Source organism: Haloarcula amylolytica, from assembly GCF_049705545.1.
GTDB lineage: Archaea > Halobacteriota > Halobacteria > Halobacteriales > Haloarculaceae > Haloarcula > Haloarcula amylolytica_B.
This window is the reverse complement of record NZ_JBNAMU010000001.1, coordinates 1,484,218-1,538,948: the sequence shown is the minus strand read 5'-3', so window position 1 is coordinate 1,538,948 and position 54,731 is coordinate 1,484,218. Positions and strand designations below refer to the sequence as shown.

The 54,731-nt window shown below is 62.3% G+C and carries 57 protein-coding genes, 1 tRNA gene and 1 other RNA gene (2 of these 59 only partly in view); 23 read left to right on the top strand and 36 right to left on the bottom strand.

All coding sequences use genetic code 11. From position 1 onward, the window contains the following. A protein-coding gene (locus tag ACOZ4H_RS08215) for an SDR family NAD(P)-dependent oxidoreductase (protein ID WP_424328810.1) crosses the window boundary here: on the top strand, nt 1–523 show its 3' portion. Its footprint begins 251 nt before the window's first position; the window shows 523 of its 774 coding nt (coding positions 252–774); the start codon falls outside the window, past its left edge; it ends in the stop codon at nt 521–523. A gap of 40 nt (nt 524–563) precedes the next feature. Here the strand turns inward: ACOZ4H_RS08215 and ACOZ4H_RS08210 are convergent, their stop codons facing one another. The 8 genes from ACOZ4H_RS08210 to ACOZ4H_RS08175 all read right to left on the bottom strand — a co-directional run bounded on the left by ACOZ4H_RS08210 (nt 564) and on the right by ACOZ4H_RS08175 (nt 10,206). Next, nucleotides 564–1,718: an ABC transporter ATP-binding protein gene (locus tag ACOZ4H_RS08210; RefSeq protein ID WP_424328809.1), complete on the bottom strand. Its 1,155-nt coding sequence runs from the start codon at nt 1,716–1,718 to the stop codon at nt 564–566. Beyond that, nucleotides 1,711–2,859: an ABC transporter ATP-binding protein gene (locus ACOZ4H_RS08205; protein ID WP_424328808.1), complete on the bottom strand. Its 1,149-nt coding sequence runs from the start codon at nt 2,857–2,859 to the stop codon at nt 1,711–1,713. The genes ACOZ4H_RS08210 and ACOZ4H_RS08205 overlap by 8 nt, the downstream gene beginning before the upstream one ends. A 2-nt stretch (nt 2,860–2,861) precedes the next feature. Next, nucleotides 2,862–3,791: a carbohydrate ABC transporter permease gene (locus ACOZ4H_RS08200; RefSeq protein ID WP_424328807.1), complete on the bottom strand. Its 930-nt coding sequence runs from the start codon at nt 3,789–3,791 to the stop codon at nt 2,862–2,864. Nucleotides 3,792–3,793: 2 nt separating this feature from the next. Further along, nucleotides 3,794–4,750 (bottom strand): carbohydrate ABC transporter permease, encoded by a 957-nt coding sequence (locus ACOZ4H_RS08195; RefSeq protein ID WP_424328806.1) that lies wholly within the window; start codon nt 4,748–4,750, stop codon nt 3,794–3,796. 49 nt (nt 4,751–4,799) lie between these two features. Next, nucleotides 4,800–6,134, bottom strand: a complete 1,335-nt coding sequence (locus ACOZ4H_RS08190; protein ID WP_424330353.1) for an ABC transporter substrate-binding protein — start codon at nt 6,132–6,134, stop codon at nt 4,800–4,802. Between the two features lie 366 nt (nt 6,135–6,500). Further along, nucleotides 6,501–7,733, bottom strand: a complete 1,233-nt coding sequence (locus ACOZ4H_RS08185; protein ID WP_424328805.1) for a mandelate racemase/muconate lactonizing enzyme family protein — start codon at nt 7,731–7,733, stop codon at nt 6,501–6,503. A gap of 126 nt (nt 7,734–7,859) precedes the next feature. Next, on the bottom strand, nt 7,860–8,723 hold the full coding sequence (locus ACOZ4H_RS08180; protein ID WP_424328804.1) for a fumarylacetoacetate hydrolase family protein: 864 nt from the start codon (nt 8,721–8,723) through the stop codon (nt 7,860–7,862). 880 nt (nt 8,724–9,603) lie between these two features. Beyond that, the gene (locus ACOZ4H_RS08175) at nt 9,604–10,206 is read right to left on the bottom strand and encodes a class I SAM-dependent methyltransferase (RefSeq protein ID WP_424328803.1); all 603 of its coding nucleotides are present in this window, start codon (nt 10,204–10,206) and stop codon (nt 9,604–9,606) included. A 100-nt stretch (nt 10,207–10,306) separates the two neighbouring features. Here ACOZ4H_RS08175 and ACOZ4H_RS08170 point away from each other — a divergent pair, with 100 nt between their 5' ends. After that, complete coding sequence (locus ACOZ4H_RS08170) at nt 10,307–11,992, top strand: acyl-CoA synthetase (protein ID WP_424328802.1); 1,686 nt, start codon at nt 10,307–10,309, stop codon at nt 11,990–11,992. Between the two features lie 415 nt (nt 11,993–12,407). Here ACOZ4H_RS08170 and ffs read toward each other — a convergent pair. Beyond that, nucleotides 12,408–12,720, bottom strand: an RNA gene (gene ffs, locus ACOZ4H_RS08165) — signal recognition particle sRNA. A 79-nt stretch (nt 12,721–12,799) separates the two neighbouring features. Then, nucleotides 12,800–13,213 carry a DUF7548 family protein gene (locus tag ACOZ4H_RS08160; RefSeq protein WP_424328801.1) on the bottom strand — a complete coding sequence of 138 codons (414 nt, stop codon included), beginning with the start codon at nt 13,211–13,213 and terminating at the stop codon, nt 12,800–12,802. A 79-nt stretch (nt 13,214–13,292) separates the two neighbouring features. Between ACOZ4H_RS08160 and ACOZ4H_RS08155 the strand changes: the two genes are divergently transcribed. The 3 genes from ACOZ4H_RS08155 (at nt 13,293) to ACOZ4H_RS08145 (ending at nt 16,902) form a co-directional block, all read left to right on the top strand. Further along, the gene (locus ACOZ4H_RS08155; RefSeq protein WP_424328800.1) at nt 13,293–13,568 is read left to right on the top strand and encodes a DUF5798 family protein; all 276 of its coding nucleotides are present in this window, start codon (nt 13,293–13,295) and stop codon (nt 13,566–13,568) included. Nucleotides 13,569–13,642: 74 nt separating this feature from the next. Then, nucleotides 13,643–13,717, top strand: a tRNA-Arg gene (locus tag ACOZ4H_RS08150). 275 nt (nt 13,718–13,992) lie between these two features. Then, entirely contained in the window at nt 13,993–16,902 is a 2,910-nt protein-coding gene (locus tag ACOZ4H_RS08145; RefSeq protein WP_424328799.1) for a UvrD-helicase domain-containing protein, read from the top strand. Nucleotides 16,903–17,466: 564 nt separating this feature from the next. Here the strand turns inward: ACOZ4H_RS08145 and ACOZ4H_RS08140 are convergent. From ACOZ4H_RS08140 to ACOZ4H_RS08125, 4 genes are all read right to left on the bottom strand, one after another. Next, complete coding sequence (locus ACOZ4H_RS08140; RefSeq protein WP_424328798.1) at nt 17,467–18,183, bottom strand: ZIP family metal transporter; 717 nt, start codon at nt 18,181–18,183, stop codon at nt 17,467–17,469. Nucleotides 18,184–18,742: 559 nt separating this feature from the next. Continuing rightward, on the bottom strand, nt 18,743–19,621 hold the full coding sequence (locus ACOZ4H_RS08135) for a mechanosensitive ion channel family protein (protein ID WP_424328797.1): 879 nt from the start codon (nt 19,619–19,621) through the stop codon (nt 18,743–18,745). Further along, entirely contained in the window at nt 19,621–19,869 is a 249-nt protein-coding gene (locus ACOZ4H_RS08130) for a YhbY family RNA-binding protein (protein WP_424328796.1), read from the bottom strand. The genes ACOZ4H_RS08135 and ACOZ4H_RS08130 overlap by 1 nt, the downstream gene beginning before the upstream one ends. A 52-nt stretch (nt 19,870–19,921) precedes the next feature. Beyond that, on the bottom strand, nt 19,922–20,209 hold the full coding sequence (locus tag ACOZ4H_RS08125) for a ribonuclease P protein component 4 (RefSeq protein ID WP_424328795.1): 288 nt from the start codon (nt 20,207–20,209) through the stop codon (nt 19,922–19,924). Between the two features lie 365 nt (nt 20,210–20,574). Between ACOZ4H_RS08125 and ACOZ4H_RS08120 the strand changes: the two genes are divergently transcribed. After that, complete coding sequence (locus ACOZ4H_RS08120; RefSeq protein WP_424328794.1) at nt 20,575–21,624, top strand: glycosyltransferase family 4 protein; 1,050 nt, start codon at nt 20,575–20,577, stop codon at nt 21,622–21,624. 23 nt (nt 21,625–21,647) lie between these two features. On the opposite strand, the gene ACOZ4H_RS08115 is transcribed toward ACOZ4H_RS08120, so the two are convergent. Beyond that, nucleotides 21,648–23,105 (bottom strand): MFS transporter, encoded by a 1,458-nt coding sequence (locus tag ACOZ4H_RS08115; RefSeq protein WP_424328793.1) that lies wholly within the window; start codon nt 23,103–23,105, stop codon nt 21,648–21,650. On the opposite strand from ACOZ4H_RS08115, the gene ACOZ4H_RS08110 reads away from it, so the two are divergent. After that, entirely contained in the window at nt 23,091–24,194 is a 1,104-nt protein-coding gene (locus tag ACOZ4H_RS08110; RefSeq protein WP_424328792.1) for a glycosyltransferase, read from the top strand. The two genes, ACOZ4H_RS08115 and ACOZ4H_RS08110, sit on opposite strands and share 15 nt — an antisense overlap. 32 nt (nt 24,195–24,226) lie before the next feature. On the opposite strand, the gene ACOZ4H_RS08105 is transcribed toward ACOZ4H_RS08110, so the two are convergent. The 5 genes from ACOZ4H_RS08105 to gatC form a co-directional block, all read right to left on the bottom strand. Then, the gene (locus ACOZ4H_RS08105; RefSeq protein ID WP_424328791.1) at nt 24,227–24,412 is read right to left on the bottom strand and encodes a hypothetical protein; all 186 of its coding nucleotides are present in this window, start codon (nt 24,410–24,412) and stop codon (nt 24,227–24,229) included. Nucleotides 24,413–24,453: 41 nt separating this feature from the next. Then, complete coding sequence (locus ACOZ4H_RS08100; RefSeq protein WP_424328790.1) at nt 24,454–25,596, bottom strand: M48 family metallopeptidase; 1,143 nt, start codon at nt 25,594–25,596, stop codon at nt 24,454–24,456. Nucleotides 25,597–25,750: 154 nt separating this feature from the next. After that, the gene (locus tag ACOZ4H_RS08095) at nt 25,751–26,878 is read right to left on the bottom strand and encodes a M48 family metallopeptidase (RefSeq protein ID WP_424328789.1); all 1,128 of its coding nucleotides are present in this window, start codon (nt 26,876–26,878) and stop codon (nt 25,751–25,753) included. An 88-nt stretch (nt 26,879–26,966) separates the two neighbouring features. Further along, the gene (gatA, locus tag ACOZ4H_RS08090; protein ID WP_424328788.1) at nt 26,967–28,244 is read right to left on the bottom strand and encodes an Asp-tRNA(Asn)/Glu-tRNA(Gln) amidotransferase subunit GatA; all 1,278 of its coding nucleotides are present in this window, start codon (nt 28,242–28,244) and stop codon (nt 26,967–26,969) included. Beyond that, nucleotides 28,245–28,523 carry an Asp-tRNA(Asn)/Glu-tRNA(Gln) amidotransferase subunit GatC gene (gene gatC / locus ACOZ4H_RS08085; protein ID WP_014040718.1) on the bottom strand — a complete coding sequence of 93 codons (279 nt, stop codon included), beginning with the start codon at nt 28,521–28,523 and terminating at the stop codon, nt 28,245–28,247. It abuts the gene before it with no gap. Nucleotides 28,524–28,745: 222 nt separating this feature from the next. Here gatC and ACOZ4H_RS08080 point away from each other — a divergent pair, with 222 nt between their 5' ends. Together ACOZ4H_RS08080 and ACOZ4H_RS08075 are read left to right on the top strand one after the other, a co-directional pair. Beyond that, a complete protein-coding gene (locus ACOZ4H_RS08080) occupies nt 28,746–29,720 on the top strand; it encodes a transcription initiation factor IIB (protein WP_424328787.1) in 975 nt (324 codons plus the stop codon). A gap of 43 nt (nt 29,721–29,763) precedes the next feature. Then, nucleotides 29,764–30,240: an NUDIX hydrolase gene (locus ACOZ4H_RS08075; RefSeq protein ID WP_424328786.1), complete on the top strand. Its 477-nt coding sequence runs from the start codon at nt 29,764–29,766 to the stop codon at nt 30,238–30,240. A gap of 7 nt (nt 30,241–30,247) precedes the next feature. Here the strand turns inward: ACOZ4H_RS08075 and ACOZ4H_RS08070 are convergent, their stop codons facing one another. The 5 genes from ACOZ4H_RS08070 to ACOZ4H_RS08050 form a co-directional block, all read right to left on the bottom strand. Then, entirely contained in the window at nt 30,248–31,342 is a 1,095-nt protein-coding gene (locus ACOZ4H_RS08070) for an asparagine synthase C-terminal domain-containing protein (RefSeq protein WP_424328785.1), read from the bottom strand. Then, nucleotides 31,342–32,028, bottom strand: a complete 687-nt coding sequence (locus ACOZ4H_RS08065; protein WP_424328784.1) for a PHP domain-containing protein — start codon at nt 32,026–32,028, stop codon at nt 31,342–31,344. Before ACOZ4H_RS08065 ends, ACOZ4H_RS08070 begins: the two co-directional genes overlap by 1 nt. A 249-nt stretch (nt 32,029–32,277) precedes the next feature. Then, nucleotides 32,278–33,513 carry a TIGR04347 family pseudo-SAM/SPASM protein gene (locus tag ACOZ4H_RS08060; protein WP_424328783.1) on the bottom strand — a complete coding sequence of 412 codons (1,236 nt, stop codon included), beginning with the start codon at nt 33,511–33,513 and terminating at the stop codon, nt 32,278–32,280. Further along, nucleotides 33,510–33,824 carry an Htur_1727 family rSAM-partnered candidate RiPP gene (locus ACOZ4H_RS08055; RefSeq protein ID WP_058995159.1) on the bottom strand — a complete coding sequence of 105 codons (315 nt, stop codon included), beginning with the start codon at nt 33,822–33,824 and terminating at the stop codon, nt 33,510–33,512. Before ACOZ4H_RS08055 ends, ACOZ4H_RS08060 begins: the two co-directional genes overlap by 4 nt. A 173-nt stretch (nt 33,825–33,997) precedes the next feature. After that, nucleotides 33,998–35,023 (bottom strand): hypothetical protein, encoded by a 1,026-nt coding sequence (locus ACOZ4H_RS08050; protein ID WP_424328782.1) that lies wholly within the window; start codon nt 35,021–35,023, stop codon nt 33,998–34,000. A gap of 94 nt (nt 35,024–35,117) precedes the next feature. Here ACOZ4H_RS08050 and ACOZ4H_RS08045 point away from each other — a divergent pair, with 94 nt between their 5' ends. After that, on the top strand, nt 35,118–35,762 hold the full coding sequence (locus ACOZ4H_RS08045; RefSeq protein WP_424328781.1) for a hypothetical protein: 645 nt from the start codon (nt 35,118–35,120) through the stop codon (nt 35,760–35,762). A gap of 29 nt (nt 35,763–35,791) precedes the next feature. Here ACOZ4H_RS08045 and ACOZ4H_RS08040 read toward each other — a convergent pair whose 3' ends face one another. After that, the gene (locus tag ACOZ4H_RS08040; RefSeq protein WP_424328780.1) at nt 35,792–36,466 is read right to left on the bottom strand and encodes a cytochrome c biogenesis CcdA family protein; all 675 of its coding nucleotides are present in this window, start codon (nt 36,464–36,466) and stop codon (nt 35,792–35,794) included. A gap of 53 nt (nt 36,467–36,519) precedes the next feature. Here ACOZ4H_RS08040 and ccmA point away from each other — a divergent pair, with 53 nt between their 5' ends. Next, nucleotides 36,520–37,218: a heme ABC exporter ATP-binding protein CcmA gene (gene ccmA / locus ACOZ4H_RS08035; RefSeq protein WP_424328779.1), complete on the top strand. Its 699-nt coding sequence runs from the start codon at nt 36,520–36,522 to the stop codon at nt 37,216–37,218. Then, nucleotides 37,215–37,892: a heme exporter protein CcmB gene (locus ACOZ4H_RS08030; RefSeq protein ID WP_004956946.1), complete on the top strand. Its 678-nt coding sequence runs from the start codon at nt 37,215–37,217 to the stop codon at nt 37,890–37,892. The genes ccmA and ACOZ4H_RS08030 overlap by 4 nt, the downstream gene beginning before the upstream one ends. 12 nt (nt 37,893–37,904) lie before the next feature. On the opposite strand, the gene ccsA (ACOZ4H_RS08025) is transcribed toward ACOZ4H_RS08030, so the two are convergent. Genes ccsA (ACOZ4H_RS08025) through ACOZ4H_RS08015 form a run of 3 tightly spaced genes read right to left on the bottom strand, consistent with a single transcriptional unit; the run spans nt 37,905 to nt 42,200 of the window. Then, on the bottom strand, nt 37,905–40,271 hold the full coding sequence (ccsA, locus tag ACOZ4H_RS08025) for a cytochrome c biogenesis protein CcsA (protein WP_424328778.1): 2,367 nt from the start codon (nt 40,269–40,271) through the stop codon (nt 37,905–37,907). Beyond that, the gene (locus ACOZ4H_RS08020) at nt 40,268–40,732 is read right to left on the bottom strand and encodes a thioredoxin family protein (RefSeq protein ID WP_424328777.1); all 465 of its coding nucleotides are present in this window, start codon (nt 40,730–40,732) and stop codon (nt 40,268–40,270) included. The genes ccsA (ACOZ4H_RS08025) and ACOZ4H_RS08020 overlap by 4 nt, the downstream gene beginning before the upstream one ends. A gap of 49 nt (nt 40,733–40,781) precedes the next feature. Beyond that, a complete protein-coding gene (locus ACOZ4H_RS08015) occupies nt 40,782–42,200 on the bottom strand; it encodes a cytochrome-c peroxidase (protein ID WP_424328776.1) in 1,419 nt (472 codons plus the stop codon). Nucleotides 42,201–42,353: 153 nt separating this feature from the next. On the opposite strand from ACOZ4H_RS08015, the gene ccsA (ACOZ4H_RS08010) reads away from it, so the two are divergent. Together ccsA (ACOZ4H_RS08010) and ACOZ4H_RS08005 are read left to right on the top strand one after the other, a co-directional pair. After that, nucleotides 42,354–43,118 (top strand): cytochrome c biogenesis protein CcsA, encoded by a 765-nt coding sequence (gene ccsA / locus ACOZ4H_RS08010; protein ID WP_424328775.1) that lies wholly within the window; start codon nt 42,354–42,356, stop codon nt 43,116–43,118. Nucleotides 43,119–43,120: 2 nt separating this feature from the next. Beyond that, on the top strand, nt 43,121–43,243 hold the full coding sequence (locus tag ACOZ4H_RS08005) for a CcmD family protein (protein WP_424328774.1): 123 nt from the start codon (nt 43,121–43,123) through the stop codon (nt 43,241–43,243). Between the two features lie 38 nt (nt 43,244–43,281). Here the strand turns inward: ACOZ4H_RS08005 and ACOZ4H_RS08000 are convergent, their stop codons facing one another. After that, a complete protein-coding gene (locus ACOZ4H_RS08000; protein WP_424328773.1) occupies nt 43,282–44,811 on the bottom strand; it encodes a sulfite oxidase in 1,530 nt (509 codons plus the stop codon). Nucleotides 44,812–44,825: 14 nt separating this feature from the next. After that, a complete protein-coding gene (locus ACOZ4H_RS07995) occupies nt 44,826–45,335 on the bottom strand; it encodes a cytochrome c maturation protein CcmE (protein WP_424328772.1) in 510 nt (169 codons plus the stop codon). Between the two features lie 270 nt (nt 45,336–45,605). Between ACOZ4H_RS07995 and ACOZ4H_RS07990 the strand changes: the two genes are divergently transcribed. Further along, nucleotides 45,606–46,193 (top strand): halocyanin domain-containing protein, encoded by a 588-nt coding sequence (locus ACOZ4H_RS07990; RefSeq protein WP_424328771.1) that lies wholly within the window; start codon nt 45,606–45,608, stop codon nt 46,191–46,193. 283 nt (nt 46,194–46,476) lie between these two features. Here the strand turns inward: ACOZ4H_RS07990 and ACOZ4H_RS07985 are convergent, their stop codons facing one another. After that, the gene (locus tag ACOZ4H_RS07985; protein WP_424328770.1) at nt 46,477–47,628 is read right to left on the bottom strand and encodes a multicopper oxidase domain-containing protein; all 1,152 of its coding nucleotides are present in this window, start codon (nt 47,626–47,628) and stop codon (nt 46,477–46,479) included. Nucleotides 47,629–47,839: 211 nt separating this feature from the next. Here ACOZ4H_RS07985 and ACOZ4H_RS07980 point away from each other — a divergent pair, with 211 nt between their 5' ends. The 3 genes from ACOZ4H_RS07980 (at nt 47,840) to ACOZ4H_RS07970 (ending at nt 48,963) form a co-directional block, all read left to right on the top strand. Further along, nucleotides 47,840–48,217, top strand: a complete 378-nt coding sequence (locus ACOZ4H_RS07980; protein WP_004516178.1) for a helix-turn-helix domain-containing protein — start codon at nt 47,840–47,842, stop codon at nt 48,215–48,217. A gap of 2 nt (nt 48,218–48,219) precedes the next feature. Next, nucleotides 48,220–48,519, top strand: coding sequence for a DUF7521 family protein (locus ACOZ4H_RS07975; protein ID WP_424328769.1), 300 nt, complete (start codon nt 48,220–48,222; stop codon nt 48,517–48,519). Nucleotides 48,520–48,666: 147 nt separating this feature from the next. Next, nucleotides 48,667–48,963 (top strand): DUF7521 family protein, encoded by a 297-nt coding sequence (locus ACOZ4H_RS07970; RefSeq protein WP_424328768.1) that lies wholly within the window; start codon nt 48,667–48,669, stop codon nt 48,961–48,963. 1 nt (nt 48,964) lies between these two features. Here the strand turns inward: ACOZ4H_RS07970 and ACOZ4H_RS07965 are convergent, their stop codons facing one another. Next, complete coding sequence (locus ACOZ4H_RS07965) at nt 48,965–50,278, bottom strand: hypothetical protein (protein ID WP_424328767.1); 1,314 nt, start codon at nt 50,276–50,278, stop codon at nt 48,965–48,967. A gap of 89 nt (nt 50,279–50,367) precedes the next feature. On the opposite strand from ACOZ4H_RS07965, the gene ACOZ4H_RS07960 reads away from it, so the two are divergent. Next, nucleotides 50,368–50,646, top strand: coding sequence for a DUF2249 domain-containing protein (locus ACOZ4H_RS07960; protein ID WP_424328766.1), 279 nt, complete (start codon nt 50,368–50,370; stop codon nt 50,644–50,646). Next, complete coding sequence (locus ACOZ4H_RS07955; RefSeq protein ID WP_424328765.1) at nt 50,643–50,915, top strand: glutamyl-tRNA reductase; 273 nt, start codon at nt 50,643–50,645, stop codon at nt 50,913–50,915. The genes ACOZ4H_RS07960 and ACOZ4H_RS07955 overlap by 4 nt, the downstream gene beginning before the upstream one ends. 83 nt (nt 50,916–50,998) lie before the next feature. On the opposite strand, the gene ACOZ4H_RS07950 is transcribed toward ACOZ4H_RS07955, so the two are convergent. Together ACOZ4H_RS07950 and ACOZ4H_RS07945 are read right to left on the bottom strand one after the other, a co-directional pair. Then, nucleotides 50,999–51,316, bottom strand: coding sequence for a cupin domain-containing protein (locus tag ACOZ4H_RS07950; protein ID WP_424328764.1), 318 nt, complete (start codon nt 51,314–51,316; stop codon nt 50,999–51,001). Beyond that, a complete protein-coding gene (locus ACOZ4H_RS07945; RefSeq protein ID WP_004591790.1) occupies nt 51,313–51,546 on the bottom strand; it encodes a DUF2249 domain-containing protein in 234 nt (77 codons plus the stop codon). The genes ACOZ4H_RS07950 and ACOZ4H_RS07945 overlap by 4 nt, the downstream gene beginning before the upstream one ends. 89 nt (nt 51,547–51,635) lie before the next feature. Between ACOZ4H_RS07945 and ACOZ4H_RS07940 the strand changes: the two genes are divergently transcribed. Then, nucleotides 51,636–52,172 carry a hypothetical protein gene (locus ACOZ4H_RS07940; protein ID WP_424328763.1) on the top strand — a complete coding sequence of 179 codons (537 nt, stop codon included), beginning with the start codon at nt 51,636–51,638 and terminating at the stop codon, nt 52,170–52,172. A 315-nt stretch (nt 52,173–52,487) separates the two neighbouring features. Beyond that, nucleotides 52,488–52,814, top strand: coding sequence for a hypothetical protein (locus ACOZ4H_RS07935; protein WP_424328762.1), 327 nt, complete (start codon nt 52,488–52,490; stop codon nt 52,812–52,814). A gap of 23 nt (nt 52,815–52,837) precedes the next feature. On the opposite strand, the gene ACOZ4H_RS07930 is transcribed toward ACOZ4H_RS07935, so the two are convergent. Then, nucleotides 52,838–53,203, bottom strand: coding sequence for a hypothetical protein (locus ACOZ4H_RS07930; protein ID WP_424328761.1), 366 nt, complete (start codon nt 53,201–53,203; stop codon nt 52,838–52,840). A 312-nt stretch (nt 53,204–53,515) separates the two neighbouring features. On the opposite strand from ACOZ4H_RS07930, the gene purL reads away from it, so the two are divergent. After that, nucleotides 53,516–54,731: the 5' portion of a phosphoribosylformylglycinamidine synthase subunit PurL gene (purL, locus tag ACOZ4H_RS07925; RefSeq protein WP_424328760.1), read on the top strand. Its footprint extends 1,001 nt past the window's final position; only the first 1,216 of its 2,217 coding nucleotides appear in the window; its start codon is at nt 53,516–53,518; its stop codon lies beyond the right edge, outside the window.

The window sequence follows — 54,731 nt, the reverse complement described above, 5'->3', positions numbered from 1 at the left end:
CGTCGACAAGTTCGGTGGGATCGACGTAGTGGTCGCCTCGCAGGGCGCGATCTCCCGCGAGCGAATCCTCGACATCGGCGACGACGACTGGGACTTCGTCACCGACGTGGCGCTCGACGGCGTCCGGCGCGTCACGCAGGAACTGGCTCCCGCGATGGACGATGACGGCTCGATAATCAACATCTCCTCGCTCGCCGCTCGCCTGTCGATGGCCGATCTGCCGGCCTACGCCGCGGCCAAGGGCGGCGTCGAGGCGTTCACCCGTGCGTCCGCAAAGGAGTTCGCACCGGGTATCCGCGTCAACGCCATCGCACCGGGTTTCGTCATCACACCCCAGAACAAGGAGACCTATGCCGAAGGCACGGAGAAGCGGGCCAAGATCGACGAGCGAGCGCTCGCCGGCCGCGTCGCCGAGCGCGAGGAGATCGTCGGGGCTGCGGTGTATCTCGGCAGCGACGCCTCGTCGTACGTGACGGGCGAGGTGCTGACCGTCGACGGCGGCTTCGCTGACAGCGCGCTGTAACGCCGCGGTACGGTTTGAATCTCGGAACCGAAAAGCAGCCTCAGAGCCGAAGCGTCTCTTCGGTGAGGTCGAGCTGTCGGTTATGCAGCGACGCGCCGGAGTTCCCGTCGAAGAAATGGACCGCATCCGACGGAAGCCGGACCGTCGTGTCGCTGTCTTCGGTCACGTCGCGGAGCCCCTCGGTCACGGCGACGAGGTTATCGGACATGTCGTCCGTCCCCGGACGCGAGAGGTGGACGACGTTCTGGTCGCCCATCGGCTCGACGACGGTCACGTGCATCTCGAATTCGTGTGCCGGATCCTCTCCGATATCCGCGTTCTCGAGGATCTCGATTTCCTCGGGCCGAATCCCGAGGACCAGTTCCGAGGTCCCGTCGACGGCGTCCTCGATCTCACGACTCAACGGGTACTCGAACAGCTCGCTGACGAACGTCCCATCGCTGTACTCCCCGCGGAAGAAGTTCATGGATGGCTCGCCGATGAAGCCGGCGACGAACATGTTGTTCGGGTCGTGATACAGTTCCAGCGGCTCGCCGACCTGCTGGAGTTCGCCCTGGTCCATGACGGCGATGCGGTCGCTCATCGTCATCGCCTCCGTCTGGTCGTGGGTGACGTAGATCGTCGTCACGCCGAGTTGGCGCTGGAGCTGCTGGAGCTCGGTCCGCATCTCCGCCCGGAGCTTCGCGTCTAGATTCGACAGCGGCTCGTCCATCAGGAACAGCTCGGGGTCCCGGACGATGGCGCGGCCCAGCGCCACGCGCTGTTGCTGGCCGCCGGAGAGTTCGCCCGGCTTGCGGTCCAGCAAGTCGTCGATGCCCATCATCGTCGCCACCTCTTCGACGCGCTCTTCAATGTCGGAATCAGGCAGGTCCGTGGATTCTTCGAGCCCGAAGGACATGTTCCCCCGGGCCGTCAGGTGCGGGTACAGCGCGTATGACTGGAACACCATCGCGATGTCGCGGTCCTGGGTGTCCACGTCGTTGATGACGGTCCCGCCGAGCCTGATTTCCCCCTCGGTGATCGTTTCGAGGCCGGCGATCATCCGCAGCGTCGTGGACTTGCCACAGCCCGACGGCCCGACGAGCACCAGGAATTCCTCGTCCTCGATGTCGACGGAAATGTCGTCGACGGCGACGATCTCCTCGTCGTCGTCCTGGTACACCTTCGTCACGCGGTCGAGGGACAGATCAGACATTGCGCACCTCCACTTCGGATTCGAGTCGACGGTTGTGTAACGCCTCGCCGGTGGTCATATCGAAGATGTGGACAGTGTCCGGGTCGACCGATACCACCACATCGGTTCCAGCATCGACGACAGTGGTGCCGGCGGTGAGCGCGTGTATCGTTTCGGACTCCGACGCGTCTTCGGGGTGTCGCAGGTGGACGACGTTCCGATCACCGTGGGGTTCCACGACGGAGACAGTCATCCGGAACTCGTGATCTGCGAGCCCGCTCGACCCGCCCTCGGGGAGCCGTTTCAGATTGATGTCTTCCGGCCTGACACCCAGCACTACGTCGCTGGTGTCGCCGACATCGTCACGAATCCCGGTGTCGAAGGGGTACTGGAAGTACTCGCTGGTGAACGTCCCGTTCTGGTGGCGCCCTTCGACGAAGTTCATCGACGGCTCGCCGATGAAGCCGGCGACGAACCGGTTCTCCGGGGCGTGGTACAGTTCGAGCGGTTCGCCGACCTGCTGGAGTTTCCCCTTGTTCAACACGGCGATACGGTCGCTCATCGTCATCGCCTCCGTCTGGTTGTGCGTGACGTACACCGTCGTCACGTCGAACCGGTTCTGCAACTGCTGGAGTTCGGTCCGCATCTCCGCCCGGAGCTCCGCATCCAGGTTCGACAGCGGTTCGTCCATCAGGAACACTTCCGGGTCCCGGACGATAGCGCGGCCCAGGGCGACCCGCTGTTGCTGGCCGCCGGAGAGTTCGCCCGGGTTCCGGTCGAGCATCGACGAGATACCGAGCAGGTCCGCGATCTCCTCGACGCGGGCGTCGCGCTCCTCCGACGTGTATCCCGATTCCTCCTCCAGGCCGAACCGGATGTTCTCCCGGACGGTCATATGCGGGTACAGCGCGTAGTCCTGGAACACCATCGCGATGTCCCGGTTCTGTGGCACCCGGTAGTTCATGTGCTCGCCGCCGATGTAGATGCTCCCCTCGGTCGGGGATTCCAAGCCGGCGATACACCGTAGCGTCGTCGATTTGCCACAGCCCGACGGCCCGACCAGCACGAGGAACTCGCTGTCGGGGATGTCGAGGGAGAGGTCCTCGACTGCCGTCGTGTCGCCGAACCGCTTCGTCATGTGTGAGATTTCTATTCGTCCCATTGTTATGCGTCAGTCTTCAGTCCTTCAGCGAACTGTTCAGCGAACGCGACGTAGATGATGAGCGTCGGCAGCGCCGCGAGGAACGCCGCCGACATCCTGATACCGAAGTCGACGCCGGAGGTCGATGCCCCGACGGCCGGGAGGATCAGCGTCACGACGGCCTCGGGCGTGTCCGACCCGGTGATGAGCGTAAAGGCGAAGAGGAACTCGTTGTAGATCTGGGTGAACTGGTAGATGAACACGACGCCGAACATCGGCTTCGAGATCGGCAGGATAATTCGGCGGTAGATCTTCGTGATCGACGCGCCGTCGATCTTCGCCGCCTCCACGTACGACGTCGGGAGTCCCTGGTAGTACGACCGGAAGAGGATCGTACAGATCGGGATCCCGTACGCGATGTGCGTGATCATAAGCGGCACCAGGTTGGCGTGATACCCCTGCAAGATCGGGAGCGCGACAAACAGCGGCTCCACCATCGATGCGAGCGGGAAGATGTTGTTCCAGAACCGCGCGAGCGGGACCAGCACTGCCTGGTACGGCAGGAAGATACCGATGAGGAACAACACGAGCACGCCCAGCTGCCCGCGCCAGTCGACCATCGTGAGACCGTAGGCAGCCATGCTCCCGAAGAGAACGCTCCCGATCGTCGCTGGGATCGCCATGAACAGGGAGTTGAAGAACGCACCGGAGAGTGCGTTGAACGCGAACATCATGTTGTCGAGGGTGAACCCCTCGGCCAGCGGCGGCATGAGCGGGATCGTCTCCGCGACGGCGCGGTTCGTCTTGAACGCCGTCATGATGCCCGTCTCGAGCGGCGCGAGGAAGAACCCGATGAACAGGATGACCAGGACGTACTGGCTGATGCGGTAGAGGCTGTAATCCTCGACGAGCGATGCCACGTCGAACGTCTGGTCGGATGATGAACTGGCCATTGTTAGAGACTCCCCTGTCTGTACTGGTAGTAGAGGTATGGCGCGATGACACCGAGCGCCAGGATCAGGAGGTACGTGGCGATGGCGGCCGAGTACGCCCACTTCCCGAGCTTGAACGCCTGGCGCACCATCAGCGTCGCCAGGATGTCAGTCCCGTTGGGCGGCCGGTAGCGGCCGGTAAGCGCGTACAGGAAGGTGAACGCCTTCAGAGCGAACACCATCAGCACGACGGCCGCGCTGACTGACGCCTCCTTCATCTGTGGGATGATGATGCGGATGTACGTCTTGAGCGTACTCGCGCCGTCGACGTGTGCCGCTTCGAACTGATCGTCTGGCAGGGACCGGAGGCCGGCCAGATAGACGACCATGGTGTAGCCGCTGAACTGCCAGATGAGCGCGAATATCACCGACCCGAGGGCGATGGACGGGTTCCCGATCCAGTCCACCGGACCGATGCCGATTGCCCGGGTGATGATGTTCATCACCCCGAAGTCGTAGTTGTACATCCAGAGCCACACCTGTGCCGTGATGACGAACGATAGCGCCATCGGCAACAGGTAGATTGTCTGTACCGTGTTGTTGTACCTGATACCCTGGTCCAGGAGGATAGCGAGAAACAGCCCCAGTAGCAGACAGACCGTCGTGAAAACGACCAACAACACGAGGTTGTTCTGGGCGGCACTCAGGAACGCGCTACTCCCCAACACCTGCGTGTACATCTCGAAATCAAGATTGGAGAGGCTGTAATCCGGTGCCCCCAACCCGCGAGCGTCTGTCAACGAAATGGCGGTGTTGAAGCCGATGCCTCCGTACACGGCAATCCCCATCAGGAGGAACGGGATCCCCCAGTACGGCGACGACCGGACGAGGTCGCTGTTCAGAAAGTACCGGACCTTCGTTTCCCACCCGACCTCTTCCGTTCGCGGTTTCGTTGATTCTGTTGTGTCAGTAGTACCCATAAATTGGATGAATCATGTTACCGAAGTAAATCACTCGGTTCGCTGCCACTCACTCCGAGACGGCGTTGAGCAGCCCGTCAGCGGCGGCTTCGACGTCGTATGGCCCCATCATATTCTCGCTCATTGCCGTCTTGCAGCTACCCATCTGCTCGGGCGTCACGGCGAGCCCGTGGGCGAGCGTCGGTGGGTACGACTCGGAGCTGGTGAGGTCCTCGTAGGTCAGTCCGATGAAGTCACCGAGTTCGCTCGGGTCGATATCGGTCCGGAGCGGCACGGAGCCCTTGAGGTTGTTGAACGCGATCTGGGCTTCCTTCGTGCCGACGTACTTCTGCCACGCGATGGTTTCTTCCTCGCTCGGGTTGTTGGCCGGGGCGACGATAGCGTCGATGTGGTACGTGTAGGTGCCTTCGGTACCGGGGAAGGCAATCCAGTCCCAGTGCTCCTCGAAGTTGAACGAATCATCGACGCGGAACTGGCCGGCGAGCCAGTTCCCCTGGTGCATACAGGCGACCTCGCCGGCGATCATCTTTCCGCCCATGTCCGTGAAGCTGGAGGTGGACGCGTCGTTCGTGATGTAGTTCTGCTGGATCTCCTCGACGAGCTCCAGCGAGTCGACTATCGCCTGCCGGTCGCCGTTACCTTCAATGAAGTCCAAGTACGCGTCCACGCCGGCCTGGCTCTGTAGCACCTGCACCCACAGCTGCAGGACGGTCCATGGAGCGACCATGGCCTGTCCCATCGGCGTGATGTCGGTTTCCTGGTCGATCGTGTCGAGGGCATCGATCAGCGCGTCCATCCCGTCCAGGCTTTCCGGGTCAACACCGGCATCCTCGAACGCCGAGATGTTGTAGAACAGATTGTTCATCCGGTGGGAGCCCAGCGGGACCGCGGGCATCTTGTCGTTGAACGTACACAGCTCGACTGCGCGGCTCTGCATGACGTCCTTGTACCCCTCGGCGTCCCAGACGTCCGCTTCGAGGTCCTTGAGGTTGTCCCGGTAGCGCTCGAGGTTGTTGCCCGGCCAGTTGGCGAAGGAACTCATCGGGTTCCCGTTGACCATGCGCCGGAGGATCGTCGCGTTGAGGTTGACGTTCGCGCTCGCCCCGACCGCCTGGAAGTTCGTGTCCATCTCGGGGTATTCCTCCTGGAACACCTCGATGAGGGCGTTGATCGCGGCTTCACCGTCCCCACCAGCCCAGCCGTGGAGGACCTCAAGCGTGTTCGACCACTGGCTGCCGCTGCTTCCGTCGCCGCTTGTGCTGCCACCGTCGCCGCCATCGCCGCCGTCACCGCCTGTACTCCCACCGTCACCGCTACTGCCGTCGCCACCGTCGCCCGAACAGCCCGCGACGCCTGCGGCGATCCCAGCACCGAGCGCCGCCATGTACTTCCGTCTGTCCGTGCTCACGTCGAGTCTGTCATTATCAGTCATACACTATCTTACAGTGCGGGTAATACAAATAAATCTACCGGATCATTATACGACAATCATAGTTAATCCTGTAAAACAGCGGGCGAAATACCCACATCAGTGGGGGAAGCAGGGCCGAGGTTCGAGTCTCTGTCTCCGACGGCGCAGACGCGTGCGACGCACGCGAGGATTCGGTCGAGACAACACCTCACCAGCGCTCAGCGTGACTCACACAGTGCTATCGTCGGTCTGAGAACGACTGCGGAAAAACAAACCCCACAAGCGCCGGGACGGTTCAGTCAGGCCCTGCTGTGGCACGCCACCCAGAGCCGACGTCCATTACTCGTCGAAGAGCTCCTGTCCGTCGGCGAGATGCGCCTCGACAGCGTCGAAGTCGAGTGTCAAGCCAAGCCCGGGCTCCTCGGGGATACTCATGTAGCCACCCTCGATGAGGTTCTCCTCCTCAACGAGGTCCTCCCACCAGCCGAGTTCGTAGGAGTGGTACTCAACGGCGAGTGCGTTCGGGATCGCCGCACCGACCTGTGCGGAGGCCATCGTTCCTATGGGCGAGGAGACGTTGTGCATCGCCACCGGCACGTAGAACATGTCCGCAAGCGTGGCAATCTTCGCCGTCTCGCGCATGCCGCCGACTTTCGGGCAGTCGGGCGCGACGATGTCGACGGCCTGGTCGGTGATGAGTTGGCGCTGACCGTGGGTCCGGTAGACGTTCTCGCCGACCGCGATCGGTGTCCCGGTCGACTGTGTCACCTCCCGCTGCACGTCGTGGTTCTCCGGCGGGACGGGGTCTTCGAGCCACCAGACGTCGTACTGTTCGAGTCGGCGCGCGAGGCGCTTGGCGCTCCCACTGGCGAAGGCCCAGTGACAGTCGAAGGCCACGTCCGCGGCGTCCCCGATCCGTTCAGTGACCTGCTCGACGATCTCGGCCTTGTGCTCGATTTCCGGCTGGCGGAGGTGGCGGTTCGCGCGGTCCTTCTCGTGGCCCGACGGCACGTCGAGGTCGAACTTCAGCGCGTCGTAGCCCAGTTCGTGGACGACCCGCTCGGCCTCGTCGGCGCAAGCTTCGGGGTCGGCCTCTTCCTCGGTGTGACAGTCACAGTAGGTCCGGACCTCGTCGCGGTATTTCCCGCCGAGCAGTTGGTAGGCCGGCACGTCGAGGATCTTCCCGGCCACGTCGTGTAGGGCCAACTCGATACCGGAGATGGCGGCGATGTCCTTCCCGGCGATGGAGCCCTCGCCGGACATCTTCTGCACCATGTGCTCGTAGAGGCGGTCGATGTCCAGCGGGTTCTCGCCGACGACGAACGGCGTTAGCCGCTCGATGATCTCCGGGATCGCACCGCCCCAGTAGGCCTCGCCGTTGCCGGCGACGCCGGCGTCCGTATACACTCGAACGAGCGTCCACGGGTAGTTCCCGTCGACGATTACGGTCTGAACATCGGTAATTTCCACGTCACGCCTCTCGCCGCGGGAGTCGGTGAGTCCCATCGTCTCCGCCGAGAGATCGCGCATAGTGTACTCCGCATTCGGGTCTCGTAGATCTGCGTAGCTCATGCGACAAGCGGACATTCAGGCCCACGATAAAAACAGTTCCGGGTTGTGGTGTGTTATCACGAAATCCGGGTCCGAGAGCAGTAGCTGCCAGTGATACCGCAACCAAACCTCCTGATTCGTTATCGCTCAGACCACAGTGACGGAGTTTTTCAGTGTCCCGATGGATTCAATGTCGATGGTGATCTCGTCCCCTTCCTGCAGCGTGAAGTCGTCATCGGGAACGAGCGAGGTCCCCGTAAGCAACACTGACAGTTCGGGGACCGCGTTGTGCGCGGTGTAGTACGAGACGAGGTCCTCGCAGGTGCGTTTCATTTCGCTGGTGTTGGTCTCCCCGCGATAGACACGTTCACCGTCGCGATGGATCGACATCGAAAGCGCCAGCGAGTGCGGGTCTTCGATGTCCGTGACGACGGTCGGTCCGACCGCACAACAGCGGTCGTACACCTTGGCCTGGGGGAGATACAGCGGGTTCTCTCCTTCGATAGACCGGCTGCTCATGTCGTTGCCGATGGTGTAGCCGACGACTTCCCCCTCGTAGAGGACGATTCCGAGCTCCGGCTCGGGCACGTCCCAGTCCGAGTCGGCACGGATACCGACCTTTTCGTCGGGGCCGACAGTTCGATTGGGCGTCGATTTGAAGAAGATCTCCGGCCGCTCCGCGTCGTGCACGTACAGATACATCTCCGGCGTGTCGCTCTCCTCTTTCCGCGCTTCTTCGCTGATCTGGTACGTAACGCCAGCGGCCCAGACCTCGTCCGCGCTCACGGGGTCAGTAGCGTCTGTTTTGAGTCGCTGGCCGGACACCGTCTCAGCGGCATCGAGATGGCGGGCGCTGATTTTGTCCGGTGCTGTATCCGCAATCGAGGCCGCCTTGAGGAGGTCGCGGAACGTCCGGAGCTGGGGTTTGACGCTGGTCAAGTCGTACGCTCCGTCGTCGGTTGCGACTGCTAACCGCTGTGAGTTACCGTCGCGTAGCTGGTAGTACCTCATACTGAGTAGCAAACTACAACAATATATGAATCTTGTGCTGCCGACGCTATACGTGTCGGCTGGCAGCAGCGGACACCGAACTGTTTCCAGGTGACTGGTAGCTTTCATCAGTCTGTATGGACTCCTCGGTCCAAGACGGCATCTTTCTCATACTCATGCGATGGGAATTGCCTGCTGTCGGTCGTTAGCCCGTGTTCCTCCGGTCGAACCACTGTTCAGTAATACCGAACAGTTCGAATGACAGGCGTACATACGTTATTCTGGCGTCCCTGTAATCGTGTGGTAAAACATACCGCTATCGTGCCCAGAAACCGGTTCTGTGGGGGAGAGTGATCACCGTGATACGATAACATAGTGAGATTGCTGGTACAAATCGTCCCAAATTACTGAACAGTCTTTCGATATCCATGACTAAGTCCCCCATTCTACGGAATAGCTGTATCGCTAAAAAGAACTATATAAAGACCATCTAACCAGCTAAATTCTCTGCATCGAACTGATCTACTGCCCGGAGTTTCCTTTTCGTACTTCAATATACCGGCCCAATGTCACATATCACGGCGTCCGAGACCAACTGTGGTCTCGCACGCGATCCGATCTGCCTGTTCCATGTTGGAAAACCGTTCCGTAGTACAGTCCCCGTCCGATACACAGGTGTTTGCCCGGTATGGATTAACTACTCATCCTACATCCAGATACCGATATCTGTCTCTAATTATCTACCAATAACGTCCAAATCTGAGTTTGGACAGCTAAAATATCGATTCTATATTCACAACGTTACGCGCCTCAAACTCACACTCAACCTCTTATTCATACTTCCGCTATTCTAAATTCCAGTATCAGATGCCGAAAGACAGGATTAGCTAGCCGTCATTCTTTACTCGGGTGCCCGGAATACGCGGACAGTATCTCGGTTTCCGTCCATCGAGTCGATCTCAGTGAGCCCGCACGCGGTGAACACCGCGTTCCAGTCCCGATAGTACAGCGGAACGTTGTCATCGACGTAGTTTACCTCACCTGCGTCGCCGCCTTCGTTCTCGACGGAGATCAGCAGATCATCGACAATCCGTGCCAGTTCCTCGAACGCCCAGTCAACGTCCGGATGGAGATGCTGCAGTGTTTCAACAGAGAAGACAACGTCGTACGCGTCGTCGGCGACATCTGTGACGAACTCTTCGATAGCCATCGCGTGGAACGAACCGCTGGCCGCGAGATCGGGGTACGTTTCGGCGAGGACGTCTAACGCATCGGCGTTGATGTCGACGCCGGTCAAATCCGAGTAGCCGGCCGCAGACAATGCGGCGAGATGCCGCCCGGAGCTGCAACCAACCTCCAGAATAGCCGCGTCCTGCTCGACGTGCTCTGCGAGTATCGACTGCACCAGCTCACTCGTCTCGTCCGCTCCATAGTACGCATAATACGCGGGAGAGTATTCGCCGGACCGGTCGGCCCACTCCTCGCGAATGTCGTTAGAGTCCACGGTCAACTCCGGAGGTGGGGACGGAAAGTTCTGCCGGCTCGGCCGCAGCGACGGTGCTTCGACCGAAAAACGCAACACTGACCCAGGCGAGCGATCCGGCATGGTCTGGACAGTAATGCCGGACTTCGAGGAGTACGACGAAGCACGCGACCAGTTCACCTGGGACCTGCCGTCGTCGTACAACCCGGCTGTCGATTTTCTGCGGAAACACGAGGACCCCGACAGGGTGGCGCTCGAACAGGCGTATCCCGACGGGCGGCGCGAGCAGTACACGTTCCGCGAACTGGACCAGCTATCGGACAGACTCGCAGCGGGGTTGGCCGGTCTCGGAGTTGAGGCCGGCGACCGCGTCGGCGTCGTCGTGCCACAGAAGCCACAGAACCCGATTGCACACTTGGCAAACTGGAAGCTCGGGGCCGTCTCGGTTCCGCTGACGGTCCTGTTCGGGACGGACGCGCTCCAGTACCGACTGGACGACGCCGACACGAACGTCGCGATTATCGATCCGGCCGTGCGTGACGACATCGACGCAGTTCGGGATGCCTGTCCGGCGCTGGAACACGTCGTCGAAATCGAAACCGACGCGCCGGCGGGTTATGTCCACGCCTTCGAGGACGTGCTCGCCGCGCCGGAAAACACCGACATCGAACCCTACGAGTCCACGCCGGACACCGATACAGCGATACTGTACACGAGCGGGTCGACGGGCCCGCCAAAGGGCGTCCGTCACTCACACGCGCTCTGGCTCGGACGAGCCGCAGCCGCGTACAACTTCTTCGATCAGGGGCTGGGACCGGACGCGACGGTCTGGACGCCCGCGGACTGGGCCTGGGGCGCGGCGCTCGGGGGGACGCTCTTTGCGACGTGGCACCACGGCGGGACTATCGTTGGCTACCCAGCCTCAGGATTCGAGGCCGAGGAGGCGTTCGACCTGCTTTCGGAGTTCGGCGTCACCCGGTCGTTCATGCCGGCCACCGCCCTCCGAATGCTGATGGACGTCGAAGACCCGACGGCGGCGTACGACCTCGCCATCGAGACGTTCGCCGTCGGTGGCGAGTCGCTGACCCCGGAAATCGTCGACTGGGTGGCGGAGACGTTCGACTCGGTCACGATTAACGAGTTCTACGGCCAGACGGAGTTGAACCTCGTCGTCGCCAACAACTCGAACTGGTTCGACACTCAGCCCGGCAGCATGGGCAAGCCGTTGCCGGGGTATGACCTGACAATTCTGGATCCCGAAGCCGCCGACAGCGGCGTTGCCGACCCCCTCCCAAGCGGCGAACTCGGCGAGATAGCGGTGCGACCCCACGACCGCTCGGTGTTCTTCGACGAGTACTGGAACATGCCGGAGAAGACGGCGGCGAAGGAAGTCGACGGGTGGTTCCTCACCGGCGACTTGGCCAGGCGTGACGACGACGGCTACGTCTGGTTCAAATCGCGCAAGGACGACATCATCATCACCAGCGGCTACCGCGTCGGACCGATGGAAGTCGAGAGTGCAATCCTTGAGCACCCCGACGTGGTCCAGGCGGGCGTCATCGGCGTGCCCGACGACACGCGTGGAGAGATAATCAAGGCCTACGTTGAGGCGGCAGTAGATGGACCGGACCACGACACGCTCCGGACAGAAATCCGGTCCGTCGTCAGAGAGCACCTCGCCGAGTACGAGTACCCCCGCGAGATCGAGTTCGCCGATGCGTTGCCACAGACGACCAGCGGGAAGATCCAGCGGAAGGAACTGCAGGAGTGGGATGCCGACGACAGCGCTGCCGGTGGGCAACCGTAGTCTCCGGCGTTGCCATCGATAATCATAGTGTGCTCGAAGACAGCGGATTGTTCGGACTTTGATGACATCAGGTGGAAAAATAAGCCTCAAAACCCGAGGATGTAGGCAAATGAGGGTGATGCCAGCAGATAGACCCACTCTGAATCTCACACGCCGAATATTTCTCTCTATACATCGAAATTATGGGTCTAAATGATGGTGAGATGTCTAAAAAATCTCTTTATTGGGGCATATCTCTTCGGTGGTTCGGCTCAAAACGCACTTGCTGCTGTGGTAGCCCAGCAGTTGATAGAAGCGCTTTCAGTCGTCTCCCCTTGCTGAACGATCAACGAACTGCTTGCACAGTGAGTCGATAGCGCTCCGGAAAATGCCTGCAATACGGCTACTCGGGAGAAAGTAAACGCAGGTATGAATGGAACGGACAGCCAGGATGGCCCGGCGTTCGGACGCGGGTAATCCCGTTTGCCTCCTCCACCCCGCGACCCCACGAGCGACGGGTGTTCGATGGTCCGCTGCTCACTTCCGTGCCTGGCGAGGTGCCATCGATTAACCACGTAGGCGCACCCCTGCAGGTGCGACCACGTGGACCGCCGTCCCCGTGGGACGAGGCTTCCACGTTGGCTCACGGGGTCCACGTCCGTCAGACCGGACGCCCCCGGTGTTCGGTCCCCGCTCAAGACCACAGTGCGGGCGAGGAGGGGGGCCTAGCCCCCCGACCTAGTCCATCTAAGAGTCCGCCGCCGCCCCATAAGGGCCTTTCGGATGCGCCCACAGATCGCTGGACGACGCGCCGGTAGGCAGACCGGCCTACAGCAGGTCAAGCTCCCGCGCGAACCACGTCCCTCCGAGCGGGATGAGTATGCCCGCGAGGACGACGCCCCAGCGGTGGTATTCCATCAGCGTTGACTCAGTCAGCCCCAGCACGAGGCTCTCGGGGACGGTGACCGCCCAGAGGATACTGAGCGCGACGATGAACACACCCATCCCGATGCTCGCGCCCGCCGCGACACTCGGGTCCGACCGACCCTCGCGGCCGGCCGCCAGCACGATGATGCAGACGAGCGCGAATACGCCCGGCAGCAGCGGGGAGAGCGCCCCCGAACTGTAGTACGCCCCCACAGCACTCGTCGTCTCGACGAGGCCGTACGGGACCGCGAGTGCAAGGAGATACAGAACGCAACCGACGATGCCGACAGTCGGAGCGAGCCGCAAGTCGTCCATATCGTCGCTGCGTCCGGCGGCGTCTTAACAGCGACGTTCGAGCGAAACGAGGAAATGTCGGCTCTCCGTATCCGTGGCCATGGGACTGGGTTCCACCGCGAAAAAGATACAGAAGGTCGCCGACATCGCCGAGGACCTCTACAAGAAGGTCAACGAGCTGAAGACACAGCTTGAGGACTTGCGGAGCACCGTCGACGAGACGAACACCCGCGTCGACGGGATGGAGCAGGAACTGGCCGAACAGCGCGCACTCATCGAAGCACTCGCCGAAGAACGAGGCGTCGACACGGAGGCGGTCGTGGCTGGGGTCGCCGCCGACACTGATTCCAACACAGCTGAAACGGTTTCGGAGTAATCCCGTGACTGCGGTACCATCGCGCGGCGGAACCGGTTGGTTTAAACCATAACGTCATCATACCATTGTACGTAGGGCGCTTAGCTCAGCTTGGACAGAGTGCTTGGCTTCGGACCAAACCGTCGGGGGTTCAAATCCCTCAGCGCCCGTGGCGGCTAATACTGCGGAATTATTACTATAGGAGTCTTCTAAGACGGGAATTTGGGTTTAGAGCCTCAGTTCCCTTTCGTTCGCTCAGTGAACGATTCCGAATAAATGTAGTGTCGTCCGGTGATTTGCGTCCATCTCTAGAAATCCAGTCGGACCAGATTAATTGACGACTGACGACTCTGATCACTCGGATTCTGCGTTTTATACAGAAGTATATAATAGCCTTTTGTTCAATAGTAAAGTCTTTCTTTCTACCTGTAACGCAGTGACATGCATGGCTGGAATTATAGAGCTGATCAAGAACTTATTTCCATCGTCTGACACAACGGCGTCCGAACAAACGGACAGTAGAGCAGACTCTCAAGACACAGTTGATCCAGAAGTAATCATCAATGGGGCAGAGGCTGAGCAGGGTGTGGCCACACTCAGTGAAGAGCTACGCAACTGGCAATCGACCTACACCGAGGACTATGCGGACTTTCTGACCGTTGAGGAAGCACTGCAGACATACCAGCGGGCACAAGCTGGCCTGAAACGATTATCACCAATCCTCGAAAATCCAGATCAATTCAGTACCGACAGTGTTGAAGCAGCTGAAACACTCAGGACCGAAATCAGACAGGTGTGTGAGTTCATTGAGGCTCGTGAAAGCTACAATACAGAGTGGATTGAGGTGATGAAAGCAAGTCACGGCGATGAACTAAATAGTTATTTTTACGACGAGTCGCTGACACACACCGACCAACAGTTTCGGGCCATCTTTTCGAATGACAACTTCAATAGGGTGAACGCAGCGGCTGGAACTGGGAAGACGACCACATTTGGACGGCGGGTGAATTTCATTCTCTCTGAATACGATGATGTAGCTGCGTCGGATTTATTAGCAATCACCTTTACGCGCAATGGTGTTTCGGAGATGCAACAGGAGCTTCGAGAGACCTTCGATATAACCGGTGTTGAGGTCTCAACAATCAATTCGTACAGCAAATCGGTTGCTGAGGACCAATATTCAGATCTTGAATTTGTCGTTGGGGAAGCAAAAACCACGGAGATCGCAGCTATCTGGCGGGAGATCAGAAACGACGAGGAGTATAAAGGGACGTTTGAATCGTTTATAAAGGCGTGGAAAGACAGCCAGTACGACCCAAACGATTACGATGTTGTTAAAGGAGTCTACGAGGGCTTCACCGAGAAATCAGGTGTCACTGTCGGTGGCGAAGAGGTACAAATGGATCGGATCCCCGAAGAAGGGCTGGCACACGAAGCTATTGCTCGCTTCTTGATGGAGCATCAAATCGAGTACGACTATCAGGTGCATTTGGAATGGGCCCATTCCGCCTCCGGCGGTTATGTATTGGACTTCCGTCTTGTTGATTCAGCAAACGACGAAACAATCTACATCGAGTATTGTACCTCCGAAACCACTCGTCAAGAACGACCGCCATACAGAAATAGCAACAGTGAACGTCCGGAAACGGTTCACCGTATTTTCGAACCGAACGAGAATCTCGATACAGATCCAAGCGACAAAACTGGGATCGTCATTGATGGTGAGGAAGTCCTCGATGAATCAAGTGACACAATTGCGTGGGACAATCCAGCCACCCAAGAGCAATTTAAAACGGCGGTCACAGAGACGCTCAAAAAAGAGTTCGCTGCCACCCCATTCGATCTTGGGTCTCAACTCACTGGTGAAGAGTTCGTGGACTACGTCTATGATCATAAAATTCTCACCCGGGATATTGTTGACAATATTGCCGAATTCATCTCCCAAGCTCGTGTCCGGGAGTGGGAGCCAGAACAGGCCAGCACAGAGGTCAGAAAGTACATCAAGGCAAGTGATGAGATCGATGACGGTGTTGAGGAATTCTGTGAACTGTGCTTAGCTGCCTATGCAGAGTTCACCGAGGTATTCGATAACCGGACGAAAACGGATTTCCACGGCTCGATTGTCCTGACACGAGATCTCTTGGAAGCTGGTAAAGTTGATGATCAGTTCCTGTATCAGTATATCTTCATCGATGAGATGCAGGATCTCAACCAAGTCCAATTTGGCGTCGTCAAGGCCCTCGCAGAGCAACTCGACGATATGCGGATATTCGGCGTGGGTGACGACTGGCAGTCGATTTTCGGCTTCCAAGGGGCACGACCAGATCTATTCATCAATTACGGGGATGTACTCGGGGCTGGTAATTGCGAGGACCTTCCAGATCCAGTTTCAGTCTTTACCGATGACAATCCGATTCTGGCGGATTACGATGGATTCGTAGACACCCGTCTTGAGGATAACTTCCGATGTCCGGATACGGTCGTCGCCGCGAGTAATGCCGTCATCCGGAATAACGAGATCCGGACAGATAAGAACCCGACTGGATTGGAGGGCGGTGATCCGATCAATGTTCATCATCTCGGATGTGACACCAACGAGTACCGACGGAACATCTCAATGCAGCGCAAAATTGAAGAATTGATTCATACCTCCGCGTATCCACCGGAAGACATCCAGATCCTGCTCCGGCAGCAGGATGGTGACCCAGAGTTCTACTATGGCCTCAAAAAAGTGGTACCCGATACTGTCGATATCAGAACGGCCCACGATTCGAAAGGTTCCGAGGCTGAACACGTCATCATCCCCAAAGTTTCCAAGGTGGGTGGTTATCCGAGTATGAAACCCGATCCATGGCTGGAACCAATCAAGCAACCGCCGGAGATATATGAGGAGGAGGATGTGACTTACCAATTGGAAGAGGAACGCCGCTTGTTCTATGTTGCGCTGACGCGAGCAGAATCTAGACTCGATGTGCTTACTGTTCAAGGGGCAGAGTCGGTTTTTGTTGAAGAGTTACCTGATCAGTTGTGTAACCATCTGCAGCCGCTTGCAGAGGATGAACTTACGGAAATCGAAACCGAAAATGAATGTCGGAAAGTTGTCTCTGGATCGATCAATGCCAAATTCACGGATAACTTTGCTGTGGTCGATTGGGATGGCGGTGGTTTAGTTGGTCTCAATATGTATGATGCAAGCGATGAGCAACGTCGCCAGATTGATAAGTTAGACAGCAGTGGGGCAAAATTAACCTTGCAAAATTGTGGTATTGAGTTCAGAGATCCACTGAATGAGAATGATGCAGACTACGAACAACTGCAGTTACAGCTTGATTCCGATGTAACAATTCAAATGTAATTTGCGCCTCAAAAGGACCGAATCATAGCAAATAGCATTATTATGTTGTGTAGGATCTTTATATTCAGCATGGACCTATAAGTAGTTGAGAGGGTGATATGTAGTCGTATTTCAAACCCTCGAATTCGTCCATCCCACGCCCAACAAGGGAATTCGTTCACCGCGTGAGCGAGCGCCCTCAGCGCCCGTATCGGTTAAATCCGGCGAATTTTCGAATTTGAATCCTTCTAATCCCAGATTCTGGATTTATAATCTCGGTTCCTTTCGTTCAACAATCGAACGGTTCTGAACTGGAGCGGTATCGTCTGGTGATTCGCCTACATCTGCACCGTTCGTCTCTGAAAAAATCAATCGGCAATTGAGAGGTCACCACCGCTTGTATCGGAAACTCACGGCATTCAGGAACCGCCTCGAACGCTGTCAAGTGCTCCATGCTGAATATATAGAAGGAGTTCAACAGTCACGTCAGGTCCGACGACCACTACCCGACGCGCCTGTGGCGTGTGAGCTGTCCCGGGTTCGGTCAAGTGGATAACGGCTCTCTTTCTCGCTTTGGTCGCCGTCTCAGTGGAGCATATCAAGCAGGAAGATTGCGAGGAAGCCGACGAAGAAGAGCGTCGTCGACACCGGTGTCTCGGGAACTTTCCCGGCCTTCACCAGCAGTTCCTCGGTGACGAGGTACAGCAGGGCAGCGGAACCGAAGGCGAGGATAATCGCGATGGGGGCGCCGGTTACTCCGTCAAGTGCAAGCACGCCACCAGTTACGCCTGACGCGAGCAGCAGTCCGAAGACTGTCGGGACTGCGAGTTTCTTGACCACCCCTATATCTCGTGGGAGTGCGATGACGCCAGCAACACCGAGGAAGAGCACCTCGATGGCCAGCGCCACGGCGATGATGACGCCGGTGTCGGGATTGTCAAGGAAGGTTACCCCAATGAGGACTCCGTCAATGAGCATATCGATACTCACGGTGATGAGCAACCCCGCCGCGCCAGCAAACTGGCCGCCAATATCGCGCTTCTCGATGGTCTTACTCAGCCGGTGGATGCCCAACATCGTCGCAACCCCGATGGCGAACCCAAGCACTACGACTCTGGGTGCCCGGTCGTGAATGTTCGGGAGCAACTCAGCGGCAACGGCGGCGATCACAACTCCGGCCGCGAAGTGCTGAATGTTGCTTTCCATCTGCGGCCTCGGTGGATAGTAGATGGCGATTACGCCGCCCACCAAGGCGGCCACAACCGCGAGCGCGGTGTACGACAGCGCCTGAACCAGTACCATACGGTCCCTGCTGACCGAAGCGTCAAGAGTGTTTATCAGATACTGTTCACTGGTCCGACAGTGGACGCGTCGCTGCTGGCTATGTGCTGTGTATTCAGCACGAGCCCACGAGAAAGTCTGGTTTCTCACATATAACGGGCATTCGACACCGTGGATTACGATGCCTCAAGCCCAACAAGGAAACCCGTCCACCAGTCGAGCGAGCGCCCTCAGCGCCCGTGATTTTGCGAGGAACAGACGTGACGAATAAACAGCGCCGGCTGAAGGATTTGAACCACGCGAGACGAACACAGTGAGTCTCGCAATCGGGTGAAAACCCCCTCAGCGCCCGTCTTCTCTGCGACAAGGGGAGGGTCAGATAGTGGCCCGCAACGCGATTCTACGCGAACGGGGGCGGACATCTGATGTAGTAACCGATGAATTTGTATCGGAGATGCGCCCACTCATTGTTCATACTGTCCCGAGGTGACGAAGATCACGACCACGGAACGGGAGTCGAGATACGGCACAACAGCCCCGTTCGCAACCACTTACAGTGAAAATGCGTCGACTGGGTGGTTCAGTCGTCGGCCGGCTCCACGACGCCGTCAAGGCCGGTCATCTCCAGCCCGCCGCCGATAGTGCGGTTCGGGTACGGGATGTTGATGTCCTCCGCGTCGAACCGTTCCTTGACGGTCTTGACGTATTCGGCGCGCGTCTTGACGAAGTCGGCCCGGTTCGGGTCCTTTATCCAGATACGTGACTGGAGCCCGACCGAGGAGTCACCGAGTTCGACCAGCCGCACGGACGGTTCGGGGTCGTCCATAATCTCTGGGTGGTTCCGCGCTTCCTCAAGAATTATCTCGGTCGCCTTGTCGATGTCGTCGTCGTAGCCGATGCCGAACATGAACTTCAGTCGGAGTTGCTCCTTAGCGACGGGGTTCTTGATGACGCCGTCGGTCAGATTCGAGTTCGGCACGGTCAGCAGCTCGTTGTCGAAGGTCCGGACGCGAGAGACACGCAGGCTAATGTCCTCGACGACGCCGGAGTTGCCGTCCCACTCGATCCAGTCGCCGATCCGAAACGGCTTGTCGGTGTAAATGAACACGCCGGCGACGAAGTTCTTGATGACGTCCTGCATCGCGAAGCCGATGGCCAGCGTCGCCGCCGCGGCGATGGTCGCCAGCGACTGCAAAAAGTTCCCGTACTCGGCCATCCCGAAGGCGACGGAGATGGCAACGAACACGATACCGATGCTGACGACCTTCTTCAGCGGTCGCCGAGCGTGGGTATCGAGGTCCCGTGACTTGAGCGAGCGGTCGACGATCGGCAGCACAATCGCCTTCCCTATGATGTAGACGAGGACGAAGGCGACGACGAAAACGACTGCCGAGGCGATGGAACCGGCTGCTGGCACGCCGAAGCCATCGAGCAGGTCGGCGAGGGGCTGGACCTGCATCATTTCTCGAACACCGCGGTGTGGCCCCGCACCTGAATCACCTCGGCGTTGACCATCTCGGCCAGGTCGTCAGCGAGTTCCTCGGCTGTCGTGCCGCCCCGGGACGACCGGAGAAACTTGACCTTCACGAGGTCCGCGTTTTCCAGTTGGTCGTCGAGTTCGTCCGCTACTGATTCGATGCCGTGTTTGCCGACGCGGAGCGTCGCGTCGAGGTCGTGTATCCGCGACTGTCGAGAAGAGTCACTCATGTACACCGTTTAGCGAGGACAGCCCCTTAAAACCAGTAGTCGTAAAGAATCCTCAGTCGTACGGATAGCGGGACTGTGCCCCACAGTCGCACGTGATGACGACGTGCCCGGACTGGGTCCGGGACCGGGCGTTGTGTCCGTGCAGCAGGTACGTATCGCAGGCGTCGCACGTCGACCGTTCGAACGACCGCGGCAGGCGCAGTCGGTGGCGTTCGGCGATGCGCCGAGCGCGGCGGACGTACGACCGGGCTCGTTCTTCGCTGCCGGCCTGGACGGCCTCGCGAGCGAGCGACTGGAGGCGCTCGATCCGCTCGCGGGCGATGGTCGCCTCGTCCGTCATTGGCGGTACTGGGTCGGCGGCGGGAAAATGCCTTCCGGACGAGCTAGCAACTGCGCTGTCATGGTTTGGGTTCTTCGTGAACAGCCAGAAAGCCCCGAGACGCTGGGCTACTGCGACTCTCACGGCTCGCTTCGCTCGCCGTTCGAGTAGTCGCGGCGCGGAGCGCCGCACACTCGCTGCGCGCTTCGCTCACTCTGTTCGCTCCAGTGCTTACATCGTCTCGAACGCCCAGCGTCTCGCCCCTTTCAGTCCCACCCTGTGGTTGTTCGACCAGCCGAAAAGGGTCGAGAGCCGCTCTGTATCAGGTCAGTTTCTTTTGGGTGAAGTCGATAGGATTTTCGGCCCCGACAGAGTTTCCCCGAGACGTGCGCGTCCTGAACTATCTCGAACTGGCCGACCGCCTCGACCGGTCGGGCATCGGCACCGCCGTGGACCACCAGCGGGCGGCGCTATCCGAGACCGACATCGAGGTGGAGACGACGCCCTGGCAGGAGGGCCATCCGGCGTGGGCACTGGGTGGCAGCTTCGTCTTCAACGACCCGGTGTTCCGCGAGTTCGACGTCGCCCACTGCAACATGATCGGACCCGGCTCCGTCGCCGTGGCACAGCACGCGGCGCAGGCGGACATTCCACTCGTCCTGCACGCTCACGTCACCCGCGAGGACTTCCGGGACAGCTTCCGGGGGTCGAACCTGATCGCGCCGGCGCTGGGCCGCTACCTCCGATGGTTCTACTCCCAGGCCGACCTCGTCCTCTGTCCCTCCAAATACACGAAGAATATCCTCGAATCCTATCCCGTCGACGCGCCGATACGGCCGATGACAAACGGGGTCGACATCGACGCACTGGCGGGCTACGAGGATATGCGCCAGGATTACCGGCAGCGCTACGACCTCGACGGGATGGTCGTCTTCGCCGTCGGCAACGTCTTCGAGCGCAAGGGGCTGACGACGTTCTGTGAACTCGCCCAGCGAACTGAGTATGAGTTCGCGTGGTTCGGCCCCTACGACGCCGGACCACAGGCGTCCAAGACCGTCTCGCGGTGGGTGAACGATCCGCCCGAGAACGTGACCTTCACCGGATGGATCGAGGACATCCGCGGCGCGTTCGGGGCCGGCGACGTGTACCTGTTCCCGACGAAGGCCGAGAACCAGGGCATCGCCGTGCTGGAGGCGATGGCCTGCGGGAAGGCGGTCGTCCTCTCGGACATCCCGGTGTTTCGGGAGTACTACGAGGACGGCCACGACTGTCTCATCTGTGCGGACGAGGCCGAGTTCCGCGAGGCGCTGGAGCGACTCGCCAAGAACCCGGACCTGCGGGAGCGACTCGGCGAGAACGCCAAGGAGACGGCCAGCGAGCACAGCCTCGACCGGGTCGGCCGGCGGCTGGTCGAGACGTACGAAGAACTGGCCTGAGCGGCGTTCGAAGCCGACGATTGTTATGCCGATAGCGGCTCGCTGTCGACCGACACCGCCGGCGAGCGCCGCCAGACGACCGCGACCAGTGCCGCGCCGACCAGCACCAGCCCGCCCGCGACACCGAACGCCAGCAGGAAGTCGTAGCCGCCGAGCCAGCCGCCGAGTATCGACCCGACGCCGCTTGCCAGCCCGGAGATAGCGGTGTAGAGCCCGAGCGCCTCGCCGCGAATCGCCGGCGGCGCGAGCTGGGTGACGACGCTGGCCGCGGTGACGGCGATGACGGCCCAGGCGACGCCGATGAGGACGAACACGATTCCGTTGAGGATTGTTCCCACGAGCGTCGCAGACAGCAGGAGCCCCACGACGGCGACAACCGGATGAAGCGCGGCACGGGCCAGCAGGCCCCCGACCTGGAGCCCGCTCGGGCTGTAGCGTTCGGCGAGTGCGCCAGCGCGGTCGTACCACAGCGCCGAGCCGACGCTAGAGACGAGATACAGCGCGAAGACGACGCCGGACTCGTAGCCGAGCGTCCGCGAGAGATACAGCGGCAACGGTCCCCAGAACACGCCGAAGCCGACGAAAAAGGCCACGACGGCCCCGAAGTAGATGGTCAAGGAGGGGGAGAACCTGGCCGCGACTTCGCGAGGGTGTATCGACCGCGTGAGCCAGTACAGCCGCCCCTGACCGACCGGGAACGTCGCGCTCCGGACCGGGAGCCGACGCGACCGGGCGATGGCCCGCGCCATCCGACTGGCCCGCGGCCGGTCGAGTTCGTCGGGGTCGGACGGCAGCCACTTCGCCCCGAGGAACGCCGACAGGCCGACGGCGGCCGCACATAGCCACAGCAACGACTGCTGGGCGGCGATCTCTCCGAGTGGTCCGGAGAGCAGCGCCGTCCACACGAGACCGAGGACTAACCCGCCGGCCCAGCCCCAGCCCTGGTAGCGGTTCAGGACGGCGAACCGGGCCGGCCAGTCCCGCTCGACGGTTCCGGCGGTGACGAGCAGCGTCAGCACCGGCGCGGCAGCGCCGGCCGCGAACCACAGCAGGCCGTTACCGACGATGACCAGCCACGGCTGTTCGGTGAGCGAGACGAGCACCAGCGCGAGGGTCGCCAGCCCCAGTGCGAGGAGGACGAGCGACCGCCGCTTCCCCGTTTTGTCGGCGACGCGTCCGAAAATGAGTGCCCCCGGCGCACCCGCGGCGGCGGCCACCCCGGCGAGGACGCCTAGCATGAACGTCTCGCCCCCGATAGCGACGAAATACAGCGGAACGAGCAGCGAGCCCGCGCCCAGCGCGACCGATGCGATTGCCCAGGCGTACAGCCAGCCGTCCCGATCCATTACCTCAAATCTACCACGGTCCCTGAAAAGGACTCTGGCACCCGCTGGCGAGTGACAGCCGTCTGACGGGTGGCTTGCCAATGGCAACGGTTTAAGCCCTGGTCCTGCTACGCCGCGGCGATGGCACTGCCGCACGTCGCGACGTTCACCGACACGTACCTGCCGACCGTCAATGGGGTGACCTACACGGTCCAGACGTGGCGGGACCGCTGGCGCGACCGCGGCGGTCGCATGGACGTGGTCTATCCGAAAAGCGACTACGAGTCGTCCGAGAACGAGTATCCGGTCCGGAGCCTCCCGTTTCCCTTCTACGAGGGGTTTCGCCTGGGGATGCCACAGATACCGAAAGGCGTCCGTGACGCCGAACTGGTCCACGCCCACACTCCCTTCAGCCTCGGGATGGCCGGCCAGCGACTCGCGGGCAAACTCGATATCCCGTTCGTCGCGTCGTATCACACGCCGACGAGCGAGTACGCCGAGTACGTCTCCTTCAACGGCGCTGTCGAATCAGCGGTTCGCTCCAGCGCCGAGAGCTACGAACGCTGGTTCCTGGGCCGTGCCGACACCGTCATCGCGCCGGGCGAACGCGCAGCGACCCACCTCCGGGAGTCTATCGGCCTCGACACGACGGTGACGGTCGTCCCGAACGGCGTCGACACGACCGTGTTCGAACCGGTCGATACGGCCGACTTCCGGGATCGCTACGACCTCCCCGATAGCCCTATCGTCGGCTACACCGGCCGCCACGGCTACGAGAAGTGCCTCGAAGACATCATCACCGCCTGCGAGGGGCTGGACGTGACTGTCGTACTCGGCGGCGACGGACCGGCCCGTGAGTCGCTCGAAACCACGGCCGAACACAGCGACGTCGACGTGCGGTTTCTCGGCTTTCTCGACCGCGCTGAACTCCCCGAGCTGTACTCGACCATAGACGTGTTCGCGTTCCCCAGCCCCGTCGAGACGCAGGGGCTGGTCGCTCTTGAGGCCAACTGCTGTGGAACGCCCGTCGCCGGCGTCAACGCTGGCGCTCTCAGCGACACAATCGAGGACGGTGAAACCGGCTACTCATACGATGAGGGCGATATCGACGGCTTCCGTCGGGCTATCGAGCGCGTCCTCGACGAGCGCGAGCGGCTTCGGGAGCGCTGTCTTGCCCGGCGAGATGTGATCAGCGTCGAACACGCCATCGACAAACTGGCCGACGTGTACGACAGCGTGCTGTAGCCGTCACCCACGCAGCGTTTGATTCGCGCAACTCAGGCCCGCGAGTGCGACCAGCCGATACCGAAGGCCAGCCCGTTGAGCGTTCCAAGCAGTATCCCGAGATAGAAGTCCCCCAGTGAAACGGCCAGTATCAGGCCGGCCCCGATTCCCAGTGCCAGTCCCTTCAGGACCGTCGGCCAGTGGAACCAGCTCAATCGGCCGTCTGCGTCGTCACTCATACGCTCTCTCGGGCCGCCGGCGGGTAAACTGTACCCCTTCGTCACGACTGCCCGCGTTGATCGAGCGCGGACTGTCGCTCTTGCAGGGCGGCGATGCGGTCCTCGACATCCGGATGCGACCCGGGCAACGCCCGTTCGGTGACTGCGTGCCACCGCTTGGCGATCCGGTCGCCGCGTCCGCCCGGCGGGTCGGTAGATTCGTTTTCGATGGCGTGTGGGACCACACAGAGCTCCCGGACGCCGGTGTCGGCCGTCCTGATGTCGTCGGTCGGACGTGGATTCTCGGTCAGCAGCTCAAGCGCGCTGGCGAGCGCTGCCGGAGAGCCACAGATCGCGACGCCGCCGGCATCGGCGGCGTACTCCCGAATCCGGGAGAGGAGTCGGTAGCAGGCCGTGCTGGCGAGATACAGCGCCGCTGTGACCGGTACCGCGACGAACGCGAACAGGAACACCGCGAGACTGAACTGGCCGTTTCCGCACCAGGTACTGTCGTCCTCGTCGCTGTCGCCGAGAAACCAACTCAGGAGGGCCGAGTGGCGCAGCGCGTCGCCGAGCGCCCGGATAAATCGGCCACTCACCGTCGGCAGGAAGGCTGCTGCCGTCATCACGAACGCGTCGCCGTTCTTCAGGTGGGCGAGCTCGTGGGCGAGGACGGCGTCCAGTTCTCGGTCGTCGAGTCGGTCCACAAGCGCTGTCGTCGCGAACAGCGTCCGCTCGCCGGGCCGGCTGGCGACGAAACTGTTCGGCGTCTCGGCATCTAGCACTGTCACGTCCGGCGGCGACATGTCCGCCATCTGCGCCAGCCGCTCGACTCGGTCCCGGAGGCGCTGGGCCGTCTCGTGGCGGCTGGTCTTGCCACGCATTTCGGGGACGCTGTCCGGTTCCGGGTGGATGGCGTCCTCGTCGCGGGCGTCACGGAGCGTCATCCGATAGCCGAACACCGACTGGCAGACGAGCACGAGCGGCGTCCCGACGAGCAACACCGGCCAGAGCGGCACGATGTCGAACCCCAGCGACCAGAACAGGTGTTCGTACTGGTAGACGACCAACGGTGCCACGCCGGCGGCGACGTGTGCCAGCACGTACGCCGCCGCGACGGCGACCACGTCGAAGGCGACGAGCACCGCGATGAGGGCGACCAATCGCGCACGGAGCGGCAGTTTGGCGGAGGGGAGGGCTGCCATAGTTACTGTTTCGTGACACGATACAAAAAGCGTACCGGGAGACCGCTGCAAACCGGTATGTAACGCCTGCTTCTGCCTGTTTTTTCAGGGGAGCTACGTCGGATCGGAGTGACTCGAACCGGCTAAACACCAGCCCGATAACCGCTTCGGGCGACTAACTGCGCCGGTCGAGTGCGGACTGTCGCTCCTGCAGTGCAGCGATGCGGTCGTCGACGTCCGGGTGTGACCCGGGCAGCAGCCGCTCGGTGACGGTGTGCCACCGGTGAGCGATCCGCTCGGCACGCCCTTCCGGTGGGGCAGGCGTCTCGTCCGCAATCGCGTACGGTACCACACAGAGTTCTCGGACGCCCGTCTCGGCGGTCCGGATGTCCGTGTCGGGACGCCGGTCCTCCGCCAGGGTTTCGAGGGCACTGGCGAGCGCCGCCGGGGAGCCACAGATGGCGGCACCGCCGGCGTCGGCAGCGTACTCCCGGACACTGGACAACAGCCGGTAGCAGGCCGTGCTGGCGAGATACAGCGCCGCCGTGAACGGTATCGCGACGAGCGCGAACGCGACCAGCGGGAGGTGAAAATAGGCAGCGCTAACGGCGTTTCTGCTGGTCTCGCCGTCGAAGAACCAATGGGTGAACACCGACGTTTCGAGCGTCGTCCGGAGGCTTCGGGTGGCGCGTGCGCTCACAATCGGCAGGAACGCTGCCGCCGTCATCACGAACGAGTCGCCGTTTTTCAGATGGGCGAGTTCGTGGGCGAGGACGGCGTCCAGTTCGGCGTCGACAAGTTGATCGACGAGCGCCGTCGTGACGAACAGCGTCCGCTCGCCGGGCCGGCTCGCGGCGTAGCTGTTCGGCGTCGCCGAGTCGATGACGGTCACGTCGGGGGTCGCCATGTCCACCGTCTGGGCCAGCCGCCCGACCCGCTCGCGGAGCTGTGCCGCCGTTCGTTCGCGCTTGATGGCGGTGAACCGCTCTCTGGCGGTCTCCGGCTCGGACGCCTCCGGCAGGTCCGGCCCGCCGGTGGCCTCGCGCAGTGTGACCCGATACCCGAACAGGAACTGGAGGGCCAGCACGAGCGGCGTTCCGGCCAGCACCACGGGCCGGAGCGGGACGAGATGGAATCCCCGGATCCAGAAGGACGCACCGGTCGGGAGGCCAAACATCGGAAGCAGGCCGTAGGCGATGTGGGCCAAGATGTACGCCGTGAGGACGGCGATCACGTCGAAAGCGACCAGGCCGAGCAGGAGGGCAGCCAGCCGCAGGCGGAGGGTGGAGTGGGAGGCTGGCACTATCGTTCGTATTTCGATACGCTGTATAAAAAGCCTGACGAGGTGCGCGGGACCGGCCGGCTCTCTGCCGGTGTCTCGACGTACGAACTCAGGCCAGCGCGCTGCCGGCCCGGATGATTTCCCGTTCACCGAACGCCGGCCCGACCAGCTGCAGGCCCACGGGCAAGCCGTCGTCGGTCTCGCCCGCTGGCACGGAGATGGCCGGGAGGTTCGCCAGGTTCACCGGCGTCGTGTTGGCGTCGGCCAGATACATCGTGAGCGGGTCGTCCAGGCTCTCGCCGCGTTTCATCGGCGGGACGGGCATCGTCGGCGAGGCGAGCACGTCCGCGTCTTCGAGCGCCTCGTCGAAGTCCTGTTTGACCCACGCGCGGGCGTCCTGAGCCTTCTTGTAGTACTTGTCGTGGTAGCCCGCCGAGAGAGCGTACGTGCCGAGGAGAATCCGGCGCTTGACCTCCTCGCCGAAGCCTTCCTCGCGGGCGTTTGCGAAGGACTCGTTCCAGTTGCCGTCGTAGCCGCCCGACTGTCCGTAGCGGACGCCGTCGAACCGCGCGAGGTTCGAGGAGGCCTCGGACATGGCGATGACGTAGTACGCCTCGACGGCGTGTTCGACGCTCGGAAGCTCGACCTCGTGGTAGCTCGCGCCCTGTGCTTCGAGGTCGTCCATCGCATCCCAGAACGTCTCTACGACTTCATCGTCGGCCCCGTCCAGCAGTTCCGTCGGGACGCCGATGGAGAGGCCGTCGACGTCGCCGTCGGCGGCCGCCGCGTAGGAGCCGTCGGCCTCGGGCGCTTCCTGCGTCGTCGCGTCGTGTTCGTCCGGTCCGGCGATGACGTCAAGCAGTGCTGCGGCGTCCTCGACGGTGGGTGCGATGGGGCCGATCTGTTCGAGGCTGTTGGCGTAGGCGACGAGGCCGTACCGGGAGACCAGCCCGTAGGTGGGTTTGATGCCGACGACGCCACAGAAGGCCGCTGGACAGCGGATGGAGCCGCCGGTGTCGCTCCCCAACGCAAGGTCGGCGTCGCCGGCAGCGACGACAGCGGCCGAGCCACCGGAGGAACCGCCCGGGACGCGACCCTCGGCGACGGGGTTCTCGACGGGCCCGAACGCCGACGTCTCGGTGGTCGTCCCCATCCCGAACTCGTCCATGTTCGTCTTGCCGGGGATAGTCGCACCGGCGTCTTTCAGGCGCTCGACGACCGTTGCGTCGTACGGCGGGACGTAGTCTTCGAGCATCGCCGAACCGCAGGTCGTCCGGACGCCCTCGGTGGAGATGTTGTCCTTGACCGCGACGGTCTTGCCCGCCAACGGGCCGTCATCAGCGCCCTCGATGGTCTCGTCGGTGACGTAGCCGTTGTACTCCGTCATCTACGACACCTTCGGCCCTTTGAACTGCCCTTCCTCGGTGTCGCTGGCGTTCCGGAGCGCTTCCTCCTGTGAGAGGCTTTCGCGTGTCTCGTCGGGGCGCATCACGTTCGAGAGTTCGGCCTCCCGTTCTGTCTCTGGGACGTCATCGAGCGCTTCGAACGCGTCGAGGATGTCGCCCAGCTGCTCGGTGAACCGCTCGATCTCGTCGTCTGCGAGGTCGACACGGGCGAGGTCGGCGACGTGCCGGACCTCTTCGGGATCGACGGCGGGGTCGCTCATGTCGGGCCGGAGTGCTGGATGCGCGGTAAGCGTTTCGAAACACTGGGGAGACCTCTAGAACTATTAACAGTTAGCGAAGGGAATACACAAGAATTGCCAATTCTTGTTTCCCCTTCGGAAAATTGGACTTCAGAAACAGACAAAAGTTTTAAGTCGCCGTAGATACAACAATAGGTTACAACACGTTTTTCGGGTACGATACCCGGTTGTCCACCCCAACAAATGACCGATACCAGCATCCGCCGATACTCGAACGAGCGCGAAACGGAGACAGAGCAGACGGAGGAAGAGGAGTCGGAGTCGCTCGTCTGTCCGGAGTGTAACGGGTCGTTGCTTTCCGACAGCGAGCGCGGTGAAACGGTGTGTGAAGACTGTGGGCTGGTCGTCGAGGAGGACGAGATCGACCCCGGTCCCGAGTGGCGCGCGTTCGATTCGAAGGAGAAAGACGAGAAATCCCGCGTCGGCGCGCCGACGACGAACATGATGCACGACAAGGGTCTCTCGACCAACATCGGCTGGCAGGACAAGGACGCCTACGGCAACTCCCTGTCCTCGCGCCAGCGCGAGAAGATGCAGCGACTGCGCACCTGGAACGAGCGGTTCCGCACCCGGGACTCCAAGGAGCGCAACCTCAAGCAGGCCCTCGGTGAAATCGACCGGATGGCCTCCGCGCTGGGACTTCCCGAGAACGTCCGCGAGACGGCCAGCGTCATCTACCGCCGTGCGCTCGACGAGGACCTGCTGCCCGGCCGCTCCATCGAAGGCGTCTCGACGGCGTCGCTGTACGCCGCCGCGCGCCAGGCCGGGACGCCGCGGTCGCTCGATGAGATTGCGGGCGTCTCCCGCGTCGAGAAAGACGAAATCGCACGGACCTACCGCTACGTCGTCCGCGAACTCAGCCTGGAAATCCAGCCGGCCGACCCCGAGAGCTACGTCCCGCGGTTCGCGTCGGACCTGGACCTCTCCGAGGAGGTCGAACGGCGCGCCCGCCAGCTCCTCCAGAACGCGAAGGAGGAAGGCGTCCACTCCGGAAAGTCGCCGGTCGGCCTCGCCGCCGCCGCGGTGTACGCCGCCTCGCTGCTCACCAACGAGAAGGTGACCCAGAGCCAGGTCAGCGAAGTCGCCAACATCTCCGAGGTCACCATCCGCAACCGCTACCACGAACTGCTGGAAGCGGAAGACAAGATCCACCCCTGACCGGTATCGTAACCTAAACCACCGACTGTGCCGTGCCGTCGGTATGGAGACCACTCGGCATTTTGTCGCCACTGTCTACGTCGTTAGCGAGGGATGCGTTGCGCTCCACGAACACAGTAAGCTCGACATGTGGCTGCCCGCCGGCGGCCACATCGACCGCGACGAACTCCCCCACGAGGCCGCGCTCCGCGAGACGCGCGAGGAACTAGGCCTCGACGTGGATCTCATCGCATCACAGCAGGACATCGAGAGCGAGACGGTCAAATCGATGCCCCAGCCACAGCACTTCTTGCTGGAGGACATCAACGTCAACGCCGAGGGCGAGGTCGGCCACCAGCACATCGACTTCATCTTCTACGGTCGGGCGGATAGCCGCAACATCGAGCCGGGGCCGGGCGAGCAGCCGGCCGATGACTGGGAATGGTTCTCTGTTAGCGACTTGCGGGACCGTAGCGAGGACCTCCCGACAGACGTCGTCGAGGTCGGCCAACGAGCAATCGAAGCGGTACGCGAGGCGTAGACGCGACTCACTGCACGAGCGATTCGACGTACTGCGTGACGTGGTCGTCCATCCGGCGCTTGTAGCCGGCCTGCCGGGCTAGGCGGTCGAGTTCCCGGGCGGCGAGCGAGCCGTACTGTGCGGCCTTCTTGTCCCGTGAAGCGATTTCCTCGGGGAGCGATCCGCGGGCCGCGGCTCGGAGCGCGACCTTTCGCGTCTCGCCGTCGACGAGCAGGTCGCCGTCCAGTCGGAGCGCGGCGTCGACGACGCGGTCGTGTAACAGCGGCGTCACCGGTTCGACGCCGGCGGCCCGCAGCGCGAGTACGTCCCGCTCCAACTGGTCGGGGAGCGAGGTGATCACTTCTTGCTGGGCCCCGCGGACGGTGTCGGCCTCGACCCGGGGGTCCTCGGGGGCCTTGGCGACTTTCGCGTAGCCGCCGAACAGTTCGTCGGCCCCCTGGCCGAGCGCCAGCCGGTCGAAGCCGTCGGCGGCGACCTGTTCAGCAACAAGGTATAACGGGAGCGCGATCTGGACCGCCATCGCGTTCGTTCGCCCGGTTGCGCGGGCGATTTCGGGGACGGCCCGCTCGATAGCGTCATGGGTGAGTTCGACGACGCGGACCTCGGTTCCCAGCAGATCGGCGGCCGACCGCGCCGCCTCGACGTCGTGGCTGTCCGGGAACCCAGCGACGTACAGCGGCGCGTCGAGCCGTGCCGCGAGCAGCGCCGAGTCCACGCCACCGGAGAACGCAATCGCGAGGGCATCGGCGTCGACGGCGTCGATACTCGTCTCGACAGCCTCGCGGACCTGTTCGATGGCTATCTCCCGGTCTCCGAACGGCTCTGGCGACGGGAGCGACCACCGCTGTCGGGTCCCGCTATCGTCCCGAATATGGCCGGCGGGGAACGAACGTGGGTCGGCCAGCGCCGTTGGGTCGTGGCTCCACTGCTCGGGGTCGAGCCGCTGCTCGTCAGAAACAGCACGCTCCACGAACAGCGGGTACCGTCCGAGAACGTCGCGGACGAGACTCCCGTCCAGTTCCCCCGCAAACCCGCCGGTCCCCGGGAGCGGGTCGCCGCGTTCGAGGGCAGCGGCGACGGTGTCCGTGTCGGCTCCCTGCATCACTGGAGGAACTCCGCGATGCCGTTCTTGACGCGTCGCTTCGCCCCGCCGGCGGCCTGCCGGAAGCTGATCCGCCACGGCGTCCGTTTGCCCTCGACGGTCGTCTTGCCCTCGCGGATGGCGTCGAGAATCGCGTCGGCCGTTCGCTCGTCCGTGCCGACGTTGGTGACTGCCTGCCCGACCATCTCTGCGATGTGGGCGTCGCTCCCGGCGGTCATCGGCAGCCCTTCTCGACGGGCGAACCGCTCGGCCTGCCGGTTCGACCGTCCGGTCAGCAGCCGCGAGTTGTACACTTCGATGGCATCGGCCGTCGCGAGTTCGGCCTTCGAGATGTGTTCCAGCACGCCGTGGCGGGACTCTTGGAACGGATGCGGGACGACCGCAAGCCCGCCCTGGTCGCGTATCCGGTCGAGCGTCTCGTCGAACGGGAGGTGTGGCGGGATGGCCTCCTGAATCCCCAGGGCGAGGACGTGTCCGGCGGCACATGTGACCTCCATCCCGGTGATCCCGACGAGACCGTACTCCGGGGCGAGTTCGGCCGCCCGGAGACTGGCGTCGATTTCGTCGTGGTCAGTCACGGCCAGCGCGTCCAGACCGACGGCGCTGGCTTGCTCTAAGAGGAGCTCGACTGGGTCCCGGCCGTCGTACGACAGCGACGAATGCGCGTGTAGCTCAACCGACTGCACAGGTGTCGATAACGGGGGGCAGGGCAAAAACGCCCCGGTCCGCCCCGGTGCTCACAGAGAACAAACCGGCCGCCGTGTCCATGGCGGCCGAATGCCCGAAGGAACGCCCATCTGTCCCACGAGACTGAGCGTGTGTTTCCCGACGACACGACCGTCAGTCGACGGTCGCATGTGGCAGTTACCGGTACACGGGAATGAGTGGTCCCCCTCAGCTTGGCGGGGATTAAAATGGGGTGGGTCGCTGGCGACTCAGTCGGCAGAGCTCTCGCCGGCCATCGAGCTCTCACCGGTGTCAAACGGCGGCGACCCGTGGATCTCCTCGTCTTCCAGGTAACACTGCGGGTCCGGGGCGAACAGGTCGTCTTCCACGGTGAGCGCCCGGAGTCGGGAGCCGCCGCGACAGACCTCCGCGTAGCGGCAATCGGCGCATTTCCCCGTGAGGTGCTCTTCGCGGTTGCGAAGCGCCGTCAGGAGCGGGTTCGACTCGTCCTCCCAGATAGCGCCGAACGAGCGGTCGCGGACGTTCCCCAGCGAGTACCCCTGCCAGAACTGCGTGAGGTGGACGTTGCCCTGGTAGTCCACGTCGGCGACGCGTTCGCCGGTCGGGTCCCCGCCGTTGACCCGCAGGTACTCGTACACCCGCTGGGCCTGTGCCTCGCTCATATGTTCGCGGGCGTACTCGACGAGATAGGCCGCGTCGGCGTAGTTACCGACCAGTAGCGTCTCGATCTCCTCGCCGCGGTCGTGGTACTCGCGGGTCATATCACAGACCCGCTTCACTGCCTGCCGGCGGTCCTCGGGCGTGAGGTCGGCGTCGACAATCTCGGTCCCGCGGCCGCCGTAGTCCAGGTGGTAGAAGCAGAAGCGGTCCACGCCCACGTCGGTCAGCAGGTCGACGACACCCTCCAGGTCCGCGGCGTTGCGCTCGGTGATCGTGTACCGGAGTCCGGTCTTCAGGCCCGCGTCGAGACAGTTCTCGATCCCCTGGACCGCGCCCTCGAACGCGCCGTCGACCCCGCGGAAGTCGTCGTTTCGCTCCGGCAGCCCGTCGACTGAGACGCCAGCGTATTTCAGCCCGGCGTCCTTGAGCGACCGGGCGCGCTCTTCGGTGATGAGCGTCCCGTTGGTCGAAAGCACCGGTCGGACGCCGACCTCGTTCGCGTAGGCGACCAGTTCTTCGAGGTCCTGCCGGACGAGCGGCTCGCCGCCGGAGAACAGCACCACCGGCGCGCCGTAGTCGGACAGGTCATCGAGCAGCGCTTTCCCCTCCGCGGTCGAGAGCTCCCCGTCGGCGATTTCGGTGTCGGCGGCAGCATAGCAGTGATCACAGTAGAGGTTGCACTGCTTGGTGACGTTCCAGACGACGACGGGCCGGCGCTGCTTCTCGTCCCGGATCTGGCGTTTGGTCGACTCGTTGGCCGCGTCGTACCGGAGGCCGTCCCCTTCGGCGTCCAGGTCACAGAGCAGTTTCGAGACCGATATCATCGGTTCTCACCCCGGAGCGTCTCAGACTCCATCTCGTCGACGCTCATGGTGGCGTCGTCCCCCGCTTTTCCCGTTCCGAGTGTCGCGGCGTCCGTCTGGTAGCGGTGCGTCTCGTCGGCGGGACACAACCACAGCGTGACGGCAGTCCGCGCGAACAGCGACGCTGCCTGCTCCCTGGCGATGTCGGCGGACGGCGCGCTGACACTTCCGACGTGGGTGAGCGGGTCCGCCGTGTCCTCGCGGACGAACACCTCCCACTCGCGACTCGTTGCGCCGCGCGGGGCGTCTACCTCGTGGTCGAACTCTTCCATACCCCCCTGTTAGACTCCCCAAGAAAAACGGGACTAGCGTGTTCTCAGCTACTGGGAACTACCCAACCGCCGGTGTTTCAGATCGATTGGAAAACGCTGCTGACATCATCTGAACGGAGTCTGCAAGCCGCGCCAGCGCAGAGTGGTACCGGATTGTTGCGGTCAGGCCACATTCACTCCGAGGTCTGTGCGTCACGGAGCGTCTTGGTATCCACGTCCTGTCGGACACGTATCGTGCTCTCGCCCGCTCGCTCGACGGTCGGGTCGTCGAAGACCGGCCAGTACGACAGGCGGAACGTCTCCCGTTCGGCGGATTCCGCGGCACCTCGATAGACGGCTTCGACGGCAGAGGGTTGCGCGGGCGCGTCGGGGGCAAACGAGAGCGTGACCTGCATCCGCGCGGTATCGTACGACTGCTCGCTGCTGTTGGGAAAGACGGTACTCGCGAGCGCACCGTAGAGGTCGCCCGCAACGCCCTCGAAACTACCTGGGTTCGGCGACGGAAACAGCACACCCTGTGCGTCAGCGGCGACGTAGGCATCGTAAAACAGCGGCCGGGTCTCGGGGCTGGCCCCTGCCCACGACGGCTCGGTGCCCGTTCTGGCGTCGAGGAGCGCCGACGTGAGGTCGTCGGCCCGGTCGCCGCTGAACCGGACGTAGACGCTCCATTCGTTGCCGCCGATGTATGTGAGCTGGCGCTCGCCCTGCTCGTCGGTCTGGTGATACACCTGGTAGCCGTCGACGGTCGAGTCCTTCGTCATGCCCTGGGCTTCGAACGATTCGAGCAGGGACGGTGTCGGCCCGCGGGCGATAACAGCGACTTCGAGCGCCTCGGTCCGGTACGTCATCGCCATCGGAACGCTGTTCTCCGTCCGCGCATCGCTTGCCGCGTCAGCGATGAGTTCGTTCCCGGCTGACGCGTCGAGCCGAGCGAACCGCAGGTCGGAGACGCTCACGGTCTGGTAGCCGACCTTCTGAGGGTTCGAATACGGGAGCGTCCACAGCGGTGGGAGCCAGCGCCGGAACTGGTACTCCGTCGGAACTCGTTGCACTGTCCGCTCGGGCGTCGGTGTCGCGGTGTCAGTCGGGGTTGCCGCTTCGCCGCCGAACAGGCCGCTGGACGAACAGCCGGCGACTGGAATCGAAAGTGCGGACCCGAGCAGTGCGAGCGTTCTCCGGCGCGTCTGGTTTCGATTCACGTTTCAGGAGCCTTGCTCGGATGTTTTTCCACCGAGCCTATGAGCGTTGTGCAATCCCGGCATCCTCACCGCTGGACGCTGGCGGGACGACGGCGTGAGCCAACCACCGCGCGTGCCGACCGACTTGTTTTTCATCGACGGGACGTACTACAGACCGATGCCGGACTGTCCCGATACCGTCGCCGACCGGCGCACGCCGACCGTCGCGGGGGTCGTCGGTGCAGGACTGGCAGCCTGTGTTGCTGTCGGGTTCGGGTACGCGTCCCTGATTGGCACAATCGCGACGTTACGCACAGTCCACGTATGGGTCGGGACCGCGTGGACGGCGCTCGTGCTCATGTATGGATTCATCGTTGCACCGCTGCTGCGGGAGCGTGATACAGACGGGGCGTACGCGATAGTGGGCCGACTTGTGCCAGCGACGATTGTCCTGTTGCCCACATTGGCAGTCGTGACGATTACCGCCGGCGTCACGATGGCGCTGACGTACGAGATCGTGTGGCCGATGACCACGCTGATCCGGACCGTACTCGGTGTCGCAGTCGCTATCGCGGGCATCGCACTGCTCGGCGTGCTGCCGACAGACGTTCTCATCTACCGCGAACTCCGGAGCGCGAACCCCGACCCCGAGCGCGTTGTTTCCCTCGGCGCTCGTACCGCGACACTGCTCACCGTTCAGGGCGCATTGCAGGTGATGATGCTGTTCCTGATGCTCCGTGTTGCTGCGATGGCCGGGTAACGCTTCGGCGACACCACGCTGTCGCTACGTTATATGTTCGAGAGTAACACGCGGTCTAACTGGAACAGCAGCGCGACACCACTCAGTAGCAAGAGATACCCGGCGAGACGACGGACCGTTTCCGTCTGTTCGACGCCCGGGAGTGCGTCTCTGACCCGCCCGCCGGCGACCTTGCTCCCGTAGGCGACACCGAGCATCGGGAGCCCGAATCCGACACCGTAACTGAACAGCAGGAGACCACTCTGTGAGACATCGCCAGTCGTTCCCGCGTACGCCAGCACAGCGCCGAGGACTGGGCCGACGCACGGCAACCAGAGGATGCCGATAACGAGTCCGAGCGTGAACCCGGCGACGAGCGGGTGGGCCGCACTCGAGAGGACGCTGATACCGTCGACCCGTCCCGAGATTTTCGACGCGGTCGCCGCGTACGCTTCGTGGAGGTCGTCATCGGCCATGACCGCGCCGAAGGCGATGATGACGAGGAACGCGGGCGCCCGAAGCGAGTCGGACGTGAGCGTTCCCAGATAGCCCGTGAGCAGGCCGACGAGCGTAAACGAGACGATGCTCCCGGCGACAATGGTGAGCGGTTTCAGCCGATGGCCCACGCTCCCCGACAGGAGCGGCGGAAGCACCGGGAGACAGCACGGCGTAAAGACAGTCACGGCACCGGCGGCAAACGACGCGAGAAGCGAAACCGCTGCCATACCAGTACTTGCATTACAAAAGGTAAAAACATCTGCTGTCCGTGTCTCCGGTGATGGCCTTCCTCTCGCTGTCTACAGTCTCAAAGTATTTCGGCCCAAAGGTCGGTGTTGAGGGGATCAGTATCGACGTGAGCCGCGGCGAGACGGTGCTTCTGTTCGGTCACAACGGGTCAGGCAAGACCACGTTACTCAGACTTCTGGCGACGCTGACCCGGCCGAGCGAGGGGACGATTTCCCTGCAAGGCACCGAGTTCTCTCGCGACCGGCCGACACAGCGCGGGGAACTCGGGTTCGTCGCCCACGAGACGTATCTGTATGAACAGCTGACTGCCCTGGAGAACCTTCGCCTGCACGCCCGGTTACACGGGGTTGACCCGAACCGATGTGAGGCCCAACTGGACGCTGTCGGGCTCACCGACAGAGGGAACGACCCCGTGAGCGAGTTCTCCCACGGGATGGCAAAGCGGCTCGCACTCGCCCGGGCGACGCTGCACGACCCCGCGCTGTTGTTACTTGACGAGCCGTTCACCGGGCTCGACGAGGAGTCACTGCTGCGGGTGACGGATCAGCTACGCGAACTGGAGGAGACGACAGTCGTCTTCGCGACACACGACGTGGACCGCGGGTTCCGCTACGCCGACCGGGTGCTCGTGCTCGACGGCGGACAGCTCGTCCGGGATATCGACACGGCCGAGTGTCCCGGGCCGGACGCGATCAAACAACAGTACGTGAACGCACCTCGACAATCATGATTCGGCAGTATCTGCGCGTCGTCCGAGCTATCGCGGCGAAAGACCTGTTGCTCGAAGCACGCGGTAAGCGCCGGGCCAACGGCGCGGCAGTGCTGGCGCTGCTGATAGTCGTTATCTTCTCGTTTGTGTTCGTCCGCCGCGTGGACGAGCAAGCGGTCATCGCCCGCGGTGGCCTGTGGATCGCACTCGTCTTCGCCACGACGCTCGCCCTCTCCCGCGGCATCGCCGTCGAGGACGACAACGCCGCAATCGAGGGGCTGATGCTCGCACCTGTCGACCGGTCCGCTATCTACTTGGGGAAGGTCTGTAGCTCGGCAGTGTTCGTGACGGCGATTGGATGGGTAACACTCGTCGCTGTAACGGTGTTCCTCGGCACGCCGTTCGAACCCGCCTTGCTCGTCCAACTGGCGCTCGTGTTCCCACTCGCCGCAATCGGATTCAGCGCCGCCGGCGTGTTGTTGACCGCGCTAACGTTAAACTCACAGGTCAACGAATCACTCCTGCCGGTGTTGCTCGTCCCGCTCGTCGTCCCGGTTATCCTCGCAGGGATCGAACTCACGAGCCTCGCCGGTGGGCCATTCTGGCTGTCGGAGTGGTTCCGAATCCTCCTCGTGTACGACGGGACCGTTATCGTCACCGGGTGGGTGAGCTTCGAGTTCGTCATCGAAGCCTGACCGCGCTTCGACTCAATCGCGACTTCCGGAGCGACGGCCACCGGCGGCACCCGACGCTGGATCGAACAGGAAGACCAGCCCCATGCCGACGAGCATCACTGCGACGCCGAACCAGATCTGGTTGGCAAGCGGGTAGCGACTGATTTCGATCGAGAGCCCGCCCGCGGTGCGAGTCCCCACGACGTACGTGTCGCCGGTGATGCCACGTTCGATGAGCGGGTCGTTCGTCTGCATATCGCGACCGCGATACGACTGTTCAGCGACAGTGCCATCGGCGACAAGCGTGTCGCCCCGGTACAGTTGAACGTCGAACCGATGGTCGACGACCCGCGGCGAGTACACGTCTGTCGGCGGGGCCGACGCCGGTCCGACGTTTTCCCCGTTGGTGTAGACGAGCGCGTCGATGTTCTCGGAACGAGGGTCAGAGAGTGTCCCGCGGGCGACGATCACCGACCCCTCTTCGAACTGCACCGTCCCGCTGTCGGCACCGACCCATACACGGGACCCGTTGAGCTGTGCGATGGTCGTGTCCTCGAAGCGTTGCACTGCGGTCACCTCTCCTTTTACGAGAATTACCGATGACGAGGGGTCAACGGAGCCGGCTTCGGCCGGCGTCATCGCCGCCTCGGTCATCGTCGGCGTGTTCTCCGGCGAGTAGTTGGTTACCTCGACCGTGTACGGCGACCCCTCGACGTCGCGGACGATTCGCTCGCCGGTATCGTCCAGTTCTGTCGCGCCCACGATACCAACGGACGCCGTCGTCGAGAAGACATAGACGAAGGAGACGGAGACGATGAGCAGCGCCGCGCCGACGTGAATGAGGGCGATGCCGGTCTCGTTTAGTTTCGCCTGCCGTCCGGTCAGTCGGCGGAGACGGCCCGCGTAGCGGACGACCCACGCGCCTGCGAAGTACACGGCCGGCGGAAGCACGGTGACCACACTGAGGCTCCCGATGGCGCGGTAATACACCGGGTCGAACGGCTCAGTCGACGCCAACTGCCACTCAGGTCGTGCCAGCGCGACGCCGACAACGAGGGCGGTGACGAGCACTGCGGCGGCGGTCCCGACTGTCGTTCGCGTACTGAAGCGCTCTTGCTGTGCGTACATCCCACCAGCCAGGAGCATCCCGACGACGACCGGGAAGCTCCAGAGGTTGTAGTATCGCGCGTCCACGCTGACCTCGACGCCTGAAGCGAGGCTGCGAACCACGGGGAACGTCAGGCCCCAGAGCGAGACGAACGCAAGCAGGACGAACCCGAGCACAGCGCCGTGGTAGATAGTTGCACGGTCGAGCAGTCCCGCCTCCTCTGCGTCGCTTTCCGCAGTCCGGAACCAGTGGACGAACGCGGGACCGACCGCTAGCGTGCTCGTCGTTCCGAGGAGGAACAGGACGCCGCTCCCGATGCCCCCGCCGGCGAACGAGTGGACGCTCCGGAAGACACCGCTCCGGACCACGGTCGTCGCGTAGATGACGAGCGGGAGCAACGCCGCCGTGGCGGCTGGCGCGAGCACTGCGTACCGGCCGGAGCGCCGGTACTGGTTGAGCGTATGCAACACGGCGGTCAGTCCGAGCCACGGGATGAGCACTGACGTTTCGACTGGGTCCCACGACCAGAAGCCACCCCAGCCGAGGACTCGATACGCCCAGATGCCGCCAAGCGTGATCGCGGCGGTCAGCAGGAGCCACGACCCCCGGAGCCAGCGCGTCATGCTGCCCAGCCAGTCGTCGAACATGCTCTCCGTCCCCCGGAGTTTGGCGACGAAGTGGGTCACGCCAACGGTGAAGGGAACCACCATGAGCGCGTACGCCGAGAACGTTATCGGCGGGTGGATTGCCATGAACGGGTCGACCAGTAGCGGGTTCAGCCCGCTGCCGTCCTGTGGAATCCCGTTAGCCGCGACCGACGGGTACTCCGCCGACAGGGGAATAAACGGGCTGTCGTTGACTAGCATCCAGGCGAACACGGTGACAACGCCCATCCCAAGGGATTGCGAGAGACGTGCGCCGCGTGTGCTGTACCGGCCCAGAAGCAAGGTCGTCGTGACGACAACAGCCGTGAGCATCGCCCACAGCAGTATCGATCCCACGTTGGACGCGTACACTCCTGTGACTTTGTACAGCGTCGGGAGGTAGTTTGCAGTGTTGTCCCAGACATACGCGTTGGTGTAATCCCCACTGAGAAACTGCGAAGTCAAGTATAGCAGTGCGATGACGAACGACCCCGTCGCGACGCCCGCGGCAGCCTGACTGACGCGAAGGAACGACTGGTCGCCGGTCGCGTACTCGTAGCCGAGCAACGCCGTGGCGAGCACGCTCCCGAACAGGCCGATTGCCAGCAGCCAGGTCCCGACAGCGAGGCCGAGCACGACCGTCGTCATGTTGCCTCCTCGGAACCCCGTTCGAGCGTCGCGAGCAGTTCGTCCCGCCCGATGTACCCCTCGACGCTCTCGACGGTCTCACCTTCCGGCGTCATGATCCGGTGTTGTGGCGGATACGTCGCCTGATGCTGGCGAACTAGCGCTGTCCCGTTCCCCGGGTCGTCGATGTTTACCGCGAGCAATACGTAGTCGTCCAGCGCGGCACGAACGGTTTCGTTCCGATAGTGGTTTTTGTCATATCGCTCGCAGTACGTACACCACGTCGCCCAGTAGTAGACTAGAACCGGCTTGTCCTGTGACTGGGCCGCATCGAACGCGGTACTGGGGTCGGTTTCCCACTCTAAACCGCCCTGATACGTGTGTGCGTCGTCTCGGACCACCGGTGCAGCGTTCATCGAATAGTAGCCTACCCCAAGGACCACCAGAAAGAACGCGATGGTGATCGTTTTACGAGCGTTCATTTGGTGACTGTGTCAAAATATGTGATGCCAGAAAGGCTGTCGGTTCCTGTTACCGCTTGCGCTGGGCGTACGCCACAGCAAGGAGCGCGATGATTAGCGCCGCGGCCATCATGAACGCGGCGGCACTGGTCGGGGAACTCCCGTCGCTGCTACCGCCGCTAACCCCGGCCTGCTGTGGTTCCGCTGTCTGCTGTGATGCGGCCGTTTCTGCGGGCGTTCCGACCGAAGCCGTGTCATCGCCGCTGTCCGGCGCAGACGCCTCGCCCGCATCTGCGGGGAGCATGGGTTCGCCGCCGCTTCGAGAGGGCAGACGCGGCATTTGTTGCTCGGGGTACTGTCCGGTGAGACTGGTCATGAACGCGGTGACGTTCTCGGCCTGCTGGTCGGAGATGTTCTGGCCGACCTGGCAGGACGCCATCACCCTCGTCGCGTTCTCTAGCGTCCGGACCTGACCGTTATGGAAGTACGGCGCTGTGTGCTCGACGTTCCGGAGCGTCGGAACTTTGAACATGTGTTCGTCACTGCTGTCGCCCGTCACGTCAGCGCGCCCAGCGTCGGCATACAGGTTGTACTGTTCGATGTACTGGTCGCACTGCGGGTTCGAACCCTGGTAGACGCCCAGCTTCTGGTAGTATCCGTTCCCGTTCTCCTGCTGCCACTGCGGGCCGTTGAAGGCGGGACCGGAGTGACAGCCCTGACAGCCCAGTTCCTTGAACGTCTCCATCCCGTTGAGCTGCCGTTCGGTCAGGGCGTCCTCATCACCTCTGACGTACCGGTCGTACGAGCTGTTGGGGGTGATGAGCGTCCGCTCGTAGGCGGCGATTGCGTCGACGGTGTTGTTGAGCGTGACCGGGTCCTCACCGCCGTAGACCTCCTCGTACATTTCGACGTAGCCCTCGTTGTTACGTATCTTCTCCATCGCCGCCTCGGAGGTCGGCATCCCCATCTCGACGCCTGCGGTGATGGGACCTTTTGCCTGCTCTTCAAGCGAGTCGGCGCGGCCGTCCCAGAACTGGGTGCTCATGAACACGGCGTTCCACACTGTCGGCGAGTTCCGCGGCCCGGTCTGGCCGTGGACACCGCGACCGACAGTTCGGCTCCCGTCACCGCCCTCCATCACGTTGTGGCAGGTGTTACAGGAGATAGAGCCGGTGTCCGAGAGGCGGGGGTCGAAGAACAGCCGCTTTCCGAGTTCGATCTTCGCCTCCGTGTCGTTGGGCTTCCGAACCTCCTCATAGGACGGCAGCGGCTGACTGGTCGGAGGTTCGACGGGTAAATCGGACGTCTCGTTGCTACTCTGATTACTCGTCTGTGCGGTCTGTTGCGCTGTCTCGTCAAGCGTGTCGCTCACTGCTGGACCTGACGGCCCCCCATCCACAGCACCGACGGTGCTTACGATAGGTCCGCCAATCAACAGTAGCGACATACCGACGACGAAGACGGCGCGAGCCAACGGCTGTCGCGACATATTCGTACATGTTCCTGATTCCTATTAAAATCGGACGGTAAATATGCAGGGGGTGTCGCGCCAGCTCAGTCGACCGCCGTCTATTGATTACCGGCCTTCGGTTCGTTGAGAATCCGCACAACAGTTTTTTGTTTGGCCTCAAGAACTGAGCGTATGAACGTATTGTCACGGCTCGAAACCCGCGGGATTCCGTATCTCCGCGCGCTGTTTCGGTCTAGCAGTATCAAGTACCTGACCCTCCTTGCCGGGCTAGCGTCGCTGGGGAGCGTCTTCGGCATGGCATCAGATTCGATGTACGGCGTGAGCAATCAGATCAACCTGATCGCGTATTGGCACATCGGCCTAGCGACGGCCGCGGCGGTCGCGCTCACGGTGACGTTCCTCGGATGTGCCCTCTATCTGACGACCGAGACGCCGTTCTGGGAGTTTCTCGCCCACTCGTCGGGCGAAGTCGGGTTCCTGATGGTCACGCTGACGCTGGCGACTGGGAGCGTGTGGGGGAAAGTCATCTGGAACAGCTGGTGGGAGTGGACTGACATCCGCCTTGTCACGTTCCTCGTCATCTGGTTCATCTACGCGGGCTACCTGCTCATCTACTCCGCCGGCGGGGACTCCGCCTCGCTCAAACGCATCACGTCGGTATACGGTATCGTCGGGTTCGTGACCGTGCCGCTCTCGTATCTGTCCACGCGGCTCTGGACGCCCACGTTCCATCGACCGACGACTGGGAATCCGGACGCGGACGCGACGATTACAGTCCCGGCTTTACTCCTTTCCATCGCGGCACTCCTGCTCGTCTATCTCTATCTCGTCGGGTCCCGGGTACAGCTACGCGAACTCAAACGTCGGGTCAACTACGCCCGTCGCGACCGGGCGCTCGACGACCACGCGATGGGGCCGAGCCAGGGGGGTGATTAAAGATGGAACCCCTCCTTCTGGTCGGCTACAGCGCGGTCTTTCTGGCGCTCATCATGTATGTCGGCTACCTCCGTAACCGGGTCACGGCACTCGAAGAACAGATTTCGGAACTCGTCGATCAGTAACGCAGCGCCCGTTTGAGTCGCCCGGGCCAGGCCAGCTTTTACAACTGGACGCTCAGATCAAGCCGACTCCAGCCGGTCGCGCCGTCCGGAAACGGACTTGAACGCACACGCGTCTGCTCCGCTCCGGTTCCGTCGATTGCTTTCGCTACGACAGTGTAATCGGAGCGCTCCGGCTGCCATTCGTACTTCCACTGCCGCCAGGTGTCCGGGTCCGGCAGTTGGTCTGACAGCGTTGCCGCGTCCCACGTTTCGCCACCGTCAAGCGAGACAAGCACCGCTCGTATCCCATCTGTTCCGGCGTAGGCGTGTCCACCGAGCTGGACCCGTCCGTCGGAAAGGCGGTTACTCGTGCTGATTTTGACGACCGTATTGACCGTACCCATGCCGTTCCAGCCCCGCTCTTCCCAGTAGCCGCTCTCCGACTGGTCGACGACCTCGATCTCGTCGAGCCACTTCACGTTGAGCTTGCCCCACCGGTTGGGGAGCAGCGCGCGGACCGGGAAGCCGTGTTGGCGCGGGAGTTGGCTTTCGTTCATTCCGTAGGCCAGCATCGCGTCCGAGAGCATCGACATCGGCATCGAGTAATAGTAGTCGTCGGCCGCGCGGAAGACGACGTGGCTCCCGTTCGCGCCGGCTTCAGAGAGAACGTCCATGAGCGAACAGCCCGTCCAGAGGGCGGTACCGATCTGCTCGCCGTCGACCGGGTCGCCCAGACAGCGGAGTGTTTTGAACCGATACATCGTCTCTCGCTGTCGCAGTTCCTCGTAGGTAAACTCCCTCTCAGTCTCGACGTTGCCGGTGACGGAGAGCGCCCAGCTATCCGCCTCGACAGTCGGCGGACGGGGATTGATATCGACGGTGAAAAACGAGTCCGTCGTGTCGACCAGGCCGGTCATCCCCTCGACATCGAGCGACCGGTCGGCCGCCGTGGCGAGGCGCTGATCGACCGGGTTGGACTCGTCTTCACGTTCTGACGACGACGTCGAGAGGTCCTCTGTCTGGGAGCCGCTGCCCTGCACGAATCCGACGGCGTGCGCGACGACGTTGTAGGCCCCGAGTCCGGCGAGGGTCTTTACGAACGCACGCCTGTCATCAGGGGTCGCCGGCTGCTCGCTGCTGTCGTCGGTCGAGCGCGCAATCACCAGCCCGGTCCCGATTGTCCCGGCGGCGGCAGGTACGATGGCGGGCAGCGGTGACCAGACAGTAGCGGCGACGAACACCCAGACGACGAGCAGCGATAGCACCATGCCACCGACGTTCGGGGCCCCCTCGACGAGCCGCTCACCCGCGCGAAATCCGGCGTAGCTGACCGCACCAGTTACCCCGGCCAGCGCGATTCCGAACACGAGGAGGGCAAGCGAAAACGACAGGTCGCCGAAGTTCCAGATGATCGAGGCGACTAGTGAACTCGGGAGGACGTCCAGCGCGGTTCGGCTCGCCGCGATGATGACGAACTCCCGAGACGTCCCATACAGTGCGAACGAGGTCCCCACAACCGAGACCCCGCTAGTGAAGACAGTGATCGCACGGCGAGACCGGCCCTGAAAAATCCCAGACGTCTCGTTCATGGATCGAAACGTGGTTATTGTACCGGCCGCGCCGCGACCGCTTGTTCACTGTCTGTCCCGTCGTCGCTTGACACGTTGCCGTATGCCGTCACGTTCTCGTGGCCCGTGACGTTCGCGTGGGTACCGTTCATCGACTCGTATTTCGTGGAGTTGTTGTGGCCTGGGGGATGCTCGCCCTCGTGTGCGCGGATCGATAGCGATTCCGCTTCGACCACGCTTCCGTTGTAGTACCCCTTTGCGACGACCGTCCGCCCGACGGACATCGTTTCCGGCATCGGACCGTCATAGACGACAGGGACCGATGCGTTCCCGTCAGTGACGTCGAACGACAAGCGCTCGTTCGTCTGTTCGATATCGATGGCAATGCCTTCGAGGTTTACTCTGTCCCCGTTGTATTCGTTGGTGTCCGTTATCTTCGTTGGCGTCGTAAACTCGGCAGCACCACCCATCGTGGTGACGGCCATCGCCCCGAACAGTACCGGGATTAACACACCGCCGACGAGGAGTCGTGTCTTCGTTTGCATAGATGATCGTGCGATAGTGTGGCGTCACGGCCAGACCGTTCGGTCACAGCGCAGTTCGTGGACTCGTATGGAGACGTGATGGCTACAGGAGTTTGTAACTACCGAACGCGTACGCATCCTTGTTCAAGAGTAGGTACACGATTGCTTTCAGTAACTCAGTCCGTTATCAGCTCCTGGGAACGCACGCGGCTATTATGCTCCCGAACATATTCACTTCCTCGTGACCAACATGGTCGCGTGACGCGTCGAGCGGAACGCAATTCGATACCTATGACTGATACAGACGATCTTGACAGACGTCGGTTTATCGCGAGTATCGGCACAGTAGTCGCAGGGACATCTATCGCGGGGTGTACTGCGCCCGGTACGAGTTCGGGCACGGGCGAGCAGTCGCCAAGCGCCGAAACCGAAGCGGACGCTGGCGAGGAAACAGCAGCGCCCACGGAGACGGCGACAGCTGCGGAAGAGGAGGCGACCGCTACCGCATCCGGGAGTGGGGACGTCCCCTCGTCGGTGTCGTCATACCTCAGCGAGACGACTAACTTCGACGGCAGTGCGACCGACGCGACCGACCAGGACACTGTCACGGTGGACGTCGGCGCATCGGGGAACAACGGGAACTTCGCGTACGCCCCGGCCGCAATCGAGATCTCGACCGGGACGACGGTGCAGTGGGAGTGGACAGGAAAGGGAGCCGCGCACAACGTCGTGGCGGAAGACGAAACGTTCAATTCCGGGTCGTCGGCCAGTGGGACGGGCGTCAAGTTCGAATACACCTTCGAGGAAACCGGAGTGTATAACTACTACTGCACGCCTCACAAGGCACTCGGAATGAAAGGCAGCGTAATCGTGCGGTAGCATCACACCGGTCGTCGGACTGAGGCAGAAACCGCTCTCGTACTTCTTCTCGGCCACGGATCTCAAATACAGAGCACTGTCGCTCCTGTCCGGAGAACACGGTAGCCACAGCGGAGCGTCCTGCGACCGCTGGGAGCGGCTACAAGATTACGAATTCAATATAGCAATATCGGATTTATTGTCGGGACGAACCCCCGTTCTTCGGAAGGAACGCCGTTCCTCGAATTCGGCCGAGATGTGCTGAAAAACGAGTCGCCTCACATCGGCGCACCAAAGCGCCGTCTTACGCTTCGTAGCCGGCGTAATCCATCAATTGCTTGAAGATGTCGGTGTCCATCGCCTCCTTGTAGACGACGCCGGTGACCATCCCGCCGGGGTAGGAGTTCCCGTTCATCGCGTGGCTGACCTTGTGACAGTGCGCGAGGTAGATACCGGGGTCGGCGTCGGCCTCGAACTCAATCGTATGTCGCCCAGCGGGCGGGATGCTGGTGATATCCTGGTCGTGGCGGGCGGCTTCCGGAATCTTCCCGCCGTCCTTGTGGGTCACCTGGAAGCGATGGTTGTGGATGTGCATCGGGTGGTCCATGTACCCGTTGTTACACATGTGGATGCGCACCGTGTCGCCCTGCTCGACGATGATCGGCGAGCCGTCCTCCGGGTGGAGCGTCCGGGGTGCCGCCTTGCCGTTGATGGTGAACGTGTCGGGACGGCGGTTGCGGGCGTCGTAGCTGGCATCCATGCCGGCCATCTGACGGTTGAGCCGGGAGTCCCACTCCTTCAGCGTCATGAAGTACTCCTTGTCGGCCGGTTCGTACCCCTTCGGGTCGACTCGGAAGATACCGTACATCCCCATGTCGATGTGGCGATGGGTCTGGTAGTGACAGTGATAGAGATGCGTGCCCGTCACGTTCGCGGGGATGGTGTAGGTGTGTTTCTGGCCGGGGTCGATGCGGATGCCCGTCGTCGTCGGGACGCCGTCGTCTTCCCACTGCTTCTGGACGGCGTGGAAGTGGACCGTGTGCGGGCGCATACCGTCCGTGTTGTCGAAGGTGACCTCCATGTCCTCGCCCTCGGTCGTCCGGAGAATCGGCCCCGGGACGCTCGGCTCGCCGTCGTCGGCTTTGAACGCCCACACCTTCGGGAGTTCGACGGGGCCGCCCATCGACTCGCCGGGATGGGCTTCGTGTTTGGCCGGGACAGAGGAGAGCGTCACTTCGCCGCCCTGCTCGTCGACGTTGACGATCTCCGGCGGCGAGGTGGTCGGGAGGTCGCTGTCGGATTGTGCTGGGGTTGTGCTGGTGTCGACTGACTCTTCGGTTGGAACCTCACCCGGGGCGGTACAGCCCGCAAGCGCGACCGTGCCACCGAGGCCGGACGCTTTCACGAAGTCACGACGGGAGATGCCCGATCCGGGTGCGCCGATCTGGTCTTCCATAAGCAACTGATCGTAATATCCCACAGTATAAACCCCCGAAGGGAGTTCTCAGACCGACAGAAGCGTTCTCAGTTACTGGGAACGATGGAACGGTTACAGATAAGTGCCCCATATATTGCGTGCTGTGTGGCGGAAACGTCGGCTATGTCGGGCGGTAAGCGCTCCTAAGTCGGTTACATTAAACGTCTTGGGCGGGCAGTGTCGGGCAAGGATGGTCCGGGACCCCTTCGCTGACGAGGAGACGCCGGAGTTACAGGCGGTCCTCGACGCACTCGACGACGAGGATTGTCGTGCTATCGTCAGCGTACTGGAGGAACCGTTGACGGCGAGTGAGATATCCGACCGGAGCGGTGTACCGCTATCGACGACCTACCGAAAGCTCGAACTGCTGACGGAGTCCTCGTTGCTGTACGAGGGTGTCGAGGTCCGGTCAGACGGTCAACACGCGAGCCGATACGCTATCGACTTCGAGGAAGTCGTCATCAGTCTCGACGAGGAACTGTCGCTCACCGTCGATATCTCACACAGGGCTCGGACGCCGGACCAACGGCTCGAAAACCTCTGGTCCGAGGTGCGAAAGGAGACATAATCATGGTACACATCCCAAGTTCACAGGTCGGCATCGTCGTCTCGAAGACACTGATCCTCATTCTTGGTGGACTGATAACGTACTACTCGTATCAGGCGTACAGCCGGACGAAAAGCCCCCAGCACAAGTGGCTCACCTACGGGTTCGGGGTGGTGACCCTCGGTGCGTTTGCCGGCGGTGTCCTCGACATCGCCGTCGGCAGGTATCTCGGTCAGCAACTGCTCGCTGTGAGCGTCTTCACGTCGAGTTCACTGACCGCCATCGGGCTGGGCATCATCCTGTACTCGCTGTACGTTCGGTAGCGGCCACGTAGCGCCCCCGCGTGACACCATCTTCGCCTCTTGAGTATCGGTTTCGGTCAAGGCGGGCAACTGCGCCGTGGCAGTGGTATTCTCACCGGCTGGAAACGCTACGGACGGTATATTTACCAGCATGTGTCAATCAGAGCTATGTTAGGAACGAACGCAGTTTTGTTAATCGGGATGAAGACGGTCACACTGGTCTGTGGAGCAATACTGACGACGCTGACCTACCGCGCGTACCGCCGTACTGAAGCACCGGCGATGCGGGCACTCTGTCTCGGTATCGGGTTCGTCACGTTGGGCGCAATACTCGGCGGCACCCTCCACCAACTCGTCGGCATGCCAGTGGCACAGAGCGTCACCGTCGAAGAACTGTTCACCGCTGCTGGGTTCTTTATTCTGACCTACTCGGTGTACACGGACCAGCCGACCGCGACGAACTAAGTCACGAATCCTCAGCGGACGTGCGCTCACGACCGGTCAGCAGTGTGGGCAGTGACTCTGGGCTGTGTTCGACGAGAACGGCGGCGAGGTTGCCCGCGAACAGCACGGTCCCGAAAAACGCGAGCGCCCCGGCGACCAGCGCCGTGCCGTCCGGTGTCTCAGACCACTGATTGCTCACGATGAGGGCGTACGCGACAGTCAGCGCAGCGCCGTCCACAGCGGCGATTCGGTGATCGTACAGGTCATCGACCATGGGCACGTCCTCGAAGCCGAGGCGGTCGCTGTACCGGTGGACCCAGACGATGAACGGGACAACGTGATACAGCGTCCCGAGGACGACGAAGCCGATGCCGCCGACGAGCACCACTGTCGACGGCTGACCGAGCAGCCCGGCGTACGCCAGCGGGTCGTTCCACCATGCGAACACCGTCAGTCCCGCCCAGAGAAACAGCGATAGCGCTGCGACGCTGTATCGGGTCAGCATCGGTGACCACTCGACACGCGCGCCGAGAAGCTGTCGTGCCAGAAGTGCCGCCACCACGCCAACGCCAGCAGCGACGAGAACCGCGCCGAACCGGGCCAGAACGGGTGACCCGATCAGCCGACCGCTAGCGAGCGCAAGAACGCCGAATGGATAGACGGCCGTCTCCGCCCGCTGGACCGCCGCGTCGATGTTGCCGGTGTCGGCTTGGGTGAACATCGGGGCGAGCTGCGCCAGTGCACCCGCGACGGTCGTCAGGACCGCACCGAACACGGCGAGTGTCGCGTGGGCCAGCAGGAGTCCCTGCCGGCCGATTCCCAGAAGCGGGAGGACGCCGGCGGCGTGGTCCATCGCCAGCACGAACCCGGCGGCAGTCACGAGGGCGAAAAACACCAGTGCCCAGCCGAAATGAATCGCCGTTACGTCGGGCTCCGCAGCGAGAAGCGTCCGTCCGATATTATAACAGAGTGTCCAGATCCCGACCACCGCGAACGCTCCAGCGACTGGCAACAGGGCAGGAGTCGCTGTCAGGAAGCCGGCCGCCAGACCCGCGAACCCGACCGCGGCGAGTGGTAGCTGCGCAGCAGCGAGGCGACGAGAATGGAGTTCGATGCCACACCAGACCGGGACGAACTGCGTCAGCGCCCCCATGATAGTGAGACAGACCCATCCCGCGAGCAAAAGGTGGACCTGTGCGAGATGGCCGGCCCGCCCCTCGACGATGCCGACGGTGACACCGGCGACCAGAAACGCCAGTGCGACGATAAAATGACGCAGCGGAATCGTCATCGGCGGTGCGGCGTTCGCGTCCACGTCGGCAGGTATCCCGCTCATTACCGTTTAGTACGAGCCAGGCCCTGCTGGCAATGGGGCCGAATATGTTCGGGAAAAGGGTCGGCCCGCTCACAACCGAACCCGAACATATGGCGTCGAACCACCCAGAGCAAATCGCGGCCCTGATTTCGGAGACGGATGCACCCACTGACGCGCCTACGGAGCGCCTCGATGTGCAGTCGCTCGGGCCACCGAAGCCGCTCAAGCAGACGCTGGAGCGACTCACAGAGCTGGACGACGATACCGTCCTCGTCCAGTTCAACGACCGCACCCCACAGCACCTCTACCCGAAACTCGAGGACAGAGGCTACGACTTCGAAAGTGTTGAAACCGATGATGCCACAGTGACTGTCATCTGGCGCAGATGAGTCGGAACACGGAGTCACCCGCTGACGTCGAAGAAGCGATAGCTCGTATCGACAGCCGAGGTGCGAAGATTCGGCGGGAGCAACTCGAGCAGACGCTGTCACAGCTACAGCAGGACAGCGAACTAACGGCTGACCAGCGGCTGGCAGTCGAGAAGCTGAGCGAACGGCTCGTCGAGCGACTGCTCGCTGTCCCCCGGGCGAGTCTACAGGACGCGGCAAGGAGTGCGGACGACGAGCGGATCGAAACGGCGATCTCCCTGTTCGAGTGATACTATCGGTTGTACTCCCGTGACAAATGTTGCTACCACGGGATAGCGAAAATCGTCACGAAGGTACAGCCACCAGTACGAGTCTATTCCGACGTCGCCGCCAGAACGAGCAGTGCCTCGCTGTCCGCCGTTGCGGCGGGGGAGATGTCTTGGTCACCGTCGAACCGGACGATCTCTCCGGGTGAGAGCGACAGCGTCTCGTCGCCGAGCGTCAGGTCCACGGCGCCCGAACGGAGGAGGAACACGATGTCCCGACCGGGATGCTTGTGAGCCGGAATCGACTCGCCCGCATCGAGCGTCAACCGGATGGTCTTTGGCTCCCCGTCGAACAATCTCGTCCGGCCGTCCCCGTCGCCGTCGAGGGTTGCTCGCTCGGTTTCTGTGGCGGTAGATTCGCTCATTGTTTCGGAAGGTCGGCGACGTACTTCTGTGGGCCGTCCTGCTCGCACTGGTAATTCGCCGCGTCGAACGCCTCGACCTCGGCTTGCATCTCGTAGAACAGCGGCTTTGGCTCGTGATCGTTGATAATCCGAAGCGTCTCCCCTGAGGACAGCGCCTCGAAGGAGTCGTGTATCTTCGAGTGTCGCTCCGGCGGCGGCGTCTCGCGCAGGTCGAGTGTGGTTGCTGGCATCACCTGAGCGTTCGTCGGGCGTCGTGGAGGGGGTTCCCCCGAACACGTTCGGGAGTAGGTCCTGATGGCTGCCGCCCGTTCGGTTCAGTATGAGCCTTCTCTCCGGCCTCCGTGGCGGCTCAGACGTCGGGTTCGATAGCTACGGGACGTTCGTTCCCGAACACAACCCGGACCCCGGCCCGTTCCTGTCAGAGACAGCAGTACTGACCGGCACCGACCACGCCGCGTTCCACCGACTCACGATGGATCTGTTCGACGAGCGCGGCGTGTACGACATGACTTTCGGGTACAACCTCGCACGGCTAAACCTCGACCACCGGCACCCAGATGCGGGCTTCCGCTACGGTCGTGAGACGGACGACAGTAGCGTGTTGCGAGCCGAGTTCACGCCGACGACTGAGTTCTGCCCACAGAGCGATACGCTGACTGTCGGCGCGTTCCGAGCCTGGAACGGGCTGTCGGACCGCCACGAGTACGACCTCGTCCGCGTCCGGGTGAGCCCGGGTCACCACCAGAGCACGAGTATCAACGACAAACTCCAGCAACTCGAAACGCGGTACCGGCAAACCGGCGAACTCCGGACGGACGACGAAGACGAGTCGTCCGACGAGAGCGTCCCGTTCTGACAGAATACAGTCATCACAGGAGCGGTCTCCGTGAACTCACGAAGATACAATCGCTGGCATAAGTGGTCGGTCCGGGCCATCACACTGCCGCAATACCGTGGCGATGAACCGCTTGTTTTGACGAACTGAAGACATGGAAAACGTTATACGGTTTGCTGGGCGACATATCGTAGACTGAGCCTACTGGGTGGGACATCGGTGGCTTGGTGGGATAGTGGAGGGTTCCTCCACTACAAAAAGCAACAAGGTATCAAAAAACGATGATATCAGGTTACTTCCAGCGTGGCGTCGCGGCTGGCCGGAGGGGACTCTGAGATGGGCACCGGCATCTTCCGGGATGCGGACGGCACCTACAACAAGCGGCTTCTGGGACTGTTACTTCTCGTTCTATTCGCCGTCATCGGGGCCGGCGTTGGGACCCTCGGTCTCACCGACAACAGCGATCCGGAACCCGACCAGTCCGCTACCGAGATGACGCCGAGCCCGACAGAGCCGACGCCAATAGAGACACCGGACGGAACTGACTCCGCTCAGACCGAGAGCGGCGGCAGTGCCTCACCGCCGCCGAGTGCGCTCCTGACTGAAACTCCGTCTAGCACCCAGTCCGACGGGCGTACTACCAGCAACGCGACGGATGGATAGTCCAACAGCGTGACGTCGGCTCCTCAGGAAAACAGCAGATTGAGATTGAACCCGGTCACGCCGATCCCCATCACTGTCAGGAGCGCCGGCGGGCCGTAGTAGAGCAGCGGGTCCTCCTCAAGCACGCCGCCCCAGATGCTCACGCCGAGACAGCAGTAGATAACGAGGAGTTTGAGTCCGAGGAAGCCGCCGCCGCCGAACGACTGAATCGCCCACCTGATCGCCGGGTTCGCCTCGGTGAACGTCGGGACGAAATAGACGATGGCGATAGTGGTAACCACGTCGCCGACACCGTACGTCGCCAGCGCCACCGCCCACACGCTGGAGAAGGACCGGCCGGAGAAGGAACTCCCTTCCAGCGTCAGCCAGTCATCATCGGCAGCACCCATACTGCGTTGGGGTATGGGCAGCGGCTATATATACTCCGAGGGCCGGTTATCTGATTTGAAAAGGACGGTTGCGGTGTGGTGCGCCACGGGTCATTGAGCCGATCCCTCGATTTAGCCGCCTCAAAGAGCTATATTGCAGCCCTTGAAAACCCACAGCCGCTATCAGTAACCGCTCGTATTCATCTGTGATTCTATCCCATGAAATTGAGTGGTGAGTCCCGCAGCAGAGACTCGCTCCGAAGTCGCCGTTCGTGTACTGCCGACGCGGGTGCATGGAAAGGGACTTATCCGGCGGGCGGCCACGGAGAGGTAATGAGCCTGTCCGACGCGGACCACGAACTCGTGGTCGAGGAGATCGGTCGGGAGCCGACACGGGCGGAGGCCGCTCTCTTCGAGAACCTCTGGAGCGAACACTGCGCGTATCGCTCCTCTCGCCCCCTGCTGTCGGCGTTCGACTCCGAGGGCGACCAGGTCGTCATCGGCCCCGGCGACGACGCGGCCGTCGTCTCCCTGCCGACCCACGACGATGGCGAAGAGATGTACATCACGATGGGCGTCGAGTCCCACAACCACCCGTCCTACGTCGACCCGTTCGACGGGGCGGCGACGGGCGTGGGCGGGATCGTCCGCGACACGCTGTCGATGGGGGCCTACCCCATCGCGCTGGCCGACTGTCTGTACTTCGGCGATTTCGACCGTGAGCACTCCCGCTATCTCTTCGAGGGCGTCGTCGAGGGCATCTCCCACTACGGGAACTGCATCGGTGTCCCGACGGTCGCCGGCAGCGTCGCTTTCCACGACGACTACGAGGGGAACCCGCTCGTGAACGTCTCCTGTATCGGCCTGTTGGAGCCCGAGCGGACCATCACCGCTGAAGCACAGGAGCCCGGCAACAAGCTCGTCCTCGTCGGCAACGCGACGGGCCGGGACGGCCTCGGCGGCGCGTCCTTCGCCAGCGAGGACCTCGCGGAGGACGCCGAAACGGAGGACCGGCCGGCCGTGCAGGTCGGCGACCCGTACTCTGAGAAGCTCCTCATCGAGTGTAACGAGGCGCTGTTGGACGAGGAGCTCGTCGAGTCGGCCCGCGATCTCGGGGCCGCCGGCCTCGGTGGCGCGTCGTCCGAACTGGTCGCCAAGGGCGGCCTCGGCGCGCGCATCGAACTCGACCGCGTCCACCAGCGCGAACCGAACATGAACGCCATGGAGATTCTCCTCGCAGAGAGCCAGGAGCGGATGGTGTACGAGGTCGCGCCGGAGAACGTCGACCGCGTGGCCGAACTCGCCGAGCGATACGACCTCGGCTGTTCGGTCATCGGCGAACTCACCGAGCCGGGCACGAACTACGTCTGTACGTTCGAGGGGAGCGAGACAGCTGTCTCGGACAAGTCGAGCGGGCAGCGCCCGCGAGACAGCGAGACGGTCGTCGACGTGGACGCGGAGTTCCTCGGCGAGGGCGCGCCGATGAACGACCTGCCAAGCGACGCGCCGCCGGAACAGGAACGGGACCTGCCGACAGTGTCGCTGGACG

Excerpts from the sequence above, each read along its gene's own strand:
- ACOZ4H_RS08100 (WP_424328790.1), bottom strand. The coding sequence starts at position 25,596 with ATGGCAGCCCTCCCCTCCGCCAAACTGCCGCTCCGTGCGCGATTGGTC.
- ACOZ4H_RS07965 (WP_424328767.1), bottom strand. The coding sequence starts at position 50,278 with ATGAGCGGGATACCTGCCGACGTGGACGCGAACGCCGCACCGCCGATG.
- ACOZ4H_RS08170 (WP_424328802.1), top strand. The coding sequence starts at position 10,307 with ATGGTCTGGACAGTAATGCCGGACTTCGAGGAGTACGACGAAGCACGC.
- ACOZ4H_RS08210 (WP_424328809.1), bottom strand. The coding sequence starts at position 1,718 with ATGTCTGATCTGTCCCTCGACCGCGTGACGAAGGTGTACCAGGACGAC.
- ACOZ4H_RS08180 (WP_424328804.1), bottom strand. The coding sequence starts at position 8,723 with ATGAGGTACTACCAGCTACGCGACGGTAACTCACAGCGGTTAGCAGTC.
- ACOZ4H_RS08105 (WP_424328791.1), bottom strand. The coding sequence starts at position 24,412 with ATGAGTGACGACGCAGACGGCCGATTGAGCTGGTTCCACTGGCCGACG.
- ACOZ4H_RS07950 (WP_424328764.1), bottom strand. The coding sequence starts at position 51,316 with ATGAGCGAATCTACCGCCACAGAAACCGAGCGAGCAACCCTCGACGGC.
- ACOZ4H_RS08080 (WP_424328787.1), top strand. The coding sequence starts at position 28,746 with ATGACCGATACCAGCATCCGCCGATACTCGAACGAGCGCGAAACGGAG.
- ACOZ4H_RS08020 (WP_424328777.1), bottom strand. The coding sequence starts at position 40,732 with ATGAACGCTCGTAAAACGATCACCATCGCGTTCTTTCTGGTGGTCCTT.
- gatC (WP_014040718.1), bottom strand. The coding sequence starts at position 28,523 with ATGAGCGACCCCGCCGTCGATCCCGAAGAGGTCCGGCACGTCGCCGAC.
- ACOZ4H_RS07940 (WP_424328763.1), top strand. The coding sequence starts at position 51,636 with ATGAGCCTTCTCTCCGGCCTCCGTGGCGGCTCAGACGTCGGGTTCGAT.
- ACOZ4H_RS07975 (WP_424328769.1), top strand. The coding sequence starts at position 48,220 with ATGGTACACATCCCAAGTTCACAGGTCGGCATCGTCGTCTCGAAGACA.
- ACOZ4H_RS07945 (WP_004591790.1), bottom strand. The coding sequence starts at position 51,546 with ATGCCAGCAACCACACTCGACCTGCGCGAGACGCCGCCGCCGGAGCGA.
- ACOZ4H_RS07980 (WP_004516178.1), top strand. The coding sequence starts at position 47,840 with ATGGTCCGGGACCCCTTCGCTGACGAGGAGACGCCGGAGTTACAGGCG.
- ACOZ4H_RS08190 (WP_424330353.1), bottom strand. The coding sequence starts at position 6,134 with ATGGCGGCGCTCGGTGCTGGGATCGCCGCAGGCGTCGCGGGCTGTTCG.
- ACOZ4H_RS08110 (WP_424328792.1), top strand. The coding sequence starts at position 23,091 with ATGGCACTGCCGCACGTCGCGACGTTCACCGACACGTACCTGCCGACC.
- ACOZ4H_RS08040 (WP_424328780.1), bottom strand. The coding sequence starts at position 36,466 with ATGGCAGCGGTTTCGCTTCTCGCGTCGTTTGCCGCCGGTGCCGTGACT.
- ACOZ4H_RS08125 (WP_424328795.1), bottom strand. The coding sequence starts at position 20,209 with ATGACGGACGAGGCGACCATCGCCCGCGAGCGGATCGAGCGCCTCCAG.
- ACOZ4H_RS07995 (WP_424328772.1), bottom strand. The coding sequence starts at position 45,335 with ATGCAAACGAAGACACGACTCCTCGTCGGCGGTGTGTTAATCCCGGTA.
- ACOZ4H_RS08140 (WP_424328798.1), bottom strand. The coding sequence starts at position 18,183 with ATGGTACTGGTTCAGGCGCTGTCGTACACCGCGCTCGCGGTTGTGGCC.
- ACOZ4H_RS08060 (WP_424328783.1), bottom strand. The coding sequence starts at position 33,513 with ATGATATCGGTCTCGAAACTGCTCTGTGACCTGGACGCCGAAGGGGAC.
- ACOZ4H_RS08070 (WP_424328785.1), bottom strand. The coding sequence starts at position 31,342 with ATGCAGGGAGCCGACACGGACACCGTCGCCGCTGCCCTCGAACGCGGC.
- ACOZ4H_RS08135 (WP_424328797.1), bottom strand. The coding sequence starts at position 19,621 with ATGCAGGTCCAGCCCCTCGCCGACCTGCTCGATGGCTTCGGCGTGCCA.
- gatA (WP_424328788.1), bottom strand. The coding sequence starts at position 28,244 with ATGACGGAGTACAACGGCTACGTCACCGACGAGACCATCGAGGGCGCT.
- ACOZ4H_RS07985 (WP_424328770.1), bottom strand. The coding sequence starts at position 47,628 with ATGGAAGACCAGATCGGCGCACCCGGATCGGGCATCTCCCGTCGTGAC.
- ccsA (WP_424328778.1), bottom strand. The coding sequence starts at position 40,271 with ATGACGACGGTCGTGCTCGGCCTCGCTGTCGGGACCTGGCTGCTGGCA.
- ACOZ4H_RS07930 (WP_424328761.1), bottom strand. The coding sequence starts at position 53,203 with ATGGGTGCTGCCGATGATGACTGGCTGACGCTGGAAGGGAGTTCCTTC.
- ccsA (WP_424328775.1), top strand. The coding sequence starts at position 42,354 with ATGAACGTATTGTCACGGCTCGAAACCCGCGGGATTCCGTATCTCCGC.
- ACOZ4H_RS08075 (WP_424328786.1), top strand. The coding sequence starts at position 29,764 with ATGGAGACCACTCGGCATTTTGTCGCCACTGTCTACGTCGTTAGCGAG.
- ACOZ4H_RS08200 (WP_424328807.1), bottom strand. The coding sequence starts at position 3,791 with ATGGCCAGTTCATCATCCGACCAGACGTTCGACGTGGCATCGCTCGTC.
- ACOZ4H_RS08030 (WP_004956946.1), top strand. The coding sequence starts at position 37,215 with ATGATTCGGCAGTATCTGCGCGTCGTCCGAGCTATCGCGGCGAAAGAC.
- ccmA (WP_424328779.1), top strand. The coding sequence starts at position 36,520 with ATGGCCTTCCTCTCGCTGTCTACAGTCTCAAAGTATTTCGGCCCAAAG.
- ACOZ4H_RS08130 (WP_424328796.1), bottom strand. The coding sequence starts at position 19,869 with ATGAGTGACTCTTCTCGACAGTCGCGGATACACGACCTCGACGCGACG.
- ACOZ4H_RS07955 (WP_424328765.1), top strand. The coding sequence starts at position 50,643 with ATGAGTCGGAACACGGAGTCACCCGCTGACGTCGAAGAAGCGATAGCT.
- ACOZ4H_RS07990 (WP_424328771.1), top strand. The coding sequence starts at position 45,606 with ATGACTGATACAGACGATCTTGACAGACGTCGGTTTATCGCGAGTATC.
- ACOZ4H_RS08145 (WP_424328799.1), top strand. The coding sequence starts at position 13,993 with ATGGCTGGAATTATAGAGCTGATCAAGAACTTATTTCCATCGTCTGAC.
- ACOZ4H_RS08155 (WP_424328800.1), top strand. The coding sequence starts at position 13,293 with ATGGGACTGGGTTCCACCGCGAAAAAGATACAGAAGGTCGCCGACATC.
- ACOZ4H_RS08185 (WP_424328805.1), bottom strand. The coding sequence starts at position 7,733 with ATGAGCTACGCAGATCTACGAGACCCGAATGCGGAGTACACTATGCGC.
- ACOZ4H_RS08005 (WP_424328774.1), top strand. The coding sequence starts at position 43,121 with ATGGAACCCCTCCTTCTGGTCGGCTACAGCGCGGTCTTTCTGGCGCTC.
- ACOZ4H_RS07960 (WP_424328766.1), top strand. The coding sequence starts at position 50,368 with ATGGCGTCGAACCACCCAGAGCAAATCGCGGCCCTGATTTCGGAGACG.
- ACOZ4H_RS08055 (WP_058995159.1), bottom strand. The coding sequence starts at position 33,824 with ATGGAAGAGTTCGACCACGAGGTAGACGCCCCGCGCGGCGCAACGAGT.
- ACOZ4H_RS08195 (WP_424328806.1), bottom strand. The coding sequence starts at position 4,750 with ATGGGTACTACTGACACAACAGAATCAACGAAACCGCGAACGGAAGAG.
- ACOZ4H_RS08205 (WP_424328808.1), bottom strand. The coding sequence starts at position 2,859 with ATGGGACGAATAGAAATCTCACACATGACGAAGCGGTTCGGCGACACG.
- ACOZ4H_RS08000 (WP_424328773.1), bottom strand. The coding sequence starts at position 44,811 with ATGAACGAGACGTCTGGGATTTTTCAGGGCCGGTCTCGCCGTGCGATC.
- ACOZ4H_RS07970 (WP_424328768.1), top strand. The coding sequence starts at position 48,667 with ATGTTAGGAACGAACGCAGTTTTGTTAATCGGGATGAAGACGGTCACA.
- ACOZ4H_RS08160 (WP_424328801.1), bottom strand. The coding sequence starts at position 13,213 with ATGGACGACTTGCGGCTCGCTCCGACTGTCGGCATCGTCGGTTGCGTT.
- ACOZ4H_RS08015 (WP_424328776.1), bottom strand. The coding sequence starts at position 42,200 with ATGTCGCGACAGCCGTTGGCTCGCGCCGTCTTCGTCGTCGGTATGTCG.
- ACOZ4H_RS07935 (WP_424328762.1), top strand. The coding sequence starts at position 52,488 with ATGGGCACCGGCATCTTCCGGGATGCGGACGGCACCTACAACAAGCGG.